The sequence below is a fragment of the Bradyrhizobium sp. genome, assembly GCF_027307225.1.
Classification (GTDB): Bacteria; Pseudomonadota; Alphaproteobacteria; order Rhizobiales; family Xanthobacteraceae; genus Bradyrhizobium.
The window spans coordinates 57,672-114,173 of record NZ_DAHUXJ010000106.1 but is presented as its reverse complement, the minus strand read 5'-3'; the positions used below and the strand labels follow the sequence as shown (position 1 = coordinate 114,173).

The 56,502-nt window shown below is 62.9% G+C and carries 51 protein-coding genes and 1 other RNA gene (1 of these 52 cut by a window edge); 19 read left to right on the top strand and 33 right to left on the bottom strand.

The features are described from left to right. Positions 1-346: 346 nt before the first annotated feature. Complete coding sequence (locus tag M6D32_RS19080) at positions 347-1,294, top strand: J domain-containing protein (RefSeq protein WP_298259039.1); 948 nt, start codon at positions 347-349, stop codon at positions 1,292-1,294. A gap of 114 nt (positions 1,295-1,408) precedes the next feature. On the opposite strand, the gene M6D32_RS19075 is transcribed toward M6D32_RS19080, so the two are convergent. Then, entirely contained in the window at positions 1,409-2,059 is a 651-nt protein-coding gene (locus M6D32_RS19075; RefSeq protein ID WP_298259037.1) for a class I SAM-dependent methyltransferase, read from the bottom strand. A 178-nt stretch (positions 2,060-2,237) separates the two neighbouring features. Further along, positions 2,238-2,867, bottom strand: coding sequence for a hypothetical protein (locus M6D32_RS19070; protein WP_298259035.1), 630 nt, complete (start codon positions 2,865-2,867; stop codon positions 2,238-2,240). Between the two features lie 318 nt (positions 2,868-3,185). Here M6D32_RS19070 and M6D32_RS19065 point away from each other — a divergent pair, with 318 nt between their 5' ends. Next, a complete protein-coding gene (locus tag M6D32_RS19065; protein WP_298259055.1) occupies positions 3,186-6,422 on the top strand; it encodes a CusA/CzcA family heavy metal efflux RND transporter in 3,237 nt (1,078 codons plus the stop codon). A gap of 369 nt (positions 6,423-6,791) precedes the next feature. Here M6D32_RS19065 and M6D32_RS19060 read toward each other — a convergent pair whose 3' ends face one another. After that, on the bottom strand, positions 6,792-8,414 hold the full coding sequence (locus M6D32_RS19060) for an ABC-F family ATP-binding cassette domain-containing protein (RefSeq protein WP_298259034.1): 1,623 nt from the start codon (positions 8,412-8,414) through the stop codon (positions 6,792-6,794). A gap of 159 nt (positions 8,415-8,573) precedes the next feature. After that, on the bottom strand, positions 8,574-9,389 hold the full coding sequence (locus M6D32_RS19055; protein WP_298259032.1) for an MBL fold metallo-hydrolase: 816 nt from the start codon (positions 9,387-9,389) through the stop codon (positions 8,574-8,576). Positions 9,390-9,622: 233 nt separating this feature from the next. Here M6D32_RS19055 and M6D32_RS19050 point away from each other — a divergent pair, with 233 nt between their 5' ends. From M6D32_RS19050 to M6D32_RS19040, 3 genes are all read left to right on the top strand, one after another. Then, positions 9,623-10,612, top strand: coding sequence for an AraC family transcriptional regulator (locus M6D32_RS19050; RefSeq protein WP_298259030.1), 990 nt, complete (start codon positions 9,623-9,625; stop codon positions 10,610-10,612). A gap of 283 nt (positions 10,613-10,895) precedes the next feature. After that, positions 10,896-11,246 (top strand): metalloregulator ArsR/SmtB family transcription factor, encoded by a 351-nt coding sequence (locus M6D32_RS19045; protein WP_298259028.1) that lies wholly within the window; start codon positions 10,896-10,898, stop codon positions 11,244-11,246. Positions 11,247-11,248: 2 nt separating this feature from the next. Beyond that, the gene (locus tag M6D32_RS19040) at positions 11,249-11,719 is read left to right on the top strand and encodes an SRPBCC domain-containing protein (RefSeq protein ID WP_298259026.1); all 471 of its coding nucleotides are present in this window, start codon (positions 11,249-11,251) and stop codon (positions 11,717-11,719) included. A gap of 191 nt (positions 11,720-11,910) precedes the next feature. Here M6D32_RS19040 and ilvC read toward each other — a convergent pair whose 3' ends face one another. The 8 genes from ilvC to miaA form a co-directional block, all read right to left on the bottom strand. Continuing rightward, complete coding sequence (gene ilvC / locus M6D32_RS19035) at positions 11,911-12,930, bottom strand: ketol-acid reductoisomerase (RefSeq protein ID WP_298259024.1); 1,020 nt, start codon at positions 12,928-12,930, stop codon at positions 11,911-11,913. Between the two features lie 146 nt (positions 12,931-13,076). Then, the gene (locus M6D32_RS19030; RefSeq protein ID WP_298259022.1) at positions 13,077-13,676 is read right to left on the bottom strand and encodes a LysE family translocator; all 600 of its coding nucleotides are present in this window, start codon (positions 13,674-13,676) and stop codon (positions 13,077-13,079) included. A 2-nt stretch (positions 13,677-13,678) separates the two neighbouring features. Then, on the bottom strand, positions 13,679-14,560 hold the full coding sequence (locus M6D32_RS19025; protein ID WP_298259020.1) for an EamA family transporter: 882 nt from the start codon (positions 14,558-14,560) through the stop codon (positions 13,679-13,681). Between the two features lie 191 nt (positions 14,561-14,751). After that, entirely contained in the window at positions 14,752-15,441 is a 690-nt protein-coding gene (locus tag M6D32_RS19020; RefSeq protein ID WP_298259018.1) for a class I SAM-dependent methyltransferase, read from the bottom strand. Positions 15,442-15,444: 3 nt separating this feature from the next. Then, positions 15,445-15,987 (bottom strand): acetolactate synthase small subunit, encoded by a 543-nt coding sequence (gene ilvN / locus M6D32_RS19015; RefSeq protein ID WP_298259016.1) that lies wholly within the window; start codon positions 15,985-15,987, stop codon positions 15,445-15,447. 184 nt (positions 15,988-16,171) lie between these two features. Beyond that, positions 16,172-17,155: a threonine dehydratase gene (locus tag M6D32_RS19010; protein ID WP_298259014.1), complete on the bottom strand. Its 984-nt coding sequence runs from the start codon at positions 17,153-17,155 to the stop codon at positions 16,172-16,174. A gap of 189 nt (positions 17,156-17,344) precedes the next feature. Beyond that, the gene (locus M6D32_RS19005) at positions 17,345-19,120 is read right to left on the bottom strand and encodes an acetolactate synthase 3 large subunit (RefSeq protein WP_298259012.1); all 1,776 of its coding nucleotides are present in this window, start codon (positions 19,118-19,120) and stop codon (positions 17,345-17,347) included. 401 nt (positions 19,121-19,521) lie between these two features. Beyond that, entirely contained in the window at positions 19,522-20,451 is a 930-nt protein-coding gene (gene miaA / locus M6D32_RS19000; RefSeq protein WP_298259010.1) for a tRNA (adenosine(37)-N6)-dimethylallyltransferase MiaA, read from the bottom strand. On the opposite strand from miaA, the gene serB reads away from it, so the two are divergent. Continuing rightward, positions 20,450-21,346: a phosphoserine phosphatase SerB gene (serB, locus tag M6D32_RS18995; RefSeq protein WP_298259008.1), complete on the top strand. Its 897-nt coding sequence runs from the start codon at positions 20,450-20,452 to the stop codon at positions 21,344-21,346. The genes miaA and serB overlap by 2 nt on opposite strands. A gap of 193 nt (positions 21,347-21,539) precedes the next feature. Here the strand turns inward: serB and M6D32_RS18990 are convergent, their stop codons facing one another. The 9 genes from M6D32_RS18990 to M6D32_RS18950 all read right to left on the bottom strand — a co-directional run bounded on the left by M6D32_RS18990 (position 21,540) and on the right by M6D32_RS18950 (position 29,423). Continuing rightward, complete coding sequence (locus M6D32_RS18990) at positions 21,540-23,039, bottom strand: Do family serine endopeptidase (protein WP_298259006.1); 1,500 nt, start codon at positions 23,037-23,039, stop codon at positions 21,540-21,542. 613 nt (positions 23,040-23,652) lie between these two features. Continuing rightward, positions 23,653-23,853 (bottom strand): DUF2065 domain-containing protein, encoded by a 201-nt coding sequence (locus tag M6D32_RS18985; protein WP_298259004.1) that lies wholly within the window; start codon positions 23,851-23,853, stop codon positions 23,653-23,655. Positions 23,854-23,921: 68 nt separating this feature from the next. Further along, positions 23,922-24,845, bottom strand: a complete 924-nt coding sequence (hflC, locus tag M6D32_RS18980) for a protease modulator HflC (RefSeq protein WP_298259002.1) — start codon at positions 24,843-24,845, stop codon at positions 23,922-23,924. Next, positions 24,842-25,996, bottom strand: a complete 1,155-nt coding sequence (gene hflK, locus M6D32_RS18975) for an FtsH protease activity modulator HflK (protein ID WP_298259000.1) — start codon at positions 25,994-25,996, stop codon at positions 24,842-24,844. Before hflK ends, hflC begins: the two co-directional genes overlap by 4 nt. Positions 25,997-26,184: 188 nt before the next feature. After that, positions 26,185-26,688 carry a dihydrofolate reductase gene (locus M6D32_RS18970; RefSeq protein ID WP_298258998.1) on the bottom strand — a complete coding sequence of 168 codons (504 nt, stop codon included), beginning with the start codon at positions 26,686-26,688 and terminating at the stop codon, positions 26,185-26,187. Beyond that, positions 26,688-27,173, bottom strand: a complete 486-nt coding sequence (locus M6D32_RS18965; protein WP_298258996.1) for a GNAT family N-acetyltransferase — start codon at positions 27,171-27,173, stop codon at positions 26,688-26,690. Before M6D32_RS18965 ends, M6D32_RS18970 begins: the two co-directional genes overlap by 1 nt. After that, positions 27,170-27,964, bottom strand: a complete 795-nt coding sequence (locus tag M6D32_RS18960) for a thymidylate synthase (protein ID WP_298258994.1) — start codon at positions 27,962-27,964, stop codon at positions 27,170-27,172. The genes M6D32_RS18965 and M6D32_RS18960 overlap by 4 nt, the downstream gene beginning before the upstream one ends. 329 nt (positions 27,965-28,293) lie before the next feature. After that, positions 28,294-28,830 carry a chromate transporter gene (locus tag M6D32_RS18955; RefSeq protein WP_298258992.1) on the bottom strand — a complete coding sequence of 179 codons (537 nt, stop codon included), beginning with the start codon at positions 28,828-28,830 and terminating at the stop codon, positions 28,294-28,296. After that, positions 28,827-29,423 (bottom strand): chromate transporter, encoded by a 597-nt coding sequence (locus M6D32_RS18950; RefSeq protein ID WP_298258990.1) that lies wholly within the window; start codon positions 29,421-29,423, stop codon positions 28,827-28,829. Before M6D32_RS18950 ends, M6D32_RS18955 begins: the two co-directional genes overlap by 4 nt. Positions 29,424-29,536: 113 nt before the next feature. Between M6D32_RS18950 and ssrA the strand changes: the two genes are divergently transcribed. The 5 genes from ssrA to M6D32_RS18925 all read left to right on the top strand — a co-directional run bounded on the left by ssrA (position 29,537) and on the right by M6D32_RS18925 (position 32,767). After that, positions 29,537-29,903, top strand: a transfer-messenger RNA (tmRNA) gene (gene ssrA / locus M6D32_RS18945). A gap of 144 nt (positions 29,904-30,047) precedes the next feature. After that, positions 30,048-30,557, top strand: coding sequence for a ClpXP protease specificity-enhancing factor SspB (locus tag M6D32_RS18940; protein WP_298258988.1), 510 nt, complete (start codon positions 30,048-30,050; stop codon positions 30,555-30,557). A gap of 52 nt (positions 30,558-30,609) precedes the next feature. Next, positions 30,610-32,025 carry a class II fumarate hydratase gene (gene fumC / locus M6D32_RS18935; protein ID WP_298258986.1) on the top strand — a complete coding sequence of 472 codons (1,416 nt, stop codon included), beginning with the start codon at positions 30,610-30,612 and terminating at the stop codon, positions 32,023-32,025. Positions 32,026-32,303: 278 nt separating this feature from the next. After that, positions 32,304-32,492, top strand: a complete 189-nt coding sequence (locus M6D32_RS18930; protein ID WP_298259053.1) for a DUF4169 family protein — start codon at positions 32,304-32,306, stop codon at positions 32,490-32,492. Further along, on the top strand, positions 32,489-32,767 hold the full coding sequence (locus tag M6D32_RS18925) for a ribbon-helix-helix domain-containing protein (protein WP_298258984.1): 279 nt from the start codon (positions 32,489-32,491) through the stop codon (positions 32,765-32,767). Before M6D32_RS18930 ends, M6D32_RS18925 begins: the two co-directional genes overlap by 4 nt. 129 nt (positions 32,768-32,896) lie before the next feature. Here the strand turns inward: M6D32_RS18925 and M6D32_RS18920 are convergent, their stop codons facing one another. From M6D32_RS18920 to M6D32_RS18910, 3 genes are all read right to left on the bottom strand, one after another. Further along, complete coding sequence (locus M6D32_RS18920; RefSeq protein WP_298258982.1) at positions 32,897-36,622, bottom strand: AsmA-like C-terminal region-containing protein; 3,726 nt, start codon at positions 36,620-36,622, stop codon at positions 32,897-32,899. 330 nt (positions 36,623-36,952) lie between these two features. Continuing rightward, a complete protein-coding gene (locus M6D32_RS18915) occupies positions 36,953-38,185 on the bottom strand; it encodes a cytochrome P450 (RefSeq protein ID WP_298258980.1) in 1,233 nt (410 codons plus the stop codon). A gap of 248 nt (positions 38,186-38,433) precedes the next feature. Beyond that, complete coding sequence (locus M6D32_RS18910) at positions 38,434-39,720, bottom strand: MFS transporter (RefSeq protein WP_298258978.1); 1,287 nt, start codon at positions 39,718-39,720, stop codon at positions 38,434-38,436. A gap of 221 nt (positions 39,721-39,941) precedes the next feature. On the opposite strand from M6D32_RS18910, the gene M6D32_RS18905 reads away from it, so the two are divergent. Then, positions 39,942-40,319: a rhodanese-like domain-containing protein gene (locus tag M6D32_RS18905; RefSeq protein ID WP_298258976.1), complete on the top strand. Its 378-nt coding sequence runs from the start codon at positions 39,942-39,944 to the stop codon at positions 40,317-40,319. Between the two features lie 75 nt (positions 40,320-40,394). Here the strand turns inward: M6D32_RS18905 and M6D32_RS18900 are convergent, their stop codons facing one another. From M6D32_RS18900 to M6D32_RS18890, 3 genes are read right to left on the bottom strand one after another with little or no spacing between them, the layout of a single operon-like run. Beyond that, the gene (locus tag M6D32_RS18900; RefSeq protein WP_366145845.1) at positions 40,395-40,775 is read right to left on the bottom strand and encodes a hypothetical protein; all 381 of its coding nucleotides are present in this window, start codon (positions 40,773-40,775) and stop codon (positions 40,395-40,397) included. Between the two features lie 19 nt (positions 40,776-40,794). After that, the gene (locus M6D32_RS18895) at positions 40,795-41,421 is read right to left on the bottom strand and encodes a hypothetical protein (RefSeq protein ID WP_298258974.1); all 627 of its coding nucleotides are present in this window, start codon (positions 41,419-41,421) and stop codon (positions 40,795-40,797) included. A gap of 5 nt (positions 41,422-41,426) precedes the next feature. Beyond that, complete coding sequence (locus M6D32_RS18890) at positions 41,427-42,851, bottom strand: FAD-linked oxidase C-terminal domain-containing protein (RefSeq protein ID WP_298259049.1); 1,425 nt, start codon at positions 42,849-42,851, stop codon at positions 41,427-41,429. 86 nt (positions 42,852-42,937) lie between these two features. Here M6D32_RS18890 and M6D32_RS18885 point away from each other — a divergent pair, with 86 nt between their 5' ends. Then, the gene (locus M6D32_RS18885) at positions 42,938-43,462 is read left to right on the top strand and encodes a thioesterase family protein (protein WP_298258972.1); all 525 of its coding nucleotides are present in this window, start codon (positions 42,938-42,940) and stop codon (positions 43,460-43,462) included. 117 nt (positions 43,463-43,579) lie between these two features. On the opposite strand, the gene M6D32_RS18880 is transcribed toward M6D32_RS18885, so the two are convergent. From M6D32_RS18880 to M6D32_RS18870, 3 genes are all read right to left on the bottom strand, one after another. Beyond that, positions 43,580-44,023 carry a CBS domain-containing protein gene (locus tag M6D32_RS18880; protein ID WP_298258970.1) on the bottom strand — a complete coding sequence of 148 codons (444 nt, stop codon included), beginning with the start codon at positions 44,021-44,023 and terminating at the stop codon, positions 43,580-43,582. A gap of 166 nt (positions 44,024-44,189) precedes the next feature. After that, complete coding sequence (locus M6D32_RS18875) at positions 44,190-45,689, bottom strand: amidase (RefSeq protein ID WP_298258968.1); 1,500 nt, start codon at positions 45,687-45,689, stop codon at positions 44,190-44,192. 81 nt (positions 45,690-45,770) lie between these two features. Further along, positions 45,771-45,944, bottom strand: a complete 174-nt coding sequence (locus M6D32_RS18870) for a DUF1328 domain-containing protein (RefSeq protein WP_298258966.1) — start codon at positions 45,942-45,944, stop codon at positions 45,771-45,773. Positions 45,945-46,230: 286 nt separating this feature from the next. On the opposite strand from M6D32_RS18870, the gene M6D32_RS18865 reads away from it, so the two are divergent. Then, positions 46,231-48,768: a UvrD-helicase domain-containing protein gene (locus M6D32_RS18865; RefSeq protein ID WP_298258964.1), complete on the top strand. Its 2,538-nt coding sequence runs from the start codon at positions 46,231-46,233 to the stop codon at positions 48,766-48,768. Between the two features lie 24 nt (positions 48,769-48,792). On the opposite strand, the gene M6D32_RS18860 is transcribed toward M6D32_RS18865, so the two are convergent. Next, positions 48,793-50,472 carry a carbamoyltransferase C-terminal domain-containing protein gene (locus M6D32_RS18860; protein WP_298258962.1) on the bottom strand — a complete coding sequence of 560 codons (1,680 nt, stop codon included), beginning with the start codon at positions 50,470-50,472 and terminating at the stop codon, positions 48,793-48,795. Positions 50,473-50,648: 176 nt separating this feature from the next. Here M6D32_RS18860 and M6D32_RS18855 point away from each other — a divergent pair, with 176 nt between their 5' ends. Both M6D32_RS18855 and M6D32_RS18850 read left to right on the top strand, forming a co-directional pair. Next, positions 50,649-51,791 (top strand): DUF2336 domain-containing protein, encoded by a 1,143-nt coding sequence (locus tag M6D32_RS18855; RefSeq protein WP_298258959.1) that lies wholly within the window; start codon positions 50,649-50,651, stop codon positions 51,789-51,791. Positions 51,792-51,807: 16 nt separating this feature from the next. Then, complete coding sequence (locus tag M6D32_RS18850) at positions 51,808-52,080, top strand: hypothetical protein (RefSeq protein ID WP_298258957.1); 273 nt, start codon at positions 51,808-51,810, stop codon at positions 52,078-52,080. A 357-nt stretch (positions 52,081-52,437) separates the two neighbouring features. On the opposite strand, the gene M6D32_RS18845 is transcribed toward M6D32_RS18850, so the two are convergent. After that, positions 52,438-53,631: an ABC transporter substrate-binding protein gene (locus M6D32_RS18845; RefSeq protein WP_298258955.1), complete on the bottom strand. Its 1,194-nt coding sequence runs from the start codon at positions 53,629-53,631 to the stop codon at positions 52,438-52,440. A gap of 203 nt (positions 53,632-53,834) precedes the next feature. Between M6D32_RS18845 and M6D32_RS18840 the strand changes: the two genes are divergently transcribed. Both M6D32_RS18840 and M6D32_RS18835 read left to right on the top strand, forming a co-directional pair. Then, positions 53,835-54,758, top strand: coding sequence for an ABC transporter ATP-binding protein (locus M6D32_RS18840; protein WP_298258953.1), 924 nt, complete (start codon positions 53,835-53,837; stop codon positions 54,756-54,758). 159 nt (positions 54,759-54,917) lie between these two features. Further along, complete coding sequence (locus tag M6D32_RS18835) at positions 54,918-55,679, top strand: ABC transporter permease (protein WP_298258951.1); 762 nt, start codon at positions 54,918-54,920, stop codon at positions 55,677-55,679. Positions 55,680-55,783: 104 nt separating this feature from the next. Here M6D32_RS18835 and M6D32_RS18830 read toward each other — a convergent pair whose 3' ends face one another. After that, positions 55,784-56,119, bottom strand: coding sequence for a hypothetical protein (locus tag M6D32_RS18830; protein WP_298258949.1), 336 nt, complete (start codon positions 56,117-56,119; stop codon positions 55,784-55,786). Between the two features lie 263 nt (positions 56,120-56,382). Here M6D32_RS18830 and M6D32_RS18825 point away from each other — a divergent pair, with 263 nt between their 5' ends. After that, on the top strand, positions 56,383-56,502 hold the 5' end (the start) of the coding sequence (locus tag M6D32_RS18825; protein ID WP_298258947.1) for a L,D-transpeptidase. 678 nt of this gene lie beyond the right edge of the window; the window shows 120 of its 798 coding nt (coding positions 1-120); it begins with the start codon at positions 56,383-56,385; its stop codon lies off the right edge, out of view.

Below are 56,502 nucleotides of genomic sequence, written 5' to 3'. Positions count from 1 at the left end.
GCTCCGCCCCATTCGATTCCTTGCAGCTTGGCCGACGGGCGTTCGCAGCGCCGTCGCGGTTGGACGTGTCCGCGATCGGCTCGGGCTCTAATCTAAAGCAAGCTGTCCCGATTTGAGACGCAGCGATGCCTCGCTTATGCCACAACCCGCGCGGGATTGCGGTATCAGGCGGGCGATGGGTGGACTGCCGAAGCGGCTTTTTTGACGAGCGGCGGTAAAGTCATTTTTTCGCCCTGATGCATCAACATCCTTTGCGTGCGGTGAATTTGGTTAGCGCGTACTCCGCGGTAAATTTCGCGACAGGAATTTCGGACGGGGGACGAGTGAATCCTGCAGCGAGAGCGCAATGGATACGCTTTACGATTTGCTTGGGGCTCTCCCACACGACGATGCCGAGAGCCTGAGGACTGCGTTTCGCAGGGCCGTCAAGAGCGCCCATCCGGATTTGCGTCCCGACGATCCCGATGCCGGCACGAGATTCCGCCAGATCGTGCGCGCCAACGAAATCCTTTTGGACAAGGACCAGCGCGCGGTCTACGACCACTTGCTGGTGCTCGCGCAGCAGGAGAAAGATCCGGCTGCCGCTCATCCGATCGCAGCAAAGGTTCACAAGATCGCATCCACCGTGCTCGCGCTCGCCTCGCTCTCGATCGTGACGGCCGGCGGCTACTTCCTGTTCATGCATATGTCGATGGCGCTGGTCCCGCCCGTCAGCCTCGCGGTGGCGCACGCGCCGGCCAGCGACCTGACGACCCGGCTTTCCGCCAGCATCGCCGCCGTCAGCCCGGCAGATGCGCCGGATCCGGCCGCCATCAGCGCCTTCATCGCCGCGAAGGCCGAGGGCAATGCCGCGAACCCGCAGAACCCGTCAAACGCAATGGCAATGGTGACGGCTGATACGGAAAACGCCACGTCGACCGGCAGCATTGGAGCGGATCGGGGCGGCGACAGCGCGAGCCTCTCTCACGCGCGCGTCGCCTCGGTGCTTGCCATTGCCGGAGCCAATGCAGCGCCTGCCGAGCCCGAGCATGTGGCGCAAATCGACCAGACCTTCACGGCGCCCTATGTCGACCGCGGCCTTCTGTTCTTCCACGAGAGAAAGGAATATCACCCCTTCCCCGACCTTCCGCCGCTGAGGCACGCCGAGAAGCCGGGCCACCCGAAGTCGCTGCTGGCGCCGAACGGAAAGGAACATACCGACGCACTGCCGAAGTCGGTGCCGCTGCCGGTGCCGCGGACGGTGCAGCGCGTTTCGAGACCGCACCCCTGGTACGTTTCGTCGACGTTTCAGTAGAACGCGGGCGCTATCCTCAGGCCATCTCGAGCAGGATCTAGACCAGGCGGTCCGGCTGGTCGACCATCACGTCGTGCCCTGACGCCACCTTCTGCGGCGAAACTGACAGGAACTTCAAATTCCGCCCCGTCTCTGGAACAGCGAAAACTGAAACCGCTGGGTCGCATTTCCCGGCGTGAGGTGATCGTGCCGGCGGGTTTCGACCAGTGTGAACATCTCGCCGAGTTCGCGCGCCAGCCCCTCGGCGTCATAGCGGTTGACCACCAAGCCGCTGCATTTCTCCGGCCCGTCCGTGGCGAAGGTCGCGATGATCGCGTACCCTCCCGGCCGCAGCGCCTCCGTCAGCCGCGCGACATAGGCGGCGCGGTCGGCGGCGTCGATGAGGAAATGAAAGGCCGCGCGATCGTGCCAGATGTCGAAGCGCTGCGGCGGACTCCATTCGGTCACGTCAGCGGTGATCCACTGCACTTCGCTGGCCCGCCGGCCAAGCCGCAAGCACGCGACATCAAGCGCGGCTTGCGAGACGTCCAGCACCGCGACATGGCGAAAGCCGCGCTCCAGAAGCGCGTCAGGCAGCCGCGACGCACCGCCGCCGATATCGATGATGCCGGTGTCTTTGGTCGCCCCTGCCCGCTCGATCAGCTCGAGCGACGGCGCGGGATGATCCTGAAACCAGCTGACGGTGGTTTCTTCCTTTGACGTGTAGACCCCTTCCCAGTGAGCCTGTCTTGAGGCCTCTTTTGGGGCCTGTCTTGCCTCTGACATCAACCTGGAGCTCCGATTCCGAAGTTCGCATGATATCGCGGCGACCTCTGATGCGAACTTCGGAATCGGAGGGGCACTAGCAAGCTTATTGATTTCTAGTATCGCTTTATCGATCTGAAGTCCCTGATCGAATTCGCCGCTTGTGGTGCAGGGACTTCAGATCGGCGGTACTAACGCCTCATTCGCCGAGCAGCTTGGCCGAGGCAAGATCGGCCTCGGCACGGGAATCGCCCTTGGCCTGATAGGCGAGGCCGCGGGTCTTCAACGCCCTTCCGTTATTGGGATTGAGCCGGATCGCATTGTCGAGATCGACGAAAGCATGGACGAGGTCGTCCTTCCTGAAATAGGCGAAGCCGCGCTCGGCGAAATAGTCGGACATCGCGACGTCCTTGCCGAGCTTTTCATTGCCGGCCGACGCCGCATCGGCGCTCGGCCCGAGCTTGATGGCCTGGCTGCATTCCGTGATCGCGGAATCATAGTCCTTCTTGAAATTGAAGACCGAACAGCGGTTGAAATAGGCGTCGGCATATTTCTTGTCGGCCTTTATTGCGTCGGCAAAGTCAGCCAGCGCCTCATCGTAATTTTCCTTGGCGCGCCGTTCGACGCCGCGGCTGAGATAAAGGTGTCCCAGCGCGTGGCCGTTGTAGCGCTTGGACGCAATCGCACGCGAGCAGGCCTCGATCGCGGCATCGCCGGATTCCTTGATGCAGGTTTTGGCGTCATCGGCGGCCTTGACGGCGATCGTGTTGAACAGCATCAGCCCGGCTGCAAATGCGCAGGCGTGATACGCCCGAAATCCCTTGACCATGGCTCCCCTTCCCGTCCGGATTTCGTTCCGGATCGGGTGGGAGAATAGCACGAGAAAACAGGACGAAAAGCAGCACTATCTCGTCCCAGGAAAAGTAGCGCCACCTGGTCGGAAAATGGCTCGCCACGACGGCCCATTTCGTGGCAAAGCCGGCGTGGTCAAAGCTCGGCATTGTGAACCCCGGAACGGGCCCATGCCTGTTTGGACTTCATGGCCACTTTGATAGTGTCTGTCATTCGCGCTATTCGGGGGGAGAGCGCTTGCGGAACGACCTTCGCTGGGCGCGCCGCATTCTAAAAAAGCCGATCGGGGGCCAACCTGCTTAGAGGACTTCTCACCTTCAGCCTGACCCGGCGCCCCCTGGTGCTGCTGGGCCTGCTCGCCTTCATTGGCGCCGGCATTTTCGCGTTCTTCAAGCTCAATATCGAAGCCTATCCCAATCCGGCGCCGGTGATCCTGGAGATCACGGCGCAATCGACCGGCCTGTCCGCCGAGGAGATGGAACGCTACTACACGATCCCGATCGAGGTCGGGCTGGCCGCGACGCCGGGCGTCGACGTCATTCGCTCGACGTCGTTCTTCGGTCTCTCGTTCGTCCGCGTCGTCTTCCAGTACGGCGTCGACTATTATTTTGCGCTGACGCAGACGGCGATCAACCTGCAACAGAACGTCAGCCTGCCCGGCAACGTCACGCCGCAAATCCAGGGGACGAGCCTGGTCGGCGAAATCTACCGCTACGAGCTGGTCGGACCGCCGCATTTCGGCCTGAGCAACCTGCGCACCGTCCAGGACTGGATCCTGCAGCGGCGACTGCTTTCGGTGCCCGGCGTCGTGCAGGTCGACACCTGGGGCGGCACGACCAAGGAATACCACGTCGACGTCGACCCGCAGAAGCTGGAGGCCTACGGCATCACGCTGCAGCAGGTGATCACTGCGCTCGGCAACGCCAACGTCAATGTGGGCGGCCGCACCATCAATATCGGCCAGCAATCCGTCAACGTTCGCGGCGTCGGATTGATGGATACCGGGGGTGAGAAGGATCTGACGCAGGGCTACAAGGTCCGCGACATCGAGAACGTGATGCTCGCCTCGCCGAACGGCCTGCCGATCTTCGTGAAGGATGTTGCGAAAGTATCGATCGGGTATGCCCCCCGGCTCGGCAAGGCGGGGCGCGACCACAACGACGACGTGGTCGCGGCGATCGTGATCATGAACCGCACGCTGCACACTAATGACGTCGTCAAGCGCGTCCGCAACGAGATCCAGAAGATCAATACCGACGGCAGCCTGCCGGCGGGGCTGAAGCTCGTTCCCTTCTATGACCGCTCGACGCTGGTCGCCATCACCACCAACACGGTCCTGCATAACCTGTTGTTCGGCTTCCTGCTGATCTTCTTCATTCAGTGGCTGTTCCTCGGCGACCTGCGCAGCGCCGTGATCGTCGGCATGAACGTTCCGTTCGCGATGTTCTTCTCGATCATCATTCTCGTGCTGCGCGGCGAAGACGCCAACCTGCTGTCGGTCGGCGCGGTCGACTTCGGAATCATCGTCGATGCCGCGGTGATCCTGGTCGAGAATATCTACCGCAACTTCCAGTCCAGCCCGGAAGCGCGGCGGGGATTGCTGCAGAATCTGGCGGAAAAGAAGTGGGGCGACGATCCCACCGGCGCCGGGCAGCCTTCGCAAGATCCGACATGGACCGACCGGCTTCGCATCATCCTGATCAGCGCGCTGCAGGTCGACAAGGCGGTATTTTTCTCCACTGCCATCATCGTCGCGGCCTTCATTCCGCTGTTCACCATGCAGGGCGTCGAGGGCCAGATCTTCGGCCCGATGGCCCGCACCTATGCCTACGCGCTGGTAGGAGCGCTGCTGGCCACGTTCACCGTGACGCCTTGCCTGGCTTCGCTGCTGCTGCCCGCGCATGTCAGCGAGGCCGAGACCTTTGTGGTGCGCAGCCTGCGGCGGATCTATTCGCCGGTTCTGCGCTGGTCGCTGCGCCGCAGGCCGGTCACCATCGCGCTCGGCTGCGTCTTCCTCGTGCTTTCAGGCTTTGTCGGTTCGCGCCTCGGCAGCGAATTCCTGCCGACGCTCGAGGAAGGCAATCTCTGGATCCGCGCCTCGATGCCGCCGACCCTGTCGCTCGAGGCGGGCATGCCGATCGTGAACCAGATCCGCGAAATCCTGCTGAAGCATCCCGAAGTCATCACGGTGGTCTCGCAGCACGGCCGGCCTGACAATGGCAGCGACGCGGCCGGCTTCTTCAACGCCGAGTTCTTCGTGCCGCTGAAACCATTCGACGAATGGCCGGCCAACCTGACCAAGGAAAAACTCGTCGAACAATTGCAAGCCGAATTCGCCGATAAATTCGTCGGCATCAACTTCAATTTTTCGCAATACATCCAGGACAACGTCGAGGAAGGGCTGTCAGGCGTCAAGGGCGCCAACTCCATCAAGATCGTCGGCCCGGATCTGGCGACGCTGGAGAAGATCGCCAAGGACGCCATGGCCGAAATGGCCAAGGTGCAGGGCATCACCGATCTCGGCGCCTTCTGGGTGCTGGGCCAGCCCAATCTCAACATCAAGATCGACCGCGAGAAGGCGGCGCGCTACGGCATCAACGTCAACGACGCCAACACCATGATTCAGGCCGCGTTGGGCGGAACGGTGGCGACCAACATCCTGGAGTCGGATCGAAGTTTCGGTGTTGCCGTGCGGCTGGCGCCCGAATACCGCAACGACATCGACAAGGTGCGCAATCTCAAGGTCGGCGTCCAGACGCCCACCGGCACCGCCTATATTCCCCTGGGCGAATTCGCCTCGATCACGCTCGATACCGGCGCGTCCTACATCTTCCGCGAACGCAACCAGCGCTTTGTGCCGATCAAGTTCTCGGTGCGCGGCCGCGACCTCGGCGGCGCGGTGGAGGAAGCGCAAGAGCGCATCAGCAAGAACGTGAAGCTGCCGACGGGCTATCGCATCGACTGGGCCGGCGAGTTCGAGTGGCTGCAACAGGCCAAGAAGCGGCTCGAGATCATCCTGCCCATCACCTTCGTCTTCATCATGGTGCTGCTCTACGGGCTGTTCAACTCGCTGCGCAACTGCCTGCTGGCGCTGCTCGGGCTTCCATTCGCCGTCGGCGGCGGCATTCTGGGCCTCTACGTGTTCGGCCTGAACTTCTCGATCTCGGCCGCGATCGGCTTCATCTCGCTGTTCGGCGTTTCCGTGATGAGCGGCATCCTCATCATCCATGGCTACTACCGGGTCATCGGTAGCGGCGTCGCCCCGGAAGAGGCCATGTTCGAAGCCGTCAGCCAGCAGATGCGGCCGATCCTGATGATGACCTTGTCGGCCTGCATCGGCCTGCTTCCGGCCGCGCTCTCGACCGGCATCGGCAGCCAGGTGCAGCGACCGCTCGCCACCGTGATCGTGGGGGGAATGCTGATCGGACCGATCATGCTGCTCGTGATCGTGCCGGCGCTGCAGAGCTATTTCCTGGGCCGGGAGGCCGAGCATCAACCGCGTCCGCGCGGGCAGCAAGCCGAACAGATTTAATGAGGTGCCGGCGTCAGCCAAAAGGCGTCAGCCGAAATCGCTCGTTGTCAAAAAAATCGTTGTGGGAAAAAAAGCTTTCACGAAAGCCCCCATTCCGAGAGGGGCCATGTTGGTCCATGCCCTACTGATGGGGACCATAGGCCGCTCTCGGGACGGTGTTCGTATGTTGCCGCTACGCTTAAGCCCGAACCGTTGCCTCGGCGATTATCGCGGCGCGCTTTGCAGGTGGAGTCATCGAACCTCCTCTGCTTCGACCAACATCAATGTTGGCCATCATCATAGTTGGTAGCGTCGCGCTGTTTTGTCAATGTTCCCTTGGGCATCATCGCGGCAGCAGCGCTGTCGTTTCATCGGCGCGCGCAACTTTGCTTAACCATGCAGCCCCGGCGCCTCGTGGCCAGAGCGCGCGACATATTCGGTGTAGCCGCCGCCATATTGGTGAATGCCTTCGGGCGTCAGCTCCAGCACGCGGTTGGAAAGTGCCGCGAGGAAATGCCGGTCGTGCGAGACGAACAGCATCGTGCCTTCGTATTGCGACAGCGCGGTGATCAGCATCTCCTTGGTCGCCATGTCCAGATGGTTGGTGGGCTCGTCCAGCACCAGGAAATTCGGCGGATCGAAAAGCATGATCGCCATCACCAGCCGCGCCTTCTCGCCGCCCGACAGCACCCGGCATCTCTTCTCAATGTCGTCACCGGAAAAGCCGAAGCAGCCGGCAAGCGCGCGAAGCGAGCCCTGGCCGGCCTGCGGAAACGCGTCTTCCAGCGACTGAAACACCGTGCGTTCGCCGTCGAGCAGGTCCATCGCGTGCTGGGCGAAGTAGCCCATCTTCACGCTGCCGCCGAGCGCCACCTTGCCGTCGTCCGGTTCGGTCGAGCCCGCGACCAGTTTGAGCAGCGTCGATTTGCCCGCGCCGTTGACGCCCATCACGCACCAGCGCTCCCGGCGGCGGATCATGAAATCGAGCCCGTCATAGATGACGCGGCTGCCATAGCCCTTCTGTACCTGCTTCAGACTCACGACGTCTTCGCCGGAACGCGGCGCCGGCGGAAAATCGAAGGCCACCGTCTGCCGCCGCCGCGGCGGCTCGACCCGCTCGATCTTTTCCAGCTTCTTGACCCGGCTCTGCACCTGCGCGGCATGCGAGGCGCGCGCCTTGAAGCGTTCGATAAACTTGATCTCTTTGGCCAGCATCGCCTGCTGCCGCTCGAACTGCGCCTGCTGCTGCTTTTCGGACAGCGCGCGCTGGGTCTCGTAGAATTCGTAATCGCCGGAATAGGTGGTGAGCGATCCGCCGTCGATCTCGACCACCTTGTTGATGATGCGGTTCATGAACTCGCGGTCGTGCGAGGTCATCAGCAACGCACCCTCATACCCCTTCAGGAATTGCTCAAGCCAGATCAGACTTTCAAGATCGAGATGGTTGCTCGGCTCGTCGAGCAGCATCACGTCAGGGCGCATCAGAAGAATGCGCGCTAGCGCCACGCGCATCTTCCAGCCGCCCGAGAGCGCGCCGACATCGCCCTCCATCATCTCCTGGCTGAACGAAAGGCCAGCGAGCACCTCGCGGGCGCGGCCTTCCAGTGCATAGCCGTCGAGCTCCTCGAAGCGGTGCTGCACCTCGCCATATTGGACGATGATCTCTTCCATCTGATCGGCTCGGTCCGGATCGGCCATCGCCGCTTCCAGCGCCTTCAATTCGGCCGCGACCGCGGCGACCGGCCCTGCCCCGTCCATCACCTCTGCCACCGCGCTGCGGCCTGACATTTCGCCGACGTCCTGGCTGAAATAGCCTGTCGTGATGCCGCGATCGAGCGAGACCTGGCCCTCGTCGGGCTGCTCGGCGCCCGTGATCATGCGGAACAGCGTGGTCTTGCCGGCGCCGTTGGGGCCGACGAGGCCCGCTTTTTCACCCTTCTGGAGCGCCGCGGAGGCCTCGATGAACAGGATCTGGTGGCCGATCTGCTTACTGATATTGTCTAGTCTGATCATGCGTGGAGGGAACCCGTATCAAAGTTTCGGGCCGCTCTTACGCATGATCCGGAAAAGTGGCAACCGGTTTCCTTCGCGAAGGCGCTCAGGCTGATCGCGATGGCCGCGTCACGATCGGGACATCGCGTGGATTTGACGCCGGCGGCATGACGGCCGGCCTTACGGCTGCTCACCCGCGAGCAGCTCGATGTAGCGGGCGGCCGATCGTTGCGCCACGCCGGCGCCGTCCGTCATCACCTGCCGCCCCGGGAACGCGCCATAGATCCGGTCGAACGGCCACGGCTTCAACGCCTCGGCGATGCGGCGCACCGTCGAGCCCGACAGCGGCATCATGTTCGGATAGCTCCAGAGGAACGACACCCGGTTGAAGTTGACCGCCACCTGCACGATGTCGCCGCTCAAGAGCGCGCCGCGGCCGGCGGCCCCACCCGCCCAATGCAGCACCGTGCCGCCCGGAAAATGTCCCCCGAGCCGCAGCAGGGTGACGCCGGGCGCAACGGCCAGCGTCTCGCCCTGCCAGTGGTGGATGTTGGAATCGGCGCGCATGACCCATTCGGCATCCGCCTTGTGCAAGTGGATCGGGCAACCGAACGCGCGCGCCCAATCCTGCATGCAGGAATAGTAATGCGGATGCGAGATCGCGATGGCACTCAGGCCTCCCAGCGCGCGGACCAGCGCTTCGGTCGCTTCGTCAAACAGCGTGATGCAATCCCATAGAATATTGCCGTGCGGCGTACGTAACAGCAGCGCGCGCTGGCCGATGGCGAAGCCGGGCGTGGTGTGAATCTCGAACAGATCGTCCTCAAGCTTGCGCCACGCATTGGTGTGGCTTGCGGCCAGCCGCGCCGGCGTGGTCCAGCCCTGTCCGGATCGCGGCACGAACTGCCGCTCGTCCTCGCAGATCGGGCAGTCTTTGGGCGGCTCGTTGGCGTCTGGATAGGACGTCCCGCAAGTGCTGCAGATATGGACCGGCATCGAATGCTCCAGCTTGACCGACCAAGGGCAACGAAGATCAGCGCGCCGCGTTTCATCCAGTCGGGGCTAAACCGAGCCGCTTGACGATGATCTTGTCGACTGCTTCTCCTTCTTCCGGTTGACCGCCAAGTCTTGTAGAGTGAAACTGTTATGGAATGAAGCTCTTCGATTGAACGGCAGCCAACGCAATCCATCCGGCGTTATGGAGCAGGGTAAGGCGAGCGGACCCGACTATGCATTCCCAGCACTCAGCCGACCCGCTCCGGCGCTTTCCGGTCTTCAAGACCTCCTCCTCGGAAGATTTCAGGCATGCCCTGCTGACGCGGTTCGGCGCCAGCAGGGTCGAACTGAAAACGCCGGCAAACCTCTCGGCGAGGGGGAATCTCGTTGAGCTTGAAAGCATCGGCCTCGCCTACGGCCAGAGCAGCAATGGCGCGAGCGTCGACTATCCGGAGGCCGAGCGGTTTCGCCTGCTGACGGCAGTGGTCGGCAACGGCCAGGCGGCGATCGGAAGGCGCATGGTTGTGCTGGATCAAAACCAATCCTGCATCGTCTCGCCCGGCCAGGAAATCAACCTTGCGGTCGAAGCCGGCCATGAATGGCTCAACCTGCGCATCGATCCCGGCGCGTTCGAAAACAAATTGGCCTACCTTCTCGGCGCGCGGCCGGGCGGCAAGCTCGAATTCGCGACCGCCGCCAACAGAAATTCGGCGCGCTTTGAGCAACTCTGGCGGCTGATCCGCTTTTTCGCCGAGCAGCTCGATACTGACTCCGACCAGTTGCCGCCTTTGGTGTTGCGCGAGCTCGAACAGACCATTCTGGTGTCCTTCCTGTGCACCAACCTACACACCTTCAGCGATTTGCTGCAACGCGACCCGGCCGATACGCTGCCCTCTCACGTGCGCCGCGCGGAAGAGTTCATCGAGGCCCATTGGAATCAGGCGATCACGATCGAGAAGCTCGTGGAAGCGACGGGTACGGGAGCGCGTGCGATCTTCCGGGCCTTCCAGCAGGCCCGCGGCTATTCGCCGATGGCGTTCGCCAAGATGGTCCGCCTCAAGCGCGCGCGCCAGCTGCTCTCCACGCCGGATACGGAGACTTCCGTCACGTCGGTCGCGTTTGTGTGCGGCTTCGGCAATCTCGGCCACTTCGCGCGCGACTATCGCCGGGCGTTCGGCGAACGTCCCTCGGAGACGCTCGGCAAGGCGATGCGGCACGCGTGAAGCCTGTGATCGGCCGCGCCCTGCCCTTCCGTCTACACATCCGCGTCATCGACGGTTCGATAGCAATCGAACCATCTTACTTCTTGCGGCATGGCATATCGGCTGCATCGCGGCGCTGTAGGTGCCTGTCGTGTCCCGGACGCGGTGCGGCGTACTTCACGCTGCGCCGCAGAGCCGGGACCCAGCGTTTGAAATAGCCCCGGATCAGCAGCGCATCATGCCGCAAAGCGCCGACCGCATTTTGCGCTTGACCATAACATATTTGTTATATAATGATTTCGTTATGTTAAATACCGCGCGCTCCGCCCGCCTTGATGCGGCTTTCCTGGCGCTCGCCGACCCGACGCGGCGGGCGATCCTGGCCCGTCTCACCAAGGGTGAGGCGACGGTGATGGAGCTCGCAAAACCCTTCGACATGAGCCAGCCCGCCATTTCGCGGCACCTGAAGATGCTGGAGAGCGCGGGCTTGATCGCCCGAAGGATCGACGGCACGCGCCGCCACTGCCGCCTGACGGATGCCGGGCTCGACGACATCGACCAATGGCTGACGATGCTGCGCCAGGCACTTGAGAAGAACTACGAGAGACTCGATGAGCTCCTGGTAGCAATGGCTTCAAAACGAGGAGAGAAGTAGTGATGAGTAAGCTGACACTGAATACCGAGGGCGACCGTTTCGTCGTCGTCGTCAGGCGCTTTGCGGCGCCGCCCGAAGCGGTCTATCGCGCCCACACCGAGCCCAAATTGGTCCAGCAGTGGATGTTGGGTCCCCATGGGTGGACCATGCCGGTCTGCATCAGCGAGCCACGGCCGGGCGGAAGGATCCGCTACGAATGGGCGATGCCGGGCGGCGGCGGCTTTCATCTCACCGGAGAATATCTCGAGCTTGAGCCCTACAGCCGCATCGTGCATGTCGAGCGCATGTTTCTGCCCGAGCCCACGCCGGACAACCATATCGAGACCCGGTTCGAAAAGGACGGCGACGGCACGCTGATGACCATGCGTATGACGCTGCCCGATGCGGAAACGCGCGCGCGAATGCTCGCGACCGGAATGGAACATGGAATGGAAGCGAGCTATCAGAGGCTCGATAAGCTTTCGGTGTCCTGAAACCGCAAACGCGGCGCCATGCGCATCGCGGCAGTGTAGGTGCCTGCCGTTTCCCGGACGCGGTGCAGCGTACTCGCGCTGCGCGGCATCCGGGCACGAGATTTAGTTCTTCGTCTTATCCACCAGTGCGCCCTTTTTGATCATCGAGATCGCGCCTGCGCGATCTCGCCACTTAAAACGTGGATCAAGCCCTAATTCTTGGTTTTATCCACCAGCGCGCCCTTCTTGATCCACGGCATCATGTCGCGGAGCTTGGCGCCGACTTCCTCGATCGGGTGCGTGGCGAGCTTGGCGCGGGTGGCCTTGAACGAGGTCTGGTTGACCTTGTTCTCCAGCATCCAATCGCGGGCGAACTTGCCGCCCTGGATGTCAGCCAGCACCTTGCGCATCTCCTTCTTGGTTTCGTCGGTGATGATGCGCGGGCCGGTGACGTATTCGCCGTATTCGGCGGTGTTGGAGATCGAGTAGTTCATGTTGGCGATGCCGCCTTCATAGATCAGGTCGACGATCAGCTTCACCTCGTGCAGGCATTCGAAATAGGCCATCTCCGGCGCGTAGCCGGCTTCGACCAGCGTTTCGTAGCCGCCCTTGATCAGTTCAACCAGGCCGCCGCAGAGCACCACCTGCTCGCCGAACAGGTCGGTCTCGCATTCTTCCTTGAAGGTGGTCTCGATGATGCCGGCGCGGCCGCCGCCGATGGCGGAGGCGTAGCTCAGGCCGAGGTCATGGGCGTTGCCCGAGACGTCCCTGGCGATCGCGATCAGGCAGGGCACGCCGCCGCCGCGCTGATATTCCGAACGCACGGTGTGGCCGGGGCCCTTCGGGGCGATCATCAAGACGTCGAGATCGGCGCGCGGATCGAGCAGGTTGAAATGCACGTTGAGGCCGTGGGCGAAGACGAGTGCGGCGCCCTTCTTCATGTTGTCGTGCAGATGCTCGCGGTAGATGTCGCCCTGCAATTCGTCGGGGGTGAGCATCATCACGAGGTCGGCCCACTTGGCGCCTTCGGCGACTTCGAACACCTTGAAGCCGGCGTTCTCCGCCTTCTTGGCGGAGGCCGATCCCTTGCGTAGCGCAATGGCCACTTCCTTGACGCCGGAATCCTTCAGGTTCAGCGCATGGGCGTGGCCCTGGCTGCCATAGCCGACGATCAGGACCTTCTTGCCCTTGATCAGGTTGATGTCGGCGTCGCGATCGTAATAAACACGCATGTTGGTTTCCTCTGTGAAAGGGGCCGAAATCGGCCGATGGATCAGGCAATAAGGTCAGATGGACCGCCGGTCGCCTTCGAATTTCCCGCGTGGTCTAAAACATTTTTGGAAGGGGCGTAAACCCTCATTTCGCATCGTTTCGCCCCCTACTCCATGAAGACCGGGTAGAGCGAGGCCAGCAGCAAGGCGGCCATCGCGAGATTGAAGGCGCGCACCGCCGAGGCTGAGGTCAGGAACGGACGCAGGGCACTGCCAAACAGCGTCCAGGTGGTGATCGAGGCCGTGCCCATTACCAGGAAGGTCACGACCTGGATCACGATGTTGAACGGGAAGCTCGCGATCGCCGCGTAGGCCGTAATGGTGCCGATGATCGCGACCCAGCCCTTGACGTTGACCCACTGGAACATTGCGGCCTGCCAGAAGGTCATCGGGCCACGCCCGGTTTCGCCCGGCTTCGGCGCACCCGACAGCGCAATCATCACCGCGAGGTAAACCAGATAGGCCGCGCCGGCATATTTGAGGATGGTTTGCAGGACCGGAAAAGCGATGAAGATCGCCCCAAAACCGACGCCGACCGCGCCGACCATGAAGGCGAAGCCGATGACGACGCCGGCGATATGCGGCAAGGTGCGGCGAAAGCCATAGGTCAGCCCCGACGACATCACCATGATGTTGTTCGGCCCCGGCGTGAAGAACATCACCGCGGCGAACACGGCAAACGCAAACAGAAGCGAGGAGTTCTGCATCCTTACGCTCCCGCAGCTTTGGTCAGGGCCTGCGTACGCCGGGCGAGCAGCATCACGGCGATGCCGCCGACCACCGTCAACATGCCGGCGAGCCTCAATCTGCCAAAGGTCTCGCCGAACACGATGCTGGAAGCGGCTGAACCGACGAACGGCACCAGCAACGCAAATGGCACCACTTGCGCGGCCGGGTAATCGCGCAACAGTCGATTCCACAGCCAATACGCCGTGCACGTGGAGACGAGGCCGATCCAGAGCATGCAAAACACGACGGCAAGCGACATATGCGACAGCTCGTGCCACGTCGACTGCACGCCATTGCCGGCGAAAGCGAGCGTCAATAGCGGCACCGCGGCGACCAGGCAGAGCCAGGCCGACAGATCGAACATCGGCACGCCCGGCGCGCGGCGCAGCAGCAGATTGCCGGCCGCAAAGAAGATCGGCGAGAGCATCAGCACGGCAAAGGCCGAGACGCTGAAATCATAGCCGACGGTGCCGCAGATCATCAGAAGGCCACAAGCGGCAATGGCGATGCCGACCGTCTGCAGCCGCGTCGGACGTTCGCCGAACAGGAGCGCCGCAAGGCCGATCGTGAACAGCGCCTGGCTCTGCACGATCACGCTGGTGAGCCCGACCGGGACACCCTTGGCGATGCCATAGGCCTGCGAGAGGAACTGGCCGAGAAACAGCGTGAAGCTGATCGCAATCAACGTCGGCCAGGAAACCTTCGGCCGCGGCACAAACAGGCACGGCACCGCGGCAATGCTAAAGCGCAGCGCCGTCATCAATTCGGGCGACAGTTCATCGAGCGCGATCCGGCTCAGGACAAACGCACTTCCCCAGATCACCGCGACCAGGACGGCAATGCAGACGTCGGCGGGTTTCATTGATTTGTGCACCCACCAGAAATCGGCGCAGTCGATTCACCTCTCCCCCGCGGGGAGAGGTCGATCGCGTAGCGATCGGGTGAGGGGCCGCATCTGCTCGATAGACCGTAACCCCTCACCCCACCCCTCTCCCGACGGGAGAGGGAGTTGACCTGCATCGCGGCGATGGCCTGGCTCTGTCTCATCGCGCGTCAGCTCGGCCCGCCTGGTTTCCGCAACAGATACGTTCCGTGCAGCGGCGCGTGATAATCCACCGAGGTCAGTTCGAAGCCGGCGTCCGCCAGCATGCGTTCGATCACCCAGCCGAAGGTCGAGTGTTCGTCGCGCATATGGGTGACGACGCTGTCGCGATTGAAATCGTGGTTGGAGATCGAGAACTCGGCCCATTCGTCGACGTCGCGCTCGGTACCGTCGAGGGTTCGCACAAACACGATGTCGCGCAGGTAGAAAGTCGCGCCCGGCTTCAGCGCAGCAAAGATTCGCGACATCGCCACCGCTTTCCAGAAATCCGGCAGGTGATGCAGCGTGAACTCGCTGACGATCAGGTCGTAGCTTTCCGCCTGATAGACGAAACTCAAGAGCCCAGCGGACTGGGTGCGGATCGCAACCTTGCGGTCCCTTGCCTCGACCTTTGCCAGCGCCAGCATGGCCGGCGAAATATCGATCGCGTCGACCTCGGCGCCCATCAGCGCGGCCTCGCAGGCGAGCAGTCCATTGCAGCAGCCGATATCGGCGACGCGCCAGCCCGGCTTGACGCCCAGCATGTCGAGCGCGGCCCGCGCCCGCAGGTCGCTGTTGCCGTGGCGATCGTAGATCGCGGCGACGGCGGAATCGATACCGACCCGCCGCCGTTGGTCATAGTACCAGTCGCGCGCCAACATGGCTCACATCCCCTCGGCTCCGCGGCCTATGGCAGCAACGCCCGTGCGCGACACCTCGACCAGACCGAGCGGACGCATCAGGTCGACGAACTGACTGATCTTCGATGAGCTGCCGGTGATCTCGAACACGAAGCTTTCGGTGGTGGCGTCGATCGCGCGGGCGCGGAAGGCTTCCGCCAGCCGCAACGCCTCGACGCGATGCTCGCCGGTGCCGCGCACCTTCACCATCGCAAGCTCGCGCTCGATCGAACGGCCCGAGAGCGTCATATCGACCACGCGATAGACCGGCACCATGCGGTCGAGCTGATGCTTGATCTGCTCGATCACGTCAGGCGTGCCTGTCGTGACGATGGTGATGCGCGAGAGGTGCTTCTGGCTTTCGGTTTCCGAAACCGTGAGGCTCTCGATGTTATAGCCGCGCCCGGAAAACAGCCCGATCACGCGGGCGAGCACGCCGGGCTCGTTCTGCACCAGCACCGAAAGCGTGTGCGACTCGTTTGGAGCCTTTTGTTCTTCCATGAAGTAGGCGGATGCGGGCTGGTTCATTGGTGTCCCCCTGGCAATGTTGTGCTCCCTCTCCCCGCCTGCGGGGAGAGGGGTGGGGTGAGGGGGAGTCTCGAAAGACCGGGCTCTTGGAGATTCCCCCTCACCCGCAACGCATCTGTCGATGTGTTGCGACCTCTCCCCGCGAGCGGGGCGAGGTGAAGAAAAGAGCGGCGACAAACGCTCATCATGCCATCATCACTTTCTGGACGACGGGATCCGCCATCACCCATTTGCGAAACAGCTCGAAATCGATATTGCCGCCGCTCAGGATCAGGCCGACGCGCTTGCCGCCGAGCCTTGCCTTTTCCTGGAACGCCGCCGCAAGCGCCGCCGCGCCCGCGCCTTCGGCAAGGTTATGCGTGTCGGTCCAGTAGGCGCGGATCGCGGCCGCTATCTCATCATCGCTGACCTGAACGATGCGGGAGGCGCCCTTGCGGATGATTTCAAACGCTTCGCTATCCGGAACGCGCGTCGCCATGCCGTCGGCGCGGGTGTTGCTGGAATTGGTGCTGACGACCTTGCCGGCCGCAAACGACAGCGCATAGGACGGCGCTTCCGTCGACTGCACGCCGACGATCTCGGTCTTCAGCCCGAGCAGATCGCGCGCCAGGATGCAGCCGCAGATGCCCGAGCCCTGCCCGATCGGCACATAGAGCACGTCAAGATCGCCTGCCGCGCGGAACAGTTCGAGCGCGTAGGTCGAAACTCCGAGCACGAGGTCGCGATGAAAGGACGGCACGATATGCAGCCCTTCTCGTTTGGCATGCCGCTCGGCCTCTTCACGCGATTCCTGGAAGTCGGCGCCGTATTCGACGAGGTTGGCGCCGAACGCCCTCATCGCACGATTCTTCTCGGTCGAATTGCCGTGTGGCACATAGATCGTCAGCGGCAGCTTGTTGCGAGCGGCCGCAAAAGCGAGGCTCTGGCCGTGGTTGCCCCGCGTCGCCGAGATGATGCCCGCCGTTTGCGGCTGCTCGCGCTTCAGCCGATCGACATAGACGAGACCGCCGCGCACCTTGAAGGCGCCGATCGGCGTGTGGTTCTCATGCTTGACCACGACGCCCGTGCCGAGCCGCGCGGCGAGTAGCGGCCACGCATGCGCCGGTGTCGGCGGCATTGCCGCATGGACGGTCGCTTGCGCGCGCTCGAGTTGATCGAGGTTAAACATGGAAATAGTCTCCCGCCCGCACGCACAATCTGCTCCCTCTCCCCGTACTTACGGGGAGAGGGTTGGGGTGAGGGGCCTTTTCTGAAAGCTCGGAAATTGGACAGTCCCCCTCACCCGCGCTTTCAGCGCGACCTCTCCCCGCAAGCGGGGCGAGGTGAAAAGAGGAACTGTGCTGCAGGTGTCTCATCATCACACCAGCGCCTTGCCGCTCGCAAAGGCCTCCGCGGTTGCTTCGTCATTGGCTTCCGCCGGCAACAGCATTTCGTTGTGCGCCTTGCCGGACGGAATCATCGGGAAGCAGTTTTCCAGCGCCGCGACCCGGCAATCGAACAGCACCGGCCGCTTGATCTTGATCATCTCCTTGATCGCGCCGTCGAGATCGCCGGGCTTGGTCGCCTGGAAACCGACACAGCCGTAGGCATCGGCGAGCTTGACGAAATCCGGCAACGCCTCCGAGTAGGAATGCGACAGGCGGTTGCCATGGAGCAATTGCTGCCACTGCCGCACCATGCCCATATACTGGTTGTTCAGGATGAAGATCTTGATCGGCAACTCGTACTGCACCGCCGTCGACATTTCCTGAATCGTCATCTGCACCGAGGCATCGCCCGCGATGTCGATGACGAGGCTGTCGGGATGCGCCACCTGGACGCCGATCGCCGCCGGCAGGCCATAGCCCATGGTGCCGAGACCGCCCGATGTCATCCAGCGATGCGGCTCCTCGAAACCGAAGAACTGCGCCGCCCACATCTGGTGCTGGCCGACTTCGGTGGTGATGTAGGTATCCTTGCCGCGCGTCGCTTCGAACAGCTTCTGGATCGCGAATTGCGGCAGGATGACATCGTTGTTCTTCTTGTAGGACAGCGAATTGCGCGCGCGCCATTTCGCGATTCCCGCCCACCAGGCCTTGATATCCGGCTTCTTTGCTTCCGCCTTGAACACCTGCAGCAGATCGCCGAGCACGTTGGCGGCATCGCCAATGATCGGCACATCGACGCGGATGTTCTTGTTGATCGACGACGGGTCGATATCGATATGGATCTTCTTCGATCCCGGCGAGAACGCATCCGTGCGCCCGGTGATGCGGTCGTCGAAGCGCGCGCCGACGCACAGCATGACGTCGCAATCATGCATCGCCATATTGGCCTCGTACGTGCCGTGCATGCCGAGCATGCCGAGCCAGTTCTTGCCCGACGCCGGATAGGCCCCTAACCCCATCAGGGTCGAGGTGATCGGAATGCCCGTGACCTCGACCAGTTCACGCAGCAGCTTCGAGGCTTCGCGGCCGGCATTGATGACGCCGCCGCCGGAATAGATCACCGGCCTTTTTGCGCCGGCGAGCAGCGCCACCGCCTTGCGGATCTGCGTCGCGTCGCCTTTGACGCGCGGTGCGTAGGAGATGTGCACGTCCGACTTGCGCGGCGGATGATAGGTGCCGGTCGCAAACTGCACGTCCTTGGGCACGTCGACGACGACCGGACCGGGACGGCCGGTGGTCGCGACATAGAACGCCTCATGCAGCACCTTGGCGAGATCGTTGACGTTGCGCACCAGCCAGTTGTGCTTGGTACAGGGCCGCGTGATGCCGACGGTGTCGCATTCCTGGAACGCGTCGTTGCCGATCAAGTGAGTAGGAACCTGCCCGGTGATGCAGACCAGCGGGATCGAATCCATCAGCGCGTCGGTGAGCGCGGTCACCATGTTGGTGGCGCCCGGCCCCGAGGTCACCAGCACGACGCCCGGCTTGCCGGTCGAGCGCGCATAGCCTTCCGCCGCGTGGCCGGCGCCCTGCTCATGGCGCACCAGAATGTGCTCGACCTCGCTCTGCTGGAAAATCTCGTCATAGATCGGAAGCACCGCGCCGCCGGGATAGCCGAAGAGGTGCTGCACGCCGTGATCGATGAGCGCGCGCACGATCATGGCGGCGCCGGTCATCTGGTTCGGATCGTGGCTCTTGTCAGTCATGACGTATTCCTTGGCTGGCTCCGGAGGCGCCGTTGCTGGCGCGATGTTCTTGTTGAGGTGGTCTGGGAAATAAAAAAGGACCCGAAGAGGGCCCTGGCGCATCGTCCGAATTTGGATGGCATCTAGCCATCCCCGGCGATGCGCCTGGGTACTACGGCAATAAGGAGTTTGGTAATAATGTTGCGCATAGAACCGCTGATACTTCCCAAAGGTTGCGCGAACATACCGGTCGGGCAGCGAAAGTCAAGCGGCTGGCGGCCTATCGCGCTTCAATTGCAACTGTAACCGGCTTCCCGCCATTCGGCGAGGGTGAAAATGCTGCAATCGCGGAAAAAGCGCGAGAGCGGACACCGCACACGCCTGTTGTCGTCCCCGCGCACCGCAGGGACGACGAGAAACGGCTATGAACCGAGTTTCGCCCCCACCCACGCCCCCGCCGCCTCCGGTGCGACCCATTCGAATTCCGGCAGTTGGTGCCGAAACCAGGTGAACTGCCGCTTGGCGTAACGGCGCGTGTCGGCGCGGCCGATTTCGCTGGCTTCTTCGCGGGTGATTTCACCTTCGAGGTGACGGATCAGCGCCGGCACGCCATGCGCCTTCATCGCCGGCAACAGCGGATCGAGCCTGCGCGCCGCGAACTGGGCGACCTCCTCCAGCGCGCCTGCTTCAAGCATCGTCTCGAACCGCGCATCGATGCGCGCGTAGAGCGCATCGCGGTCGGGCGCGAGAAACAGCGCCCGGAACGAGCCCGGGGGCAATAGCGGCGGCAGGCCCTCGCGGTGCCAGTCCATGAGTGAGCGCCCGGTCGCCTCGATCACTTCCAGCGCGCGTGCGATACGCGTGCGGTCGCGCGGCTTGAGCCGTTCCGCGTAAGATTGATCGCAACGCGCAAGCTCCGCATGCAGCGCCTCGACGCCATCGCGTTCGAGGCGCGCGCGCACGGCCTCGCGCACTTCTGATGGGATCGGCGGAACCGCCGACAGGCCCCGTGTCAGCGCCTTGAAATAAAGACCGGAACCGCCAACAAAGATCGGAAGGCGGTTGTGCGCGCGCGCTTCGCCAAGCACTTTGGCCGCATCGCTCACCCAGCTGCCGGCGGAAAAATTCACCGCGGCATCGACATGGCCGTAGAGCCGATGTGGAACCTCGGCCTCCTCGTCCGCCGAGGGGCGCGCGGTAAGCACACGCAGGTCGCGATAGACCTGCATGGAATCCGTATTGATCACCATGCCGCCGGCTTTGCGGGCGAGCGCAAGCGCCAGTGCCGACTTGCCGCTGGCGGTCGGCCCTGCGATAAGCACGGCAGTATTGTCGCAGGCTTGCGAATTCATGTCCCTTGTCGCCACGCTGATCTGCCACCCGGCCAATCCCGCTGTCGATAGCACGGTGCTCGACGGCGCGCGCGCCCTTCTGCCCGCTGCCGGCACGCCGCGATGGCTGTTCGACGAGGTCGCCGCCGACATTCCCTTTGGCGACGGCCGCGAGGACATGGCCGCCATCACCCAGCGCCTGCGCGAGGCGCGCGACGATCTGCCGATCGACATCGTCGTGCAGCCTGTGCTTGGGCGGCGCAAGAAGCTTTTTCTCGCCGACATGGACTCCACCATGATCGGGCAGGAATGCATCGACGAACTCGCCGACTTCGTCGGGTTGAAGGCTCACGTCGCCGCCATCACCGAACGCGCCATGCGCGGCGAGATCGCCTTCGAGCCCGCGCTGCGCGAGCGCGTGGCGCTGCTCAAGGGCCTATCGGTCGACGTCGTCGACAAGGTGATCGCCGAGCGCATCACACTTACGCCGGGCGGCCGCGAGCTGGTCGCGACCATGCGCGCGCATGGCGCCTATACCTGCCTCATCTCGGGCGGCTTCACGCTGTTCACGCAGGCGATCGCCAGGAAAATCGGCTTCCAGGAAAACCGCGCCAACGAGTTGATCGTGCGCGACGGCAAGCTGACCGGCGAGGTCAGGGAGCCCATCATCGGACGCGATGCCAAGCTCGCCACGCTCCTCGAACTGCGCGAAGGGTTCGACCTCGACAACATCGACACGCTCGTGGCGGGCGACGGCGCCAACGATCTCGGCATGATCGGCGAGGCCGGGCTCGGCGTCGCCTTCCACGCCAAGCCGGCGGTTGCGGCAGCAGCAGCAGTGCGCATCGACCACGGCGATCTCAGCGCTCTTCTCTACGCGCAGGGTTTTACGCGCGAGGAGTTTGTCGGGGCGTGATTCTTGATCCCTCCTCCACGAGCGTAGCGAGTAGTGGGGTCCGAGGCGAGCGAAGCTCGCTCTCGAGGTGGCCGAGCGCAGCGAGGTCGGGTGGGGCCGCCGTCGTTAAGACACCCGCACCCGGCATATCGCGCCAACGCTCGCGATATGCCACCCTCCCCACGCGTTCCGCGGGGTAGGGATAAGAAAAAGGCTACTGCACGGCGAGCGCGACGAAGCGCAATTCGCCGCTGGCGTTCGAGACCAGAAGCAGCACGGATTTCTTGCCATCCTTCTTCATCTGATCGATGCGCTTCTTGATATCGGCGGCGTTGGCCACCGCCTCCTGCGCGACTTCGACAATCACGTCGCCGGCCGAGAGCCGCTTGTCGGCGGCGTCGGAGGCATTGTCGACGCCGGTGATGAGCACGCCCTTGACGCTGTCCTTGATCTTGTAGCGGCTGCGCAGGTCCTTGCTCAGATTGGCCAGGTCGAGCCCGAGCGCCTTTTGCGTCACCAGCTTTTCCGGCTCCGGCGCCGACTTCGCGGCAGCCGGCTGCGGCTTGTCGTTGTCTTCCAGGCGGCCGAGCGTCACCCGCCTGGTCTGCTCTGCGCCTTTACGGATAATGACGACGTCGACTTCCTTGCCGACCGCGGTGTCGGCGACGATGCGCGACAGATCCTTCGGGTCCTTGATGTCGTGGCCGTCGAAGGTGACGATCACGTCGCCCGGCTCGATACCGGCGGGCTTCGCCGGGCCCTTGTCGTCGATGCCGGCGATCAGCGCACCGCGCGCGGGCTTGATGCTGAGGCTTTCGGCGATCTCGTCGGTCACCTGCTGGATGCGCACGCCAAGCCAGCCGCGGCGCAATTCGCCGAACTGGCGGAGCTGGTCGACCACGCCCGCTACGGTCTTGGATGGCACCGCAAAGCCGATGCCGATCGAGCCACCGGTCGGCGAGATGATCAGCGTGTTGACGCCGATCACCTCGCCGTCGAGATTGAACAGCGGCCCGCCCGAATTGCCGCGATTGATGGCGGCGTCGGTCTGGATGTAGTTCTCGTAGGGACCGTTCGAGATATCGCGGTTGCGCGCCGAGACGATGCCCGCGGTCACCGTGCCGCCGAGGCTGAAGGGATTGCCGATCGCGATCACCCATTCGCCGAGACGCAGTTTGTCGGAATCGCCGAACTTCACCGCCGTCAGCGGGTGCGGCGGCTTGAATTTGAGCACCGCGAGATCCGTCCGCTTGTCGACGCCGACAATCTCGGCTTTGATCTTGGTCCCGTCGTTCAGGATCACGTTGATCTCATCGGCGTCCGCAATGACGTGATTGTTGGTCACGACAATGCCTGACGTGTCGATGATGAAGCCGGATCCGAGCGAGGTGGTCTTGTGCGGCTGCAAGTCGCCGCCGCCCTTTCCGCCGCGGTGGTTCTTGAAGAAGTCGTCGAAGAACTCCTCGAACGGCGAGCCCGGCGGCAGTTGCGGCATCGCGCCCCGGCCTTCGCCGGGACCGCCCTTGGCCTCGACGGTTTGCGAGGTCGAGATGTTGACCACCGCATCGATCACTTTCTCGGCAACATCTGCAATCCCGTCGGGCCCCCTCGCCATGGCCGGCGCCGATGGGATCAGCAGGGTCATCGCCCCGAGGCAGGCCGCCGCCAGCACGGGGCGCAGGCCATGACGAAAGGCTTTGGTCGTTACGGTCATATCGGTTCTCTCTCGTCGAAGGAGCAAAGTTCGGCGGCCTCATGCCGCCGGCCTGAAGTTCCTGCACCGCGGATTTCATCCAGGGACTTCAAGGCGGCGCCAGAACTACAATCTTGTCGGCGCCTGTGGCTTTCCCAAGTTCGTGAAACCGGCTGCCGCGATCGAGCACGAACCCGGAAAGGCGGGCAGCAGTGGTCCAATTCTATCATTCGCGTCCCTTCTCAGCAGCCGCTTTTGCGAATGATAGAATTAGAAGGACCACTGACAAATATAGGTTTCTAGTGGAGTTTGGGATTTGACATTCGCTTCTCGAACTCGCGGCCAGACGGGTAGCGAATGTCAAATCCACTCCACTAGTGCGGTGAATTTGAAGTTCCTATCAGTTTCGCGGTAACCTCGTCATAGGAACTTCAAATTCTAAACCGCACTAGAATCATATAGTTGGCTAGTGCTCCTTCGATTCCGAAGTTCGTAAACGTGGAGCCACAATATGAGACGAACTTCGGAATCGGAGCACTAGAGTGCGCCCGAAGGGGTGAGCGCGCAAGCATTTGAACCTCCGATTTCGGCGAAAACCGGACGTCGCTCACGAACCATCCCGGAATGACATATGTTAGCGGCGGATCAGCCAGATCACGATCAAGCCCACGACCGCCGAGCCGATACCGACCGCCCTGAGAATATGATCGGGTGTCTCCAGCGCGCTTTTCATCGCCCGCTTGAGCCAAACGGGAGCGGCCGCGAACATCAGGCCTTCGATGACAAGCAGGATTCCGACGCCGACGAGGAAGTCAGAGAACGCTATGGACCTCATCGGACAGGAGCCTCCCGCTTGGACTTGTTCTGGCATGGCCGAAGCGGTTTGGCGCTTCGGCCTCACGGTCATGGCTTGGCTGGCGCCGCCGCTGCGGCTGGCGCCGCGGCAGGTGCTGGCGGCTTGCCGCTGGCACCTCCGAAGAACCTGAAGAAATCCGAATCCGGCCGCAACAGGAGCCGCGTATCGTTGCCCTTGAGGGCCGTTTCATAGGCCGTCATCGAACGATAGAACGCGAAGAAATCCGGATCCTTGCCATAAGCCTCGGCAAACAGCCGGTTGCGCTCGGCATCGCCTTCACCGCGGATTTGCTCGGCCTTCGAATTGGCCTCGGCAACGATCACGGTCGCTTCACGGTCGGCGTTCGACTTGATTTCCTGCGCCTTCTGATTGCCCTGGGCGCGGAACTCGGCTGCCTCACGCTGCCGTTCGGTCTTCATGCGCTGATAGACCGCCTGGCTGTTCTGGTCAGGCAGGTCGGCGCGGCGAATCCGCACGTCGACAACCTGAATGCCGTAGTTGCCGGCTTCGTGGTCAAGCTGATCGCGAATTCGTCCCATCAAGGCTTCGCGCTGGTCGCGCACCACCTGGATCAGCGTGACTTCGCCGAGCACGCGGCGCAAGGCCGAGTTCAACAGCGTCGTGAGCTGAAGATTGGCGGCCTGAATGCTGCCGACGCTCTGGTAGAATTGCAGCGCGTCCTTGATGCGATAGCGCGCAAAGGCGTCGACCACGAGCCGCTTCTGATCGGAAGCGATCACTTCCTGCGCGGGATTCTCCAGATCGAGGATGCGCTTGTCGATCGGGATAACGGTGTCGGTGAACGGCACCTTGAAATGCAGGCCGGCATCGGTGACGACCTGGACGGGCTTGCCGAAGCGGACCACGAGAGCCTGCTCGGTCTGCTGCACGGTGAAAACCGAACTGTAACCGATGATGGCCAGGAGCAAGACGAACAGCAGAACCAGAATGCCTGTGACGGGAGACCTCATCGCGAACCTCCCGTTCCTTGCTGCGGCGTCGGACCTTGCGATCCCTGCCGCTTCGTCAGTTCGCTCAGCGGCAGATACGGCACGACGCCCTGCCCCGACGGTCCGCCGTCATAGATAAGCTTGTCGGAACCGCCGAGAACGCGCTCCATCGTCTCGAGATAGATGCGTTCGCGCGTGACGTTGGGCGCCTTCTTGTATTCCTCATAGACCTTCAGGAAGCGCGCGCTCTGGCCCTTGGCCTCGGCGACCGCCTGCTGCTTGTAGCCTTCGGCGGCCTGGGTGATCTGCGCCGCGCGGCCCCGCGCTCCGGGCACAACCTGATTGGCATAGGTCTGCGCCTGGTTTTGCAGGCTCTCGAGCTCGGTCTTGGCGTTGGTCACATCGTTGAAGGACTGGATGACGTCCTGATTCGGCGGATTGACGTTACCCATCTGCAACTGCTGCACCAGAATGCCCGAGCCGTAACCGTCGAGCACCCGCTGCATCAACTCCTGGACCTCGAGCTGAATCTTGTCCTTGTCATTGGTCAGGATGCCCTGAATGTTCGAATGACCGACGACTTCGCGCATCGCGCTTTCGGCGACGGCCTTCACGGAACCTTCGGGATTCTGGATATTGAAAAGATAATCGGCGGCGCCCTTCGGCTTGATCCGCCACAGCACGGTGAACTGGACATCGACGATGTTCTCATCGCCGGTCAGCATCAGGCTTTCTTCCGGGATGTCACGCGGGACCTCCCGGCCGCCGCGCCGCGGTGTCGCCTCGGAGGAGAAGCCGATGTTGAGCGTCGAGACACGCAGCGCCTTCGGCAGCAGCACGGTCTCGACCGGAAAGGGCAGATGATAGCGCAGCCCGGGCCCGACGGTGCGCTCGGGCTTGCCGAAGCGGAGCACGACGCCGAGTTCATCGGGTTGCACGCGGAACAGTCCGGAAAGACCCCAGATCGCGAGGACGGCGAGCAGCGCAACCGCAATACCAAGCCCGCTGAAATAGCCGCCTGGCAGAAACTGCTGCATGCGGTCCTGGGCGCGGCGGAGAAGATCTTCGAGGTCGGGCGGCCTGGGCCCCCCGCCGGTCGGCTGCGGTCCGGAGCCCCAAGGTCCCTTCGGACCCGAACCCCAGGGACCTCCGCCCTGATTCTTCCACGCCATACAAATCTCCTTCAAGGCCTAAGGGCCACTCAAGCCACTGCCCCGCTAGCGGGCCAAGGCTTTATCGAGGGCTTTATAGGGGACGGCTACTTCCCTTACAACGCGGGCCTTGGCCAGCAGGAGCTAAGCTTGGGCCCTGAATTGTCAACGTAAACATTAGCCGATGCGGTTAATGCGGCTAGCAAGCACTACCGCCTGACGTAAGTAACAAATGAGAAGGCCGCGCTGTCGTCCGGACCGGCCGCGTTTTCGGTCCGCGTCACCTCGTCCCAGGCCGCCTTATCTATTGGCGCAAAACGGGTATCGCCCTGAGGGACGGCATGGACTTCGGTGATCTCGAGGCGATCGGCGAGCCCCATCCATTGGGCATAGATTTCCGCCCCGCCGATCACGGCGATTTCAGTGACGAAACGCCGCAGCGCGTCTCCTCGCGCAACGTCCAGCGCCTGCGCGACCGACGCCGTCACGACGGCGCCTGCCGCCCGGAAATTTGCATCCCGCGTCATGACGATGTTGGTGCGCCCGGGCAACGGCCGGCGCAGCGACAGGAACGTCTTGCGGCCCATCACGACCGGCTTTCCCATCGTCAGCGCCTTGAGGCGCAGCATGTCGGTCTTGAGCCGCCAGGGGATCGCGCCGCCGGCGCCGATCACGCCGTTGTCGGCGACGGCAACGATGAGCACGATCTCCATCAGTACTTTCCTTTGGCCAACGCGTGGAGCGCGGTACCACCGACCTTGCAGACCGTCCACTCGTCCATCATGACCGCGCCGAGCGACTTGTAGAACGCAATCGACGGCGCGTTCCAGTCGAGCACCGACCATTGCAGGCGCGACCAGTTGTTCGCCACGCATTCCCTGGCGAGATGCGACAGCAGCGCCTTGCCGATGCCCTTGCCGCGGGCGGCCTGCCGCACGAACAGGTCTTCCAGATAGATTCCGGAGCGGCCCGAGAACGTGGAGAAATTAATGAACCAGATCGCAAAGCCCGCGACCTCGCCATTCCATTCCGCGATGTCGCAGAACAGCCGCGGGTGTTGAGCGAACAACGCATCAGCGATCATGCTCTCGGTCGCTTCGACCTCATGCAGGAGCTTTTCGTATTCGGCGAGTTCACGGACCAGCGAGAGCACGACGCCCGCTTCACCCGGTCGCACACGGCGAATGGATAAAGTCAAACCGCGACCTCAGCCTTGATATGCGGATGCGGGTCGTAGCCTTCGAGGACGAAGTCTTCGAAGCGGAAGCCGAAGATGTCCTTCACGGCAGGATTGATCTTCATGGTTGGCAATGCGCGCGGCGCGCGCGTCAGTTGCAACCGCGCCTGCTCGACATGGTTGGAATAAAGATGCGCGTCGCCGAACGAATGCACGAATTCGCCCGCCTTCAATCCCGTGACCTGCGCGACCATCATGGTGAGCAGCGCATAGGAGGCGATGTTGAAGGGCACGCCGAGAAACACGTCGGCCGAACGCTGGTAGAGCTGGCAGGATAATTTTCCATTGGCGACGTAGAACTGGAACAGGCAATGACAGGGCGGCAGCGCCATCTGGTCAATCTCGGCCGGATTCCACGCGCTCACGATCAGCCGCCGCGAATCCGGATTGTTCCGGATCATCTCGACCACTTTGGCGATCTGGTCGATCTTGCGTCCATCCGGCGCGGGCCACGACCGCCATTGCGAACCATAGACCGGACCGAGATCGCCATTGGCGTCGGCCCACTCGTCCCAGATCGTGACGCCATGGTCGCGCAGATATTTGACGTTGGTATCGCCTTTCAGAAACCAGAGCAGTTCGTGGATGATCGCCTTCAGCGGTAGCTTCTTGGTGGTCAGCATCGGGAAACCTGCCGCCAGATTGAAGCGCATCTGGTGACCGAAGATCGAGATCGTGCCGGTGCCGGTGCGGTCGGATTTCTCCACGCCGTCGGCCAGAATCCGTTCGAGCAGGTCGTGATACTGGATCATGGGTTTAATGACGTTCCACGGTCGACAGCCGCTTCCAGATACGGCTCACCAGAGCCGAACTTTTAGCGGCGGCGCCTGGCGTTCAAAACGCCGATTCGGCCCTATCCGCTCTTTATACCCTGAAAAGTGAGCATCCGGCCGGGCTATCACAAGCCTGGAAACCGCCGCACTTTCCTCATCCCTCCCCCGCGAAGCGGTGGGGAGGGTCGATGCGAGTGAAGCGAGCATCGGGGTGGGGGGTGCGAGAAGAGCCCCCACCCTGGCCTCCGCTTCGCTTCGGCCTTCCCTCCCCGCACCTCGCTTCGCTCGTGGGGGAGGGAGGAAAGACGTCACCCGATCAGGCCGGCAAAGCCGAGGCAGCCGCCGGCGACCAGCATCCAGAGCGGATTGAGCTTGGTCACGGAGGCCAGCACCGCCGCGCCTGATGTGACGAGGACGGCGACCACGGTGCGGTCGGAGGTGCGCGCCAGGATGAAGCCGCTCGCGCCCATCAGCCCGATCGAGAGCGGCACCAGCGCCGCCTGAATAATGCCAGGCCAGCGCGCCTGGCTCGCGCGGGTCAGGAAGCGGCTGACGATCAGGGCCAGTACCGCGGTCGGCACGCACATCGCAACCGTGGCGACCAGTGCCCCGACAAGCCCCGCCACCGAATAACCGATCAGGGTCACGATCAACACGTTCGGCCCGGGCGAGAGTTGCGCGATCGCGTAGACGTCGGCGAATTGCTTGTCGCTGAGCCAGTGGTTCACGTCGACGGCGACACGGTGCATTTCGGGGATAGCCGAATTGGCGCCGCCGACCGCAAACAGCGACATCACGCCGAAGGTCCAGGCGAGCGTGAGCACCGGATTGGAATCGGAATTCATGCCGCCTGCCTCCGCATCCAATAAGTGATGGCGATAGAGATCGGGATGGCCACGATCAACACCAGTGGCAGCGGCAGGCGCGTGATGCCTATCGCGATGAAAACCACGGCCATGACCAGCAGCGCGGTGACATCGCGCCGCTTGAGCAGCGGCGTCATCATCCGGAACACCACCGCCAGCATCAGACCGATGGCAGCGCAAGCGACCCCGGACAGAATTCGGCGCAGCGCATCGATATCGCCGTAGCGGCTATAGAGCGCGCCCATCACGACCATGATCAAGGCCGGCGGGCCGAGCAATCCCGTGAAGGCGGCAACCGCGCCCGGCAATCCGCGCAGGCGCGAACCGAACACGAAGGTGAGATTGACGATATTGGGGCCGGGGAGAAAATGGCAGAGCGCAAAGGTCTCGTTGAATTCGTCCGCGGTCATCCATTTGTGCTGGTCGACGATACCGCGCCGCGCCCACACCAGGACCCCGCCAAACCCCGCAAGCGACATCTTGGCAAAGGCGACAAACAGCGTGATCAGGCTGGGGGGTGAAGTCGAAATATCCGGCGCTGCGACAGCGGCCGATGACGAATCCGGGGGCATGGCACCATTTAAAGGCGGGCCCGAGAGAGGCCAACCCTTATTCCGGCATATCCACCTTTCTGGATGCCGGAGGCTCCGGTTTGCTCAAAACCATGTGTTTCAGGAGCTTTCCGGCACTGTCTTTCTCAACCTTTGCCCCCTATATTGGGGGTGCCGGCTTGCCGGCTATGGAAATAAATGGCCGTCGCAATAAACCATTCGGACCCGGGGGCAGTACCCGGCGCCTCCACCAAAACCCGAACCATGATGCCAGAAACAGGCGGGCTTCGGCGGGGGCGAAACAGGATCGACGAGGGCGTAAAGGGCGTGTTTTTTCTCGGTATGGTTCCGCCGATATCGGGCCATGCAATAGTTGCAAACGACAACTATGCTCCGGTTGCTCAGGCTGCGTAACGCAGTTTGAAAGACCATCTTAAAGTCCTGGCGGGTTAAGCTCCGTTAGGCGGGGTTCGGAGGCACCTGGCAACAGAAGCCTCCACTTTCCTTTTGTGACCATCCTTTGTTTGCCGGGCTGCTGACCTCCGTCATTAAGCAGGGTACGGTAGTGGACCTCTTCCCCGAGTCGGGCACGGCGGCGGCCGGCTTCAAGGGGAGAACCTTTCAAATCCTGCGACAGGACCGACCATGGCGACCGATCACATCCGATACGACGTACTGGCCCGCGACGCGCTCCGCGGGGTGCTGCGTCGCGTGCTGGCGGATGCCGCCGAGCACGGCCTGCCGGGCGACCACCACTTCTTCATCACCTTCGCCTCCACCGCCGAGGGCGTGAAGTTGTCGCCGCGGCTACTGGCGCAATATCCGGACGAGATGACCGTCATTCTCCAGCACCAGTTCTGGGACCTGATCGTGACGGAGGAGCGCTTCGAGGTCGGCCTGTCGTTTGGCGGCATTCCCGAGCGCCTCGTGGTCCCCTTCAGCTCCATCAAGAGCTTCTTCGATCCCTCGGTACAGTTCGGCCTGCAATTCGAGATGGGCGATGCCACGCCCGCAGCAGCCGCGGATGGAAATGAGGCCACGCCCTCGTCTCCGGCGTCCGTCTTGCCCGCGCCCGAGAAGGAGGCGAAGGACGAGCCGGAAAAGCCCTCCGAGGGAGCCGAGGTGGTGCGGCTCGATCGCTTCCGCAAGAAATAACGAGCGCGACCGGCGATCCGCGAATGCCGCCTATTTTCCATAGGTGTGAGTTATGGCCCGATCGAAAGCTTCCGCGTCCAAACCGACACGCACCGAGACCGACAGTTTCGGTCCGATCGAAGTCGATGCCGTCAGCTATTGGGGCGCGCAGACCGAGCGCTCCCGGCAGAATTTCCGCATCGGCCGCGACCGCATGCCGATCGAGATCATTCATGCGCTCGGCATCGTCAAGCTCGCCGCGGCCGAAACCAATCGCGACTTGCGCCTGCTCGACCAGCGCCGCGCGCGGGCCATCATTCGCGCCGCGCGGGAGGTGATCGACGGCCAGTTGGACGATCACTTTCCGCTGTTGGTCTGGCAGACCGGATCCGGCACCCAGACCAACATGAACCTCAACGAGGTGATCGCCAATCGCGCCAATGAATTGTTGGGCGGCAAGCGTGGCGCGAAATCGCCGGTGCATCCCAACGATCACGTCAACAAGAGCCAGTCGTCCAACGACTCGTTTCCGACCGCGATGCATATCGCAGCCGCCGTTGCGATCACGCACGAACTGCTGCCGGCGCTGACGATGCTGCATCGTGCGCTGCGCACCAAAGAGAAGGCGTTCGGACGTATCGTCAAGATCGGCCGCACCCACACCCAGGATGCGACGCCGATGACGCTGGGCCAGGAATTTTCCGGCTATGCCGCGCAGGTCGAGCACGGCATCGCGCGGATCCGCGTCGCGCTGAAGGAGCTTTACCCGCTGGCGCAAGGCGGCACGGCTGTGGGCACCGGGCTGAATTCGAAGCCGAGATTCGCAAAGACCTTTGCCCGCCACGCCGCGAAGATCACCCGCCTGCCCTTCACCAGCGCTGCCAACAAATTCGAGGCGCTCGCTTCCAACGATGCCTATGTGTTCGCGCATGGCGCGCTGAACGCGGCTGCCACCGGGCTGTTCAAGATCGCCAACGACATCCGCCTGCTCGGCTCCGGCCCCCGTTCCGGCCTCGGCGAATTGATCCTGCCCGAGAACGAACCGGGCTCCTCGATCATGCCGGGCAAGGTCAACCCGACGCAGTGCGAGGCCGTCACCATGGTGTGCTGCCAGGTGTTCGGCAATCAGGCCGCCATCACAATCGCCGGAAGCCAGGGCCATTTCGAGCTGAACGTCTACAAACCGCTTCTGGCATATTGTATGATGAATTCCATACAACTGCTGGCGGACGTGGCCCGCTCATTTACGGAACACTGCGTCGAGGGTATACGCGCCGACGAAAAACGCATTCACGAACTGATGGAGCGTTCGCTGATGCTGGTGACGGCGTTGGCTCCGAAGATCGGCTATGATAATGCCGCGAAAGTGGCCAAATCGGCGCATGGGCGTGGCACAACCTTGAAGGAAGAGGCTGTCAGACTTGGCTTTGTTTCTGCCGACGAATTCGACCGTTTGGTGAAGCCGCGCGAAATGACGCACCCCGGATGAACGGCGCATGGCGCCAATGCAATGTGACCCTTTTTCACGCCGCCTAAAGAATTATGCTTCATTGTCTTTTACGTCGGTGCTTGCCCGTGGTAGAGCAAAAATTATTTCGAACGTGACACGCGACATTTGCGATCGGACTGCATAATGGGGAATCTGATAATGAGGATCGAGCTGGCCTGCGCGTATCCCTCGAATTTGCACGCAACACCAACCTTCCCGCATTCGTCGAATGGCCGCACCGTCTCGATGACGATCATATTTGCATGACGGGGGCCGGCATGGGGGACTTGGTCAATCTGAAGCGGTTCAAGAAGCGCGCGGCCCGGGAGCGGTCCGAGCAGGACGCGGCCGCCAACCGCACGCACTTCGGCCGCACGAGGTCCGAACGCGAACTCGAGGAGGCGCGCAGCGAACGCGCCCGCGAGCTGCTCGATCAACATCGCATCGACGGCGGAGACGCATCATGAAATCGCCCGTCGTGAAACGATCGATCGTGGTCGCCGGCCACAAGACCAGCGTCAGCCTGGAAGAAGCGTTCTGGAACGGGATGAAGGAAATCTCGGGCTTGCGGAACATCACGCTGTCCGAACTGGTCGGCGAGATCGACAGCAACCGCCAGCAGGGCAATCTGTCGTCGGCGATCCGGCTCTTTGTGCTGGACTACTTCCGCTCGCGCGCGCAAGCCGCCGCGTCTTCGGCGGTGGCCGCGGAGCCAAGGCAACAGGTCGCCGACAAGGTCTGAGCAATCGGACTTTGAGGGTCGAAGTCCCAGGACGCCACGCCTGAACGACTTATCTGCGCGACCGGACGCCGGCGAGCGAGCCGCTCGCGCGGCGGAATCGCTGCGGCGCTATTCGCCTTCAGGTCCAAGCTAGAAAACCGGGCGCGGCACGGCCGCGGGCGGCGTCAGCACCAGCGGCGGCCGCGGCTTGGCTGGGCGCGGCGCCGGCCGCACTTCGATCGGCGGAGGCAATGGCGGGGGCAGTTGCTGGGCCTGCTGGCTCACGACGGGCGAATTGCTGGCTGGAGCGGCGTTCACTGCCGGCGCGTTGGCGACAGGCGGAATCGCGAACGGTCGAGGCGCGCTCACTCTCGGCTTTATTGCCGGCGACGCATGGGGCGATTCATTGGGCGAGGTCGCCTCCGGTGAGGTTGGCGACTGCGGCGCAATCGATGCCGGCGTGGCCTCGCCGCGCTCGATCGAATCCAGCCGCTTGGTCTCGCGATCGATCGCCCTCACCGCAAGCCACGACGACAGCGCCGCGACATCGACGGTGCGATTGAGCCTGTCCGGCGGGCCGGCGGCGAAAATCTGGATTTCCGGCGGGCTCGCCTGTCCGGCTCCGACGCCAGGAGCCGCGAGCGTTGCACGAATGTCGGCCTGGTCTGCCGGGATATCGTAGCCACCGGAGACGATGGCGCGGACGCCATCGGACTCGAGCGCGGTCGCGCCGACGCGAAGCCGGCCGTCATGAATCGTAAACGGGATCTGCGCCGATGAGACCAGGAGCGTGCCGCCCGACAGCGCCGGCTCCACGATCTTGCGCAAACGCTGATCGTCGGTCGCCTGTCCTTCGTCGCTGGTACGGATTGCAACATCGAAGGCGCGTGGATCGAGACCTCTGATGCGGGCCGCCTCCAGCGTCACGGTGCCATTTCCGGAAATCGCACCTGTCACCGCGGAAGTGCTGCGCCCCTGGCTCGACAGCGTCATCTGCGCCGAGGTGCGTGCGGCCGGCATGGCGAGTTCGCGGTAATGCAGCGCAGATCCATCGACGCCGCTGAGCGCGACGCGGGCATTGAGCGAAAGTCCGGTGGCACCTTCCCTCGCTTCGACATTGCCGCTTACTTCGCCGCCACCGATTCGGCCCTTTATTTTATCGACGACGAGCGATTGACCGTCGCCCTTCACGGTGCCGCTGAGCGGACGCAATTCGCTGCCGCCCGGCAGCACGCCGCGCAGGGCCTGAAACGCGATCTGTCCGTGCCAGTTTTTCACGAAGCCACTGCCGAAAGGCTCGGAAACGTCGCGGCCGGCCGCTCCGATCATCAGGCCCAGGGCCGGCTCCAGATCCAGCGTGTCGAGGCCGAGTTCGCCGTCGATGTTGCGATCGCCATCCAGCGTCATCGCGACGCGGCCGCGCAGCCGCGAGCCGGCCATCCTGCCGTCGATGTCGTCAAAGGTCACCTTGCCGCTGGCGAGTGCGATCCGTGTCGTCAGCCCGACATCCTGCGCGAGCTTGTCCGACGGCTTGAGGTCGAACAGCGGCGAAAGGTTGAGGCCATGGGCCTTCAGCGAGAGGTTGGCTTGAGCGGCCTTGAGGTCCAGCGCCTTGAAAGGATCGGCGGTGCCCTGCGTTTCTGCCTCAAAGCCCGCGCCGGTGAGATCGATCTTGATGCGAAGCGGCTTGCCCCAGACGCCGCTCATCGATCCCTGAAGCTGCGCAGGTCCAGCGCGGGCGGCGATTACGCCGTCGAGCCCGAGCAAGGTCAGAAGCGGCGCGCCCTCTTCCGAGGAAAGCCTGGTGTCGAGCGCGATTTCGCCATGCATGAGCTTGTCGAGATCGGCATCGCGCAGGCTCGCCGTCCCCGGCTTCGCCGCCAGCGTGATGGAGCCCTTGAATCGAGGTGCGTCGAGATCGATCGAGGCGTGCGCATTGGTGCGATCGGCGTGGCCCGCTTCCTTGTCGATGGCGAGCGCCAGCCTCGCATGCGCCGGGCCCGCGCCGAGCTTCATGGCGTTGAGCCGCGCGGCAAGCTGCGGCCACAGCGGCGCGATGGTGCCCGCGATCTGTGATAGCGACGCCGCGCTTGAATCGAGCGCAAGCCTGCCGGTCGCATCAGTGCGGTCGAAGGCGCCCTTGCCTTCCAGCATGACGCCCGTGGTCTCGCCGATCTTCAGTGAGTCCAGCGTCCACGTCTTCGGGTCATAGCCGAGCTTCGCCGCAAACGGATGCAGGTCCTGGCCGGCCGAGATGGCATGATCGATCTGCAGCGAAAGCTTCGCCCGCTCCGGCCAGTCGCCCTGTGGACCGAGCACCGCGCGTGCAAAGGCGGCCGCGGAATCGATGTCGAGGCGCCCGGCCTTCAGCGCGGCATCGAGCGCGGCGCCGTTCCGGGAGTCATGCGTCAGGGCGATCCGCCCCGCGACCGTTCCACCATCGAGCTCGCATTTGACGTTCTCGATCACGAAGCTGTTGCCGGCAATATCGACGTCGCCGTTCAGGTGAAACGGATTCTGGCTGCGATAGGCGGGCTCGCTCCGCCCCTGCATCCACATCACCAGCGTGTCGGGATCGGACGATTCGATCGAAAGCGCGCCCTTGAAATGACCGGACTTCGTGTCCGGCGCCTGGCCGCTCAGCAAGATATGGGTGGCGCCGGGCGCGCGCACGTCGAGGCGATCGACCGTCCACGACTTGCTATCGGTGCGCAGTTCGGCCTCGACATTCTGCAGGCTGCGGCCGCCGAGCACGATCTGATCGGTGGAGAATTCCAGCTTGGCCGGGATCGGCGATTCCGGGAGGGCACCCATCAAGCTGCGCAGCACCGGCAGCACCCGGACAGGTTCGACGCTATTGTCCTTGCTGTCGTTTGGCTTGATGCCGCCGGACTTGGCCGCGCCCGGGGCGGGCGCGGTTTCCTTGCCCGCAAATCGATCGGCGTCGAGCTGCCGCGCGAACAGCGTCGCATGCAGCAGCGGCGAGGCTCCGAAACGAAGGTCGCCAGCGCCGGCAAATTTGAGCGCGGCGTCCTCCGCGCCGTAACTCGCCTCGATCTGCGCGAACTTCGCCACGTCATGGTCGGCCTTGACCTTGGCGGAGATCCGCCACGGCGGGCTCGGCGCGGCGCCCTTGTCTCCCTTGGCGGCGGCCCCGGCGGTCCAGGTGACGGTGCCCTCAAAGTGCGGAATGCGCCTCTCAAAATTCAGGACGCCGTCGAGATCGGCCGACAGCGGACGCTGACTGGAATCGACGACCAGGTGCAGCCGGGTGCCATCGCCATCCGCGTTCTGGCCGGACGAGACGCGGAACGGATAGCGGCTTCCGGATAAGGTGAAACTGCCGTCGCCGCGCAAGGAGCCGGCGAGAGAGCGGACGTCGCCCGAGAAGGCGATCTCGTCGAGCTCGAGCGTGCGATGGCTGAGCGCATCATGCAGTGCGACGCGGCCGGTGAGGTGCAGCTTGTCGATGGAGAGCGAGCCGAGGTTGAACTTTCCGCTTCCCGTCGGCCAGTCGATCGCGCCTTTCGGATCAAGCCCAAGATCGAGCGCCATGCCGCCGATCGTGAGTTCGGTGGCGCGCCATTCGCCGCGCATCAGCGAACTGAGGCTGAATTCGACGTCGAGCTTGTCGGCCCGCACCTTGCCGAGATCGTTGGCGCCGCCGACCACCACCGAGCGCAGCCGCAAGGTCGGCGACGGCAACAGGCGCGCCTGAAGCTCGCCAGCCACGCGCACCGGCGCGCCGATCACCTGCGTCGCTTCGGCCTCGAATTGCGGCCGGAACTGATTCCAGTCGACGAAATACGGCCCGACCAGCGCCGCGACCAGCGCAATGATGAAGGCAATCGCCAATCCGAGCAGCGTCGTCTGCACGGTGTCTCCTCTGGAGGACGCAGGACTTGCACCTAGTGGTCCGATTCTAACATTCGCATCCCTTCGCAGCGAGGCACTTTTGCGAATGTTAGAATCAAAGGACCACTAGCAACTTATTGATTTGAGTAGCGGCTTTGAATTTGAAGTTCCTATAACGAACTCACGGCGAAACTGATAGGAACTTCAAATTCGCCGCACGAGCGCCTCTCGCGCCACAGGCCCAAAGCCAAGCCTCAAGCCCAATAATCAATCATAAACAGCGGCATGCCGCAGCGCCCATATATAGAGAGAACTGTGGCGAAGTCACAGCGACTTAAGCCTGAGAACCGTTCACCAGCTGGCCGGCAACCGCGTCAGACCGCGTAATACGAAGGTCGGACGCCATTCCGGGTTCTCTGCGTCGTCGAGCCGCAGGTTCGGCAGGCGCCGCAGCAGGGTCGAGATGGCGATTTCGGCTTCGATCCGCGCCAGTTGCGCGCCGAGGCAGAAGTGGATGCCGCCGCCGAACGACAGCGGACGCACGTTGGGCCGGGCAATATCGAGCCGGTCCGGTCGATCCGGATAGACGGCCGGATCGCGGTTGGCGGAGCCGAGCAGGCAGAGCACGCTTTCGCCCCTGCCGATCCTCCTGCCGCAGAGATCGTCGATATCTTCCAGCGTCACCCGGCCGGTCATCTGCACCGAGGAATCGTAGCGCAGAAATTCCTCGATCGCGTTCGTAATGAGTTCGGGCTTCGCCTTGAGCAGCGCGAGCTGGTCCGGATTGCGGTAGAGCGCCAGGAGCCCGTTGCCGATCAGGTTGACCGTGGTCTCATGGCCGGCGCCGAACAACAGGATGATGTTGGCGGTCAGTTCCTCATTGGTGAGCTTGGAACCGTCCTCTTCGGCCTGCACCAGCTGGGTGGTCAGATCGTCGCCCGGTTGCTTCCGCCGCAACTCGAACAGCTGCTGGAAATACATCTGCGCCATCGCGTTGCCGGCGTTGCCTTTGGCGATTTCGTCCGGCGAGAGCGGCACCGGATCGAGAATGCGGCCGCCGTCGCGGGTGCCGGCATAAAACGTCGCGCGGTGTTCCTCGGGAATGCCGAGCATGTCGCAAATGATCGTGACCGGCAGGCGAAACGCATAGTCCTCGATCAGGTCCATATGCCCCTGCGGGATGACGCGATCGAGCGTCTGGTCCACCACTTCCTGGATGCGCGGCCGCATGTCCTCCACCCGCCGCGCGGTGAAGGCCTTTACCACCAGGCCGCGCAGCCGGGCGTGATCCGGCGGATCCTGCTGCAGCATCCAGTGGCTCATCGAACGGAAGATCGGCTCGTCCATGATCTTCGGCCCATAGCGCCGCACCGACCGCTCGACAAAGTCCTTGCCGAAGCGCTTGTCGCGCAGAACTTCGGTCACGTCGGCATGGCGGCTAACCAGATACATGCCGTGCGGCGTGACGTGGACGGGGTCGACCCGGCGCAACACATCGTAGTGCCGATACGGATCGCGGATGAAATCGGGCGACAGCGGCTCGAACACCGGCGCGGTGACCTCGGCCTGGGCATGCTCGTTCATGCGTGTCTCCCTCCGGTTTACCGGGAATATAGGAGGGTTATAGCAGTAGATGAAGGTCTTGAGACCGCCGGACAATCACTTTGCTAGTGGAGTGGATTTGACATTCGCTACCCACCTGGCCGCAAGTCCCGAATGCGAATGTCAAATCCAAAACTCCACTAGAAACTTATATCTGCTAGTGGTCCTTCTAATTCTAACATTCGCAAAAGCGGCCGCTGAGAAGGGATGCGAATGTTAGAATTGGACCACTAGCCCGTCACCCGATGCAGGCGGCCGGCCACGGCGCGGACCTTGCCGGGCGAGGCAAACCAGACGGCGAGCGCCGAAAGCGCGCTCATGCCGATGCCGATCGCGAAAGCGAGCGTGTAATTTCCCGTCGTGTCATGCAGCACGCCGGTCACGAACGGCCCCGCCGCGCCACCGGCGAGCACCACGACCATGATGGTGCCGAAGATGCTGCCGTAATGCTTGCCCTGAAAGATTTCGACCACGACCGCACCCATGATCGATGTCAGCCCGTAACCGAGCGCGCCCTGCGCGAACACCATGAGATAGATCAGTGCCATGGAATGCACCTGCGCCAACGCCATCAGCGCCGCCAAGCAGATCGCGAACCCGGCGCAACTGATCGCCCAGACCCATTCGCGCCCGATCCGGTCGGAGAGGTGACCAAGAAAAATCTGGCCGGGAATACCCAGAAAGCTGACCGCGCCCAGCGACCATACGCCGACTGCGGGGCTGAAGCCGATATCGAGCAGGTATTTGGTCTGATGCACCTGCACCGCGTACCAGATGTAAAGCCCGCCAAAATAGCCGACCGCGAGCCACCAGAAACGCGACGTCGCGAGCGCCCGCGGCAAGGTCCAGTCGATGCTGGCCCATTCGGGATCGACGATGTTCGAGACCGGCTTTGGCGCTGAGGCCGACGGCGCGGCAGCGCCATCCGCCAACAGGCCCAAATCCTCCGGACGCTTGCGCAACAGCAGATTGATCGGCGCGAGCTCGATCACAATCAGAAGCCCCATCGCGGTACAGGCGGTGCGCCAGCCGCTTCTCTCGATCATGACCTGCACCCAGGGTAGCAGCGTCATCGAGCCGATGCCGACGCCGGCAAACGCGAGCCCGATCGCAAGCCCCCGGCTGCGGATGAACCAGTTGGGCAGAAACAGCGATTGACCGGAATAGCCGAGGCAGACGCTGCCGGCGCCGACCAGGACGCCAATGGTCAGGTAAAGATGCCAGGGCTGCGTCGTCAGCGGCGCCAGCAACAACCCGCTCGCCATCAGCACGACGCCGAGTTCCATCACGCTGCGCGGGCCGAGACGATCCATCAGGCGGCCGATCAGGGGGCTCGCGATCCCCGACACCACGAAGCCGAACGAAAACGCACCGGCGGTCACGCCACGGTCCCATCCGAATTCGCTCAGGATCGGCGGAAACAGCAGCGAAAAGGCGGTGCGCGCATTGACGCCGATCGCCATGGTGACAAAGGTCACGGCGATGATGATCCAGCCGTAGAAGAACGGAAGCCGCATCGAGGGGTCCTTGGCATCTGTCAGGAGAAAACCTATCCGTCATCGCGCGCTCGGGGATCGCGAGCCCCATGACAGGCTAACGTAGCAATCCGGCCAGTCCAGCCCAGCTATTGGATTGCGGCACTGGATTGCATCGTTGCCGCCCCTCCTCGCAATGACGAGGAGAAAGGAGTAAGAGTCGGACAACGATACGGCTTGTTCAATGACGTGGGAGGTAAAACATGACGCTCGGTGTCAAGCAGATGATGGAAGCCGCCAACGCGGCGGTGCCGAAGATCACGGCGGCCGAGGCGCGCGAGAAGATCGCCAACGGCAACACGCTGCTGCTGGATATCCGTGACGGCACCGAAGTGCAGGCGAGCGGCAAGGCGGCGGGCGCCGTTCACGTGTCGCGGGGCTTGCTTGAATTCCGCGCCGACCCGGACGCGCCCACCCACGACAAGAACTTTTCGAAGGACAAGACCGTCCTGATCTATTGCGCCTCCGGCGGCCGCGCCGCGCTCGCTGGCAAGCTGCTCAAGGACATGGGCTACAACGAGGTCTACAATATCGGCGGCTTCAAGGATTGGGCCGAGAGCGGCGGCGCGGTGGAGAAGTAAGGAAGCGACCGTGGACGTCCCAAAGGGAGACGGAGCGCATCTTCCGCCACGGCTTTTTTCGAAACGTATCCCGCATCAGGATCCGAGCATCGGATGGTCGCGCAGTACGTCTTCGCGAATTGACGGCGCCTGGATCGCGCGAAACAGAATTCGCGCCGTCCGCTGATCATCGGCCATCAAGGACAAATCGATGATCTGGCGCACCGCGGAATCCCGCAGCAGATCGTCGCCGATCTTCATCGCGGTTTCCATGGCGGCGCGCGCCCCGCGCTCGTAGCGCCGAAACTCGTCCTGCCGGTTCTTGCTGTTGGGAGCGCCGGCTTTCGCCGCGCTATCGGCGGCCGCGCCACAGATGACGCGAATGCGATGCGCGGCCTCGAGATCTCCGAGTGGCAACGCCACAGGCTCTTCCCAGATCTCCTTGGGCTTCGGCTTGCTGAACCAGCGCATCGCCATGGGGCATTTTTCCCAAAGCCTAACCGTGCTCGCGGATGGTCGGCGCCGACGGATTGACCCGCCGCACGGTGATCGGCGAGCCGTCGGATTCGAAACGCAATTCGTATTTCTTGCCGCGCGTGTCGGTCGCAGAGCAGACGACGCTGGAGATGTGGAGGGTGGCGAAACTGCCGAGTTGCACGCATCGTCCTGCCGATTTCAACACCGCCGGCACCGGCAGGCCATCGGCCTTGGGCTGGTGTTTCGATTTGATCAGCACCTGATCGACCGCCAGGTCGTACAGATTTTCCTTGGTGCGCTGGCCGTTTCCGCCGGAGAAGGAAATGATATGGCTCTGGTCGGCCGGATCGTCGAGCGCGATGGTGAAATAGGCCCGGCCGTTCACGCTATGCGCGTAGGCAATGGTGCGGCAGGCAAAATCGTGGCCCGCAATCTTGAGCGTGCTGCACTTTCCCGTCATCAGCGCGAACAGGTCGGTGTCCGGCGCCTCCGGCTTCAGCTGGCCGATGGTGTCGGTCGGGTCCATCGCCGCGGGCGCCGGCTGATTTTGCGCCATGTCACCGGCCGCGGCCGGCATCTGCGGCGCGAGCACGAGCATAAGGGCAGCGGCAATGTTGGCGCACAGGCGCATCGTCGTAACCGTCAATGATCTCATCCGTGTGAAGCCGGAATGATTTTTCCCGGGTTGAAGATGTTTTGGGGATCGAGCGCTTGCTTGACCGCGCGCATGGCATCGATGGCCTCGCCGCCAAGCTCGCCTTTCAGATATTTCTGCTTGCCCTGCCCGATGCCGTGTTCGCCGGTGCAGGTACCGTCCATCGACTGCGCCCGCTCGACCAGGCGATGCATGAACTCCTCCCCGCGCGCCATTTCGCCGGCATCGTCGACGTCACAGAGCAGCGAGCAGTGGAAGTTGCCGTCGCCGACATGACCGACGATCGGCGATTGCAGGCGGAGCCGCTTCAGGTCGTCCTCGGTCTCGGTGACGCAATCGGCGAGCCGCGAAATCGGCACGCACACGTCCGTTGCCACCACGCCCGCGCCGGTGCGAAGCGCCTTGACTGCCCAATAGGCGTCGTGCCGCGCCTGCCACAGCCTGGTGCGGTCCTCCGGACGCGTGGTCCAGGTGAAGCCGAGGCCGCCGCATTCCTTGGCGATCTCGGCGAAATTCTTCGACTGTTCGGCGACATCGGCCTCGCTGCCGTGAAATTCGAGCAGCAGCAGCGGCGTCTCCGGCAGCGTCAGCTTCGAATAGGAATTGCAGGCCTTCACCTGCTCGGCGTTGAGAAGTTCGATGCGCGCGACCGGAATGCCGGTCTGGATCGCCATGATCGTCGCCTGGCAGGCGCCGCGCACGGTCTCGAACGAACAGGCGGCGGCTGCGATGGTTTCGGGAATGCCGCGCAGGCGAACGGTGAGTTCGGTGATGATGCCGAGCGTGCCTTCGGCGCCGATGAAGAGATGCGTCAGATCGTAGCCGGCGCTCGATTTCTTCGCCCGCGTGCCGGTCGTGATGATCTCGCCGTCGCCACGCACGACCTTCAGCGCCAGCACGTTCTCGCGCATGGTGCCGTAACGCACCGCGTTGGTGCCCGACGCCCGCGTCGAAGCCATGCCGCCGAGAGATGCGTCGGCGCCGGGATCGATCGGGAAGAATACGCCCTGGTCGCGCAGATATTCGTTCAGCGCTTTGCGGGTAACGCCGGGCTGGATCACGCAGTCCAGGTCTTCGGCGTGAACCTCCAGCACCTTGTTCATGTCGCGGAAATCGACGCAAACGCCGCCGGCGGGCGCATTGACCTGGCCCTCGAGCGAGGTGCCGGTGCCGAACGCGATCACGGGAACGTCGTGGACGGCGCAGACCCGCACCACGTCCTGCACGTCGGCGGCCTCCTGCGCGAACACCACCGCATCCGGCGGCTGCGATGGCAGCCAGGTCGTGGTATGCGCATGCTGGTCGCGCACGGCCTGCGAGGTGACGAGGCGATTGCCGAACCGCGCGGCGAGCTTTTCGACGACAGCGGCGACCGCCTTCGGCTCCGCTCGCTTCGGATTATTGGTGATGGTCGTGCCCACGTCTGTAAAATCCTCCCGCAGAAATACCGTGGCAAAGGATGTATAGAGGGTCAAGGGACGAAACCCGGCAGGCGAGATTGAGCACAATGACGGCGCAAAGTGAGGCAAAGACGACACATTCCCCGGCCGATCGGGGGGGACCGTTCCTGTCGTCGATCATGCAGATCGAGCCGCAATGGATCGATTACAACGGCCACCTGAACATGGCCTACTATAACGTCATGTTCGACCGGGCGATCGATGAGCTGTGGCTCGTCCTCGGCATCGGGCCTGACTACAAGAAGTCACACGGCAATTCGACCTTTACCGCCGAATGCCATGTGCGCTATTTGCGCGAGATCCATCTCGGCGACCCCGTGCGGGTTGCGATCCACCTGCTCGCCGCCGATGAAAAGCGCCTGCATCTGTTCGAGGAACTGCGTCACGCGACCGAAGGCTGGCTGTCGGCGACCTCGGAGACCATGACGCTCCACATCGACATGGACCAGCGCAAGACCGCGCCCTTCCCGAGCGATGTCCGCGCCACGATCGACGCGGTCGCCCGCGCGCATGCCTCCGTTCCGCGCCCCGAGGGCATCGGCAGCGCTATCGCGATGCCGGCGCGGCGCTAGGCCGTATGCTCATATATTCGTCGCGTCCGCTTTGCTCGGCGAGCGGTTTTCAATCGTAGAAGAACTAGGCCCGCCGCAGGATCGCGGACTGAGGGCGACGGCACCGCGGTTCGTCTGTCAGCCCCCGGGGCCGTCCTTCATGATGTAGCCCATCAGGTCGTCCACGTTGTGCTCCAAATCCCTGATGATGTCCTTGACGACGTCTCCGATCGAGATCACGCCCAAGACCCTGCCCGCGTCCAGCACTGGCAGATGGCGAAAACCGCGCGCAGCCATCATTGCCATGCAGCCTTCCAGCGGATCGTCCGGCTTGACCGTCACCGGGTTGCCCGTCATCACTTGGCCCACCGGCGTTTGCTTCGCATCCAGCCCGGGCAGCAGCACTTTGATGGCGCAATCACCCTGGGTCACGATACCGACCAGCACGTCGTCGTCGATGACCAGGACCGACCGGACCCGCTTGTCGCGCATCTGACGCAAGGCTTCGACGACCATGTCGCCGGAACGAACATGGATCAGGGCGCCACTCTTCCGGGCCAGAGCGTTTTTTACGGTGCTCATCGATCTCCTGTGAAGGGCCCTGTTGCTGCCCCGCATTGAAGGTTAGTCGAAATATCCTGCCTTGTCAGCACCGCGCCGGGCTACGCCATGGAGGCGGTGAAAATCCCGCTGTCGGGATCGGTGGCAGGCTTCGCCAGCGACATCGCCTGCATGACGACGTCACGCCTTAGCTCTGCGTCACCCAGGCCGGCAGCCGGTCGAACCAGGGCTGCGCATTCTCAAGCTGGTGCGCGAGTTGCAAGAGGCGCGCCTCCTCTCCCAGCTTAGCGACGAACTGCACGCCGAGCGGCAGGCCTCCCGCGGTCCAATGCAGCGGCACGCCCATGGCCGGCGTCCCGGTCAGATTGGCTGCTTGCGTAAACGGCACATATTGCAGGCTGTCGCGCGCGATCTTGTCGATGACGCCATCGAACAGGCCTGAGCGCATCAACAAGCCGAGCAGACCGATACGATCCAGCAGCTTCAACAGCGCCTGCTCGGCGGCTGCGGGATCGCCCTGGCCATGGCGTATCGGCCGATGCGCCAGGGTCGGCGTCAGCAGCAGGTCGTAACGCTGGTGGAAACGCGCCAGCCCCCGGGCGAATTCATTCCACTTGAGCAACTGCGTCGTCAGCGCGCCGGCGGAGATCGCGCCGCCGATCGTCGCCAGCACCCGCGACAGCAGTTCGAAATCGCCGCGTTTGGCGCCGTTCGCGCGGGCCTGCGCCACCGCCGCGGCGACCTGGCCGAAATAGACATGCAGAAACGCTTTCGCCAGCGCCGCACCATCGATGTCCGGCGAAGCCTCCTCGACCTCGTGACCGAGGCTGCGCAGCAGGGTGGCTGCGTTTTCGACCGCGGCCTTCGCCTCGCCATGAACGTCGGTGCCGATCGGCGAGGTTGAGGTAAAGCCGATCCTGAGCCGGCCTGGATCACGCGCCATCGACTGCGCATAGGTCTCTGCGGGTCTTGCGGCGAGAAAGGGATCGCCGGCCTCACCGCCCACGACCGCGTCCAGCGCGAGAGCCGTGTCGCGCACGCTGCGCGAGATCACGCCCTGGCTGGTGGCGCCGAACCAGTGTTCACCGCCGCCCGGTCCGATCGAGATCAGGCCACGCGACGGCTTCAATCCGAACAGGCCGCAGCAGGCGGCAGGAATGCGGATCGAGCCGCCGCCGTCGCTGGCGCCCGCCATCGGCACCACGCCGGAGGCCACCGCGGCAGCCGCGCCACCACTCGAGCCGCCTGGGGTGTGTTCGCCGTTCCAGGGATTGCAGGTGCGGCCGAAGGCCTGCGGGTCCGTCACGCCCTTTAGTCCCAACTCCGGCAGATTGGTCTTGCCGAAGATCACAAGCCCCGCATCGAGAAAACATTTGACCACATGGGAGTGCTCGGGCGCGACGGCGTTGAGCATCGCGCGGCTGCCGTTGCTGGTCGGCAGCCCGGCATAATCCTGCGCAATGTCCTTGATCAGGAACGGGACGCCGGCAAAAGCGCCCGTCAACGGCTTGACGAGTTGGCCGCGCGCCTCCTTCTCCATCATCCGGCAGATCGCGTTGGTCTTCGGCTGGGCGCGCTCGCTCGCGCGTAGCGCGAGTGTAAGCAACTCGTCCGCCGTCACCTCGCGACGCGCCAGGCGCTCGGCAAGCCCGACCGCGTCATGCTTCACATATTCGGAAAAATTCATGGCGCCCCTTTCCGCTGTTTCAGCGGTCCGGGGCTATCCTAGCTCGAACGACAGCGGGCGCCAGCAGGCATCAGATGCCGCTCAGACGCGTGTTCTGCGGCGGGTGATCCCGACAACGGCGGAAATGATGAACAGCACCACCGCAATGAAGAAGATCGCCTTGGCGATTTCGATGGACGCGCCCGCGACACCGCCGAAACCAAGCACACCCGCGATCAGCGCGATAATCAGGAAGGTAACGACCCAACCCAACATGACGGCCTCCGACAAGCTCGCAACTCCGGCGCAGCACCCGAGGCGCCGATGTCTTTGCTGAAATAATCGCCGGCGGGAACAAAGGTTCCGGCCCGCTCAAAGCCGTGATCGAGGCGAAAATCCTGTCTTAAAAAAGGAACAAGCGGCTGCCCGCTCCAGGGCTGGGATAACTCCTGTCAAAACCGGTCCTAACCCCCTATATGCCTTTCATTCCTGCTATGAAGACTGCCCCCTCGCCCAAATTCGCGCGGAACGTGCCATCGTGGGCAGTCAGACGAATCGAGACATGACCGAACCGAGCCACCTGCCCCGTCACGATGTTCCAGAGCACCAGCCCCTGGCCGGCGGGATTGCCGCGCGGGCGCGGGCCACGGCCGTGCCGGCCTACCTCACCCGCCTCAATCCCGAGCAGCGCGAAGCGGTGGAGACGCTCGACGGCCCGGTCCTGGTGCTGGCCGGCGCCGGCACCGGCAAGACCCGCGTCCTGACCTGCCGCATCGCCCACATTCTCAGCCAGGGCCGGGCGCGGCCGGGCGAAATCCTCTCGGTCACCTTCACCAACAAGGCCGCGCGCGAGATGAAATCGCGCCTTGCGGAAATGCTCGGCCAGGCGGTCGAAGGCATGCCGTGGCTCGGCACCTTCCACTCCATCGGCGGGCGCATCCTGCGCACCCACGCCGAGATGGTGCAGCTGAAATCCAATTTCACCGTGCTCGACACCGACGACCAGGTTCGGCTCTTGAAGCAGCTCCTGCAGGCTGAGGGCATCGACGACAAGCGCTGGCCGGCGCGGATGCTGGCCGGCCTGATCGACGGCTGGAAGAATCGCGGCCTCGGACCGGCGCAGGTACCTTCGGGCGAAGCCGCCGTGTTCGCCAACGGCAAGGGCGGCAAACTTTATGCGAGCTATCAGGAACGGCTGAAGATTCTCAACGCCGCCGACTTCGGCGATCTCCTGCTCGAAAACATCCGCCTGTTCCGCGAACACCCGGATGTGCTGCGGCAATATCAAAGCCGTTTCAAGTTCATCTTGGTCGACGAGTATCAAGACACCAACGTCGCGCAGTACCTCTGGCTGCGGCTGCTCGCGCAGGCGCCTTCGCCCAAGACCGTCATTCCGGGGCTGACCGAAGGTCAGAACCCGGAATCCGGAGGTCAAGAGGACTCAGCTCGGGATTCCGGGTCTGCGCTTGCAGCGCATCCCGGAATGACGGTGCAATCGCCCCCGCGCAACATCTGCTGCGTCGGCGATGACGACCAGTCGATTTATGGCTGGCGCGGCGCGGAGGTCGACAACATCCTGCGCTTCGAGCACGACTTTCCCGGCGCGAAGGTCATCCGCCTTGAGCGCAACTACCGCTCCACCGGCCATATCCTCGCCGCCGCCTCGCATGTGATCGCGCACAACGAGGGCCGGCTCGGCAAGACCTTGCGTACCGAGGATGTCGACGGCGAGAAGGTCACCGTGACCGGCGCGTGGGACTCGGAAGAGGAAGCGCGCGGCATCGGCGAGGAGATCGAGGAACTCCAGCGCAGGAAAGAAAATCTCAACCAGGTCGCCATTCTCGTGCGGGCCTCGTTCCAGATGCGCGAGTTCGAAGATCGCTTTGTCACACTCGGCCTGCCCTATCGCGTGATCGGCGGTCCGAGATTCTATGAGCGCGCCGAAATTCGCGACGCGCTGGCTTATTTGCGGGTGGTCAATTCGCCCGCCGACGACCTCGCCTTCGAGCGCATCGTCAATGTGCCAAAGCGCGGCCTGGGTGATGCCACTGTGCAAATGCTGCACGATCACGCCCGCAAGCGGCGCATCCCGCTATACGAGGCCGCCCGCGCCGTGGTCGAGACCGACGAGATGAAGCCGAAAGCGCGCGGGAGCTTGCGCGAGCTTCTGGCGAGCTTCCGGCGCTGGCGCGCGCAGGCCGAAGTGACTTCGCATACGGAATTGGCCGAAACCGTGCTCGACGAAAGCGGCTACACCGACATGTGGCAGAAGGACCGCTCGGCGGATGCTGCGGGACGGCTGGAGAACCTGAAGGAACTGGTGCGCTCGATGGAAGAGTTCGAGAACCTGCAAGGTTTTCTCGAACACATTTCGCTGGTGATGGACCGCGACGGCGGCGCCGAAGAAGAAGCGGTGTCGCTGATGACGCTGCATTCGGCCAAGGGGCTCGAATTCGACAACGTGTTCTTGCCCGGGTGGGAGGAAGGCCTGTTTCCGAGCCAGCGCACGCTCGACGAACAGGGTCGCGCCGGGCTGGAAGAAGAGCGCCGTTTGGCGCATGTCGGGCTGACGCGCGCCCGCAAACGCGCGAAACTCTATTTCGCCACCAATCGGCGTATTCACGGCACCTGGTCGACCACGATCCCCTCGCGTTTCCTCGACGAGTTGCCGGCGCATAATGTGGAGATCACGGAATCCAAAGGCGGTTCGGGCTGGGGCGGCGCCGGCGGCTATGGCGCCTCGCGCTTCGACAACATGGAATCCTTTGGTTCGAGCTACACCACGCCGGGCTGGCAGCGCGCACAAGCGAACCGCGCGCGCGGCGGGCGCCAGAATTACGGCTTCGAGGAACGGCAATCGTCCTATGGTTCACGCGACGGCGGCGGCTTTGCCAAGCCGAAGCGCGCGCCACTCGTGATCGAGGGCGAGCTGATCGCGAAATCCACCGGCACCACCTCGGACTTCAACCTCGACGACCGCGTGTTTCATCAGAAATTCGGCTACGGCCATGTGGTGAAGGTCGACGGCAACAAGCTCACCATTGCTTTCGAGAAAGCCGGCGAGAAGAAGGTCGTCGACAGTTTTGTGGAACGGGCGTGATCCCCTGACGCACGATACTGTCGCTCAGCCCTGCGCCGTCAGGATCACGTCGTCCATGACCAGCGCGTCGATGCCGGATTTGCGAAACGTGACGATCGCATCCGTCGGCGTGCAGACGATCGGCTCGCTGTCGTTGAAGGATGTATTGACGACGAGCGGCACGCCGGTCAGCGCATGAAAGCAGGATATCAATTCGTGAAAGCGAGCATTTGACTTCCGGCTCACGAGTTGCACGCGGGCGGTGCCGTCCTTGTGCACGACGGCAGGAATGCGATCGAGCTGCTCGGGCCTGACCCTCGGGGCGAACAGCATGAATTCGTGGCTCGTCAAGTGGCCGCCGACTTCAAACCAATCGCCGGCGTGTTCGGCGAGCACGCTCGGCGCGAAGGGACGAAAATCTTCGCGGTGCTTGACCTTCTGATTGAGGATGTCGCGCATCTCCGGCCGTCGCGGATCGGCGAGCAGCGAACGGTTGCCGAGCGCACGCGGTCCGAATTCCATGCGGCCCTGAAACCAGGCGACGATCTTGCCGTCGGCGATCATTTTTGCCGCGTCGCGCGCCGGCGACTTGCTCTGCCGCGCCTTGAGGCCAGCGGACTTCACCGCCTCCAGGATATCGCGCCGTTTGAATGAGGGCCCGAGATACGGCGTGGAATAGCCACGCTGCGGCGGCTTCTTTTGGGTCGCGGCATGCACGAGCTGCGCGGCGCCGATCGCGGTGCCGGCGTCGTGCGGTGCGGAGGGAATGAAGATGTTGGTGAATTCGCCGGAGCGCCTCACCACTTCATTGGTCACGCAGTTGAGGGCAACGCCGCCGGCGATGCACAGATTGTCTGATGGCACCATGCGCTTGACGCGCCGGACCAGCGCCATGATCGCGGCATCGGTCGCCTCCTGAAGGCTGGCTGCGATATCGGCATGCCGCTGCTGAAATTCAGAACTCTCCTGGTGGCGTGGGCCGAACATCGTCTCCATGCTGACATCCTGTTTCGGCTGAAAGCCGAGGACATCCTGGGCGACACCGTAGTTTTCCTTTTCGGCGCGCAAGATGGAATGAAACTGCCGGCGGTACACTTCGGGATTGCCATAGGCCGCGAGCCCCATGGTTTTCGAAGCGTCGTAATGCGAGAAGCCGAGATGTTCGCTGAACACTTCCCACAGAAAGCCGATCGAATGCGGATATTCGAATGTTTCGATGGTCTGGATACGCGCCCCGTTCGCCTTCGCCAGCGAGGAGCCAGCCGTCTCGCCGATGCCGTCGATGGAGAGGATGGCCGCGCGATCGAAGCCGGAGGGGAAATAGGCCGAAGCGGCGTGCGCCAGGTGGTGGGAGACGAAATGGAATCGCTTCCCCAGGGATCGTCCGAGAAGCTCGTCCACGGCAGCCTGAACCCGGCCGATCCGTAAACGAAAGGTTTCCTCATAGCGGGGATCCCACCAGTCGGCGCGGTATTGCTTGACCCGCTGCTTGGGATCGAACGAGTAGGCGACATGGTGGATGTCGCGGGGAGTGAGCCCGGCGTGCTTCAGGCAAAAGCGGATTGCGCGCTCCGGAAGCTGATGGGGATTATCCCATGTGGCCTCCTTGCCGTGCTTGATGCGGTTGAACCGCTCCTCCTCGACGGCCGCCACAAGCTCGCCGTCGACCAGCAGTGCCGCGGCCGACTCGTGGTACACTGAATTGATTCCCAGGACATTTACCACCCTGCCTTACTCCCTCTCGCCATCCTGCTGCTGAACGGTTCATGACCTTAACCAAATTGAACGCATTTTAACGAATTTTGATCGACAATACTTCGGAGCCATCTTTACCGAAAACTTGCGCGTGGCCTGTATTGTGGCTCACCGATGAGGTTTCGCCGAAGGATTTGGCTGCCCAAATGAGCTTGCAATTCAAAACGGTCAAGAAGACCGAATCGAACTCGTTCATCGACGATCTGGAGGAGGCGGTTGCGCGCGGTACGCCCGCCAGCCGCGCCAAGGCGCTGTGGCACACCACCGACCTCATGATTGCGGGCAGCTTCAGCGAGGAAGAAATCTGGACGTTCGGCGAAGTCGTCACCCGTCTGGCCGACGAGATCGAGGTCGCGGCCCGCGCGCAACTGTCCGAAAAGCTGGCGCGTTTCGACCAGGCGCCGGTCAACATCATTCACAAGCTGGCCTTCGATGACGCGATCGAAGTCGCCGGTCCGGTCCTGCGCGATTCCAAGCAGCTCGAGACCTATGCGCTGGTGGCCAATGCCTGCACCAAGAGCCAGGCGCACATGCTGTCGATCTCGCAGCGCGAGACGCTCGAGGAACGCGTGACCGACGAGCTGGTCAAGCGCGGCGACCAGGAAGTCGTCAAGTCGGTTGCCGGCAACAGCGGCGCCAGGTTCTCCGACTTCGGCTTCCTGAACATGGTCCAGCGCGCGGAAGGAGATTCCATCCTCGCCGAGCAGCTCGGCCTGCGCAAGGACATCCCGCGGCATGTCTTCCAGCAGCTGATTGCGAAAGCGACCTCCGATGTGAAGAAGCGGCTGGAGCTCGAGCGCCCGGAAATGGCGCGGCAGATCCAGTCATCCGTGAGTGACCTCGCCGGCGAATTGCAGTCGAAGTTCGGTCCCGCTTCGCGCGGCCATTTCGTCGCCAAGCGCGTCGTAACGACGCAGCACCGGCTCGGCAATCTGAACGAATCGAGCATCTCGAGCTACGCCCGCTCGCACCGGTTCGAGGAAGTCACGATCGGCATGTCGCTGCTCTGCTCGCTGCCGAGCGACATGATCGAGCGCGTGATGCTCGACAAGAATCGCGAGATGCTCCTGATCCTTTGCAAGGCGCTGGATTTCTCGTGGGACACCATGATGGCGCTGCTGTTCCTCGGCGCCAAGGATCACCGGATCACCGCCAGCGAACTCAGAACTCTCGAGAATGATTACGACCGCCTTAACATCGAGACGTCGCGCAGCGTGATGGCCTTCTGCCAGTCGCGCAAGGGCGGTACGGCGGCCGATGCGGGCCTGAAGGCCGCGTTATACGCCTGATCAGGGGGAAGCCAGCATGACCGCAATTCCGTTTGGCAAGGGTGTGCCCGCCTTCGGCAAGGCCGCCGGGCAGGGTTTTGGCCGCAAGGGTGGCGCGATGGCGGAGCAATCCGAGGCGCCGAAACAGGACGGCGGCGCGCTCGACACCGCGCGCACGGTGCTGGAAGCGGCAAACGATTTCAGGGACGAGGCGACCGCCGAGGTTTGCCGCCGGGTGATCGAGGCCAGCACGAACGGCCAGCAGCCGACGCTCTCGGACCTGCGCATCATCAACAATTATTTTCAATAGCGTGCGGTCGCCGCTTTCTTTTCCCTCTCCATTGCGGGGTCCGAGGCGAGCAGAGCTCAGCGAGCGCAGCGAGCCGGGGTGGGGGTTCAAAGAACACACTCTCGATATTTCCGATGTACTAGTGCGGCGAATTTGAAGTTCCTAGCAGTTTCGCCGTGAGTTCGTCATAGGAACTTCAAATTCAAAGCCGCTACTCAAAACAATAAGTTGCTAGAGCTCCTTTGATTCCGAAGTTCGCATCGGAGGGGCCGCAATAGCTTGCGAACTTCGGAATCGGAGCTCTAGCCCCCCACCCGACCGTCGCTTCGCGACGGCCACCCTCCCCGCGCGTTCCGCGGGGGAGGGACAAGAAGGTAGCTACTTCTCCCCGAGAACATCCCCGAACAGCACCCAGGACTTGCCGTCGAAGCGCGCCATCTGGATCTGGCGGATCGGCGTGACGTTGTTCGGATCGGTGTAAACCTTGATGCCGGGCAGCAGCATCGGCATCTCGATCCCGTCGAGCTGCTTGGCCTGCTTGAGGATGTTCTCGCGGGAAAGATCGTCGCCGCAATTCTTCAAAACCTGCGCCATGATCTGCGCCACCGTGTAGCCCTGCACGTTGAAGAGATCGCCGGTCGACGCATTGGGTTGATACTTCTTCATCCAGGCGAACCAGTCCTTCAGCGCCGGATCGTTCGCCCAGCGCGTGTCGTTGGGGTCCTTGAGATAAAGCCCGGTGACGACGCCGACCGAATTCTGCAGGCCCGCCGGCTCAAGCACCGCCGAAAACGAATTCGACACCGAGGGCAGGATGATCAGCGGCTTCCAGCCCATGCTCGCGGCTTTCCTGATCGCTTGCGCGGCGAATTTCGGCGTCGCTTCCGCAAAGAAGACATCCGCGCCGGATTCGCGCATCGTCACCATCTGCGAGTCGATGGTCGGATCGGCCGTGAGGTACGTCGTCTCGGAGACGAGCTGCTTGATGTGTTCGCCGAGACCTTCCTTGAAGCCGCGCACGTAATCCTTGCCGGCGTCTTCGTTCGGGGCGATCACCGCGATCCTGGCGTCGGGCTTCGTCTTCAGAATGTATTCCGCGTAAAGCTTGCCTTCGAGTTCGTAGGTCGGGTTGAAACCGACGGTCCAGGGAAAATGCCCGGGATCGTTCCAGCGCGTCGCGCCGGACGACACGAAGATCTGCGGCACATGCTTGGCGTTGAGATATTTCTGCACCGAGATATTCGGCGCGGTGCCGACCGACGAGAACATCGCCAGCACCTCGTCCTGCTCGACCAGCTTGCGGGTCTGCTCGACGGTCTTGGCCGGCGAATAGGCGTCGTCCATGGTGAGGAATTCGATCTTGCGGCCGTTGATGCCGCCCTGCTCGTTGAGCATCTGGAAATAGGCGGCCTCGGCGCGGGCGATGGTGCCGTAGGCGGAAGCCGGCCCGCTATAGGGCGCGGTATTGCCGAGCTTGATGCCGGCCTCGGCCGCGTTGGCCACCGGCGGCAACGCCACAAAGGCCGTTGCCAACAGCGAAACGGCGCACAAATTCCTGCATACTGACATCATGCTGACAAAAGCCCCGGCGTTTCCTGAAAACCGGTTATTTGACCGGCTGTTTTGATTTGTTCCCGGCAACAAGATATGCGTTGGTCCCCCGCAGACAACCGGCAAAAGCGCCTCGCGGGATTGCACAAAAATTCCTTCCTCTTGCCTGGCGGCCGGTGTACGCCCCTCGCGTTTTCGCTTCCTGAAAAACCAGCATCGGCTCCATGCCTTCCATTATTTCCGTCTCCCAACTCTCCAAAACCTACGGCTCCGGCTTCACGGCGCTGAAGGACATCCATCTGGAGATCATGCAAGGTGAGATCTTTGCGCTGCTGGGGCCGAACGGCGCCGGCAAGACCACGCTCATCAGCATCATCTGCGGCATCAACAATCTCTCGACCGGCCGCATCACGGTCGGCGGCCACGACATCATCTCCGACGCCCGCGCTGCGCGCACCATGATCGGCCTGGTGCCGCAGGAGCTGCATACCGACGCCTTCGAGACCGTGTGGGGCACCGTGAGTTTCAGCCGCGGCCTGTTCGGCAAGCCGAAAAACCCGGCCTACGTCGAAAAGGTGCTGAAGGACCTGTCGCTCTGGGACAAGAAGGATTCCAAGATCGTCACGCTGTCCGGCGGCATGAAACGCCGCGTGATGATCGCGAAGGCGCTGTCGCACGAGCCGCAGGTTCTGTTTCTTGACGAGCCGACCGCCGGCGTCGACGTCGAATTGCGCAAGGGCATGTGGGAAGTGGTGAGCGGGCTGAAAGCAGCCGGCGTCACCATCATCCTCACCACGCATTACATCGGCGAGGCCGAGGAGATGGCGGACAGAGTAGGCGTCATCAACAAGGGCGAGATCATCCTGGTCGAGGAGAAGGCCAAGTTGATGCAGAAGCTCGGGAGCAAGCAACTCAAGCTTCACTTGCAGAACAGCATCGACGCGATCCCGCCGGCGCTTTCGGCCTACCATCTCGAACTGTCGAACGGCGGCAACGACCTGATCTTCAATTACGATACGCGGGGCGACCGCACCGGCATCACCAGCCTGCTCGCCGACCTGCGCGATGCCGGCATCCGCTTCGCCGATCTCGAAACCAGCCAAAGCTCGCTGGAAGACATTTTTGTAAGTTTGGTGCGGCGAACTTGAAGTTCCTACCAGCTTTGCCTCGCCCTCATATAGGAACTTCAAGTTCAATGCCGCACCAAAAACCTAAATTTGCCAGTGTCCCTTTCGATTCCGAAGTTCGCTCCGGAGGGGCCGCGAATACAGGCGAACTTCGGAATCGGGGACACTGGTGAGGCAGTCATGAACTTCCGGGCCATCGGCGCGATCTACAAGTTTGAGATGGCGCGCACCGCGCGCACGATCCTGCAAAGCATCGTGTCGCCTGTGGTGTCGACCTCGCTCTATTTCGTCGTCTTTGGTGCTGCGATCGGCTCGCGCATCACCCAGGTCGAGGGCGTGAGCTACGGCACCTTCATCGTGCCGGGACTAGTGATGTTGTCGGTGCTGACGCAGAGCATCGCCAACGCGTCGTTCGGCATCTATTTCCCGAAATTCGTCGGCACCATCTACGAGATCCTGTCGGCGCCGATTTCCTATTTCGAGATCGTGCTGGGCTATGTCGGCGCGGCGGCGACCAAATCGATCGTTCTCGGCCTGATCATTCTCGCAACCGCCGGCCTGTTCGTGCCGCTGCACATCCATCATCCCTTCTGGATGCTGACTTTCCTGGTGCTCACCGCAGTCACCTTCAGCCTGTTCGGCTTCATCATCGGCATCTGGGCCGACGGCTTCGAGAAACTGCAGATGATCCCGATGCTGATCGTGACGCCGCTGACCTTCCTCGGCGGCAGCTTCTATTCGGTGAACATGCTGCCGTCGGGCTGGCGAACCATCACGCTGCTCAACCCCGTGGTCTATCTGATCAGCGGCTTTCGCTGGAGCTTCTACGAGATCGCCGACGTCAGCGTCGCCGTGAGCATCGGCATGACGCTATCGTTCCTCGTCATTTGCATGATCGCGGTGGCGTGGATTTTCAAGACCGGATACCGGCTCAAAAATTAATCCTGAAAGGATTATCCCGGAGCGATGCGTCAGCATCGAATCCGGGATCTCGAGATTCCGGGCCCGGTCTTTACAGACCGTCCCGGAATGACGGCGCAGTGTAATTACCGATAGCAGCGCCAGTGGCCGTAGCGGTTGTAATAGCCGTGGCAGTGGCGGCGATAGGGAATGCCGAGAGCGCCGTCGACCACGCCAAACGCCCCGCCGACACCGGCTCCGACGGCGCCACCAACCGCCGCGCCAACCGGGCCGGCAGCGCGGCCACCGTCATAAGAACCTTGCGCGGCGCCTTGCTGCATACCGCCCACGAGGCCTTGCGCATGGCTTGCGGCGGGAACGGCAAGCAGCGCCAGCGCCAATGCGAGTAACCCAAGCCAACGCGCGACCGGTACATCGACCGGGTGGGCCACTGCCCTGATCGCCTTTTCCTTACCTAGCATCATCGATTCCTCTTCCCGTGAATGTGAATCGATAACGCCGATGTAGCGCTTTCGGTTCCCGCGTTCACCAATGCGCCACGCTGAGGTCAGGATGATGAACGTATCGGCAGGCCCTGCCACGGCTTTGCCGTTAACGATGCGAGATGGGCATACACGTTTCGGCGATGCGAAAGCGGATACTGGAACCAGCACTGGAATTCAGGCATATTAATCCAGTGGGATGGGGTGCGGTGCGAAATCAAAGGCCTGGAGGCCAGAGGTAAATGCGTTCCCTTCTCGTTGCTGCCACGACCCTGATGCTGTTTGCCGCGGGCGCCGCACAGGCCAAAGTTTCCATCACCGTCGACAAGGATAACCAGATGATGACCGTCGCCGTCGACGGC

What these genes read in the sequence shown, in the direction of transcription:
- M6D32_RS19080 (WP_298259039.1), top strand. Translation starts at nt 347, where the DNA reads ATGGATACGCTTTACGATTTGCTTGGGGCTCTCCCACACGACGATGCC.
- M6D32_RS19075 (WP_298259037.1), bottom strand. Translation starts at nt 2,059, where the DNA reads ATGTCAGAGGCAAGACAGGCCCCAAAAGAGGCCTCAAGACAGGCTCAC.
- M6D32_RS19070 (WP_298259035.1), bottom strand. Translation starts at nt 2,867, where the DNA reads ATGGTCAAGGGATTTCGGGCGTATCACGCCTGCGCATTTGCAGCCGGG.
- M6D32_RS19060 (WP_298259034.1), bottom strand. Translation starts at nt 8,414, where the DNA reads ATGATCAGACTAGACAATATCAGTAAGCAGATCGGCCACCAGATCCTG.
- M6D32_RS19055 (WP_298259032.1), bottom strand. Translation starts at nt 9,389, where the DNA reads ATGCCGGTCCATATCTGCAGCACTTGCGGGACGTCCTATCCAGACGCC.
- M6D32_RS19050 (WP_298259030.1), top strand. Translation starts at nt 9,623, where the DNA reads ATGCATTCCCAGCACTCAGCCGACCCGCTCCGGCGCTTTCCGGTCTTC.
- M6D32_RS19045 (WP_298259028.1), top strand. Translation starts at nt 10,896, where the DNA reads ATGTTAAATACCGCGCGCTCCGCCCGCCTTGATGCGGCTTTCCTGGCG.
- M6D32_RS19040 (WP_298259026.1), top strand. Translation starts at nt 11,249, where the DNA reads ATGAGTAAGCTGACACTGAATACCGAGGGCGACCGTTTCGTCGTCGTC.
- ilvC (WP_298259024.1), bottom strand. Translation starts at nt 12,930, where the DNA reads ATGCGTGTTTATTACGATCGCGACGCCGACATCAACCTGATCAAGGGC.
- M6D32_RS19030 (WP_298259022.1), bottom strand. Translation starts at nt 13,676, where the DNA reads ATGCAGAACTCCTCGCTTCTGTTTGCGTTTGCCGTGTTCGCCGCGGTG.
- M6D32_RS19025 (WP_298259020.1), bottom strand. Translation starts at nt 14,560, where the DNA reads ATGAAACCCGCCGACGTCTGCATTGCCGTCCTGGTCGCGGTGATCTGG.
- M6D32_RS19020 (WP_298259018.1), bottom strand. Translation starts at nt 15,441, where the DNA reads ATGTTGGCGCGCGACTGGTACTATGACCAACGGCGGCGGGTCGGTATC.
- ilvN (WP_298259016.1), bottom strand. Translation starts at nt 15,987, where the DNA reads ATGAACCAGCCCGCATCCGCCTACTTCATGGAAGAACAAAAGGCTCCA.
- M6D32_RS19010 (WP_298259014.1), bottom strand. Translation starts at nt 17,155, where the DNA reads ATGTTTAACCTCGATCAACTCGAGCGCGCGCAAGCGACCGTCCATGCG.
- M6D32_RS19005 (WP_298259012.1), bottom strand. Translation starts at nt 19,120, where the DNA reads ATGACTGACAAGAGCCACGATCCGAACCAGATGACCGGCGCCGCCATG.
- serB (WP_298259008.1), top strand. Translation starts at nt 20,450, where the DNA reads ATGTCCCTTGTCGCCACGCTGATCTGCCACCCGGCCAATCCCGCTGTC.
- miaA (WP_298259010.1), bottom strand. Translation starts at nt 20,451, where the DNA reads ATGAATTCGCAAGCCTGCGACAATACTGCCGTGCTTATCGCAGGGCCG.
- M6D32_RS18990 (WP_298259006.1), bottom strand. Translation starts at nt 23,039, where the DNA reads ATGACCGTAACGACCAAAGCCTTTCGTCATGGCCTGCGCCCCGTGCTG.
- M6D32_RS18985 (WP_298259004.1), bottom strand. Translation starts at nt 23,853, where the DNA reads ATGAGGTCCATAGCGTTCTCTGACTTCCTCGTCGGCGTCGGAATCCTG.
- hflC (WP_298259002.1), bottom strand. Translation starts at nt 24,845, where the DNA reads ATGAGGTCTCCCGTCACAGGCATTCTGGTTCTGCTGTTCGTCTTGCTC.
- hflK (WP_298259000.1), bottom strand. Translation starts at nt 25,996, where the DNA reads ATGGCGTGGAAGAATCAGGGCGGAGGTCCCTGGGGTTCGGGTCCGAAG.
- M6D32_RS18970 (WP_298258998.1), bottom strand. Translation starts at nt 26,688, where the DNA reads ATGGAGATCGTGCTCATCGTTGCCGTCGCCGACAACGGCGTGATCGGC.
- M6D32_RS18960 (WP_298258994.1), bottom strand. Translation starts at nt 27,964, where the DNA reads ATGATCCAGTATCACGACCTGCTCGAACGGATTCTGGCCGACGGCGTG.
- M6D32_RS18955 (WP_298258992.1), bottom strand. Translation starts at nt 28,830, where the DNA reads ATGAATTCCGATTCCAATCCGGTGCTCACGCTCGCCTGGACCTTCGGC.
- M6D32_RS18950 (WP_298258990.1), bottom strand. Translation starts at nt 29,423, where the DNA reads ATGCCCCCGGATTCGTCATCGGCCGCTGTCGCAGCGCCGGATATTTCG.
- M6D32_RS18940 (WP_298258988.1), top strand. Translation starts at nt 30,048, where the DNA reads ATGGCGACCGATCACATCCGATACGACGTACTGGCCCGCGACGCGCTC.
- fumC (WP_298258986.1), top strand. Translation starts at nt 30,610, where the DNA reads ATGGCCCGATCGAAAGCTTCCGCGTCCAAACCGACACGCACCGAGACC.
- M6D32_RS18930 (WP_298259053.1), top strand. Translation starts at nt 32,304, where the DNA reads ATGGGGGACTTGGTCAATCTGAAGCGGTTCAAGAAGCGCGCGGCCCGG.
- M6D32_RS18925 (WP_298258984.1), top strand. Translation starts at nt 32,489, where the DNA reads ATGAAATCGCCCGTCGTGAAACGATCGATCGTGGTCGCCGGCCACAAG.
- M6D32_RS18915 (WP_298258980.1), bottom strand. Translation starts at nt 38,185, where the DNA reads ATGAACGAGCATGCCCAGGCCGAGGTCACCGCGCCGGTGTTCGAGCCG.
- M6D32_RS18910 (WP_298258978.1), bottom strand. Translation starts at nt 39,720, where the DNA reads ATGCGGCTTCCGTTCTTCTACGGCTGGATCATCATCGCCGTGACCTTT.
- M6D32_RS18905 (WP_298258976.1), top strand. Translation starts at nt 39,942, where the DNA reads ATGACGCTCGGTGTCAAGCAGATGATGGAAGCCGCCAACGCGGCGGTG.
- M6D32_RS18900 (WP_366145845.1), bottom strand. Translation starts at nt 40,775, where the DNA reads ATGGCGATGCGCTGGTTCAGCAAGCCGAAGCCCAAGGAGATCTGGGAA.
- M6D32_RS18885 (WP_298258972.1), top strand. Translation starts at nt 42,938, where the DNA reads ATGACGGCGCAAAGTGAGGCAAAGACGACACATTCCCCGGCCGATCGG.
- M6D32_RS18880 (WP_298258970.1), bottom strand. Translation starts at nt 44,023, where the DNA reads ATGAGCACCGTAAAAAACGCTCTGGCCCGGAAGAGTGGCGCCCTGATC.
- M6D32_RS18875 (WP_298258968.1), bottom strand. Translation starts at nt 45,689, where the DNA reads ATGAATTTTTCCGAATATGTGAAGCATGACGCGGTCGGGCTTGCCGAG.
- M6D32_RS18870 (WP_298258966.1), bottom strand. Translation starts at nt 45,944, where the DNA reads ATGTTGGGTTGGGTCGTTACCTTCCTGATTATCGCGCTGATCGCGGGT.
- M6D32_RS18865 (WP_298258964.1), top strand. Translation starts at nt 46,231, where the DNA reads ATGACCGAACCGAGCCACCTGCCCCGTCACGATGTTCCAGAGCACCAG.
- M6D32_RS18855 (WP_298258959.1), top strand. Translation starts at nt 50,649, where the DNA reads ATGAGCTTGCAATTCAAAACGGTCAAGAAGACCGAATCGAACTCGTTC.
- M6D32_RS18850 (WP_298258957.1), top strand. Translation starts at nt 51,808, where the DNA reads ATGACCGCAATTCCGTTTGGCAAGGGTGTGCCCGCCTTCGGCAAGGCC.
- M6D32_RS18845 (WP_298258955.1), bottom strand. Translation starts at nt 53,631, where the DNA reads ATGATGTCAGTATGCAGGAATTTGTGCGCCGTTTCGCTGTTGGCAACG.
- M6D32_RS18840 (WP_298258953.1), top strand. Translation starts at nt 53,835, where the DNA reads ATGCCTTCCATTATTTCCGTCTCCCAACTCTCCAAAACCTACGGCTCC.
- M6D32_RS18835 (WP_298258951.1), top strand. Translation starts at nt 54,918, where the DNA reads ATGAACTTCCGGGCCATCGGCGCGATCTACAAGTTTGAGATGGCGCGC.
- M6D32_RS18830 (WP_298258949.1), bottom strand. Translation starts at nt 56,119, where the DNA reads ATGCTAGGTAAGGAAAAGGCGATCAGGGCAGTGGCCCACCCGGTCGAT.